61 protein-coding genes and 1 other RNA gene (2 of these 62 running past the window's edge) are annotated in these 53,461 nt (G+C 63.2%); 26 read left to right on the top strand and 36 right to left on the bottom strand.

Going from position 1 to position 53,461, the window contains the following annotated elements:
- The 3 genes from GQ651_RS11600 to GQ651_RS11590 all read right to left on the bottom strand — a co-directional run.
- Window positions 1–700, bottom strand: the 5' portion of a protein-coding gene (locus GQ651_RS11600; RefSeq protein WP_160764414.1) for a peptidoglycan -binding protein. 1,445 nt of this gene lie to the left of the window's left edge; only the first 700 of its 2,145 coding nucleotides appear in the window; it begins with the start codon at window positions 698–700; the stop codon falls past the left edge of the window.
- Window positions 701–703: 3 nt separating this feature from the next.
- The gene (locus GQ651_RS11595) at window positions 704–1,882 is read right to left on the bottom strand and encodes a biopolymer transporter ExbB (protein WP_160764413.1); all 1,179 of its coding nucleotides are present in this window, start codon (window positions 1,880–1,882) and stop codon (window positions 704–706) included.
- Window positions 1,883–1,957: 75 nt separating this feature from the next.
- The gene (locus GQ651_RS11590; protein ID WP_160764412.1) at window positions 1,958–2,500 is read right to left on the bottom strand and encodes a gamma-glutamylcyclotransferase; all 543 of its coding nucleotides are present in this window, start codon (window positions 2,498–2,500) and stop codon (window positions 1,958–1,960) included.
- Window positions 2,501–2,563: 63 nt separating this feature from the next.
- On the opposite strand from GQ651_RS11590, the gene GQ651_RS11585 reads away from it, so the two are divergent.
- Entirely contained in the window at window positions 2,564–3,565 is a 1,002-nt protein-coding gene (locus tag GQ651_RS11585) for a DUF2125 domain-containing protein (protein WP_160764411.1), read from the top strand.
- 66 nt (window positions 3,566–3,631) lie between these two features.
- Here the strand turns inward: GQ651_RS11585 and GQ651_RS11580 are convergent, their stop codons facing one another.
- From GQ651_RS11580 to hisC, 3 genes are read right to left on the bottom strand one after another with little or no spacing between them, the layout of a single operon-like run.
- On the bottom strand, window positions 3,632–4,216 hold the full coding sequence (locus GQ651_RS11580; protein ID WP_160764410.1) for an extensin-like domain-containing protein: 585 nt from the start codon (window positions 4,214–4,216) through the stop codon (window positions 3,632–3,634).
- Window positions 4,213–5,133, bottom strand: coding sequence for a prephenate/arogenate dehydrogenase family protein (locus GQ651_RS11575; RefSeq protein WP_160764409.1), 921 nt, complete (start codon window positions 5,131–5,133; stop codon window positions 4,213–4,215). Before GQ651_RS11575 ends, GQ651_RS11580 begins: the two co-directional genes overlap by 4 nt.
- Complete coding sequence (hisC, locus tag GQ651_RS11570) at window positions 5,130–6,218, bottom strand: histidinol-phosphate transaminase (RefSeq protein ID WP_160764408.1); 1,089 nt, start codon at window positions 6,216–6,218, stop codon at window positions 5,130–5,132. Before hisC ends, GQ651_RS11575 begins: the two co-directional genes overlap by 4 nt.
- Window positions 6,219–6,316: 98 nt before the next feature.
- Here hisC and GQ651_RS11565 point away from each other — a divergent pair, with 98 nt between their 5' ends.
- Window positions 6,317–6,940 carry a class I SAM-dependent methyltransferase gene (locus tag GQ651_RS11565; RefSeq protein WP_227258150.1) on the top strand — a complete coding sequence of 208 codons (624 nt, stop codon included), beginning with the start codon at window positions 6,317–6,319 and terminating at the stop codon, window positions 6,938–6,940.
- A 65-nt stretch (window positions 6,941–7,005) separates the two neighbouring features.
- On the opposite strand, the gene GQ651_RS11560 is transcribed toward GQ651_RS11565, so the two are convergent.
- The 5 genes from GQ651_RS11560 to GQ651_RS11540 form a co-directional block, all read right to left on the bottom strand.
- The gene (locus tag GQ651_RS11560; RefSeq protein WP_160764407.1) at window positions 7,006–8,610 is read right to left on the bottom strand and encodes an ABC transporter ATP-binding protein; all 1,605 of its coding nucleotides are present in this window, start codon (window positions 8,608–8,610) and stop codon (window positions 7,006–7,008) included.
- Window positions 8,607–9,716, bottom strand: a complete 1,110-nt coding sequence (locus tag GQ651_RS11555) for an ABC transporter permease (protein ID WP_160765141.1) — start codon at window positions 9,714–9,716, stop codon at window positions 8,607–8,609. Before GQ651_RS11555 ends, GQ651_RS11560 begins: the two co-directional genes overlap by 4 nt.
- Before the next feature lie 75 nt (window positions 9,717–9,791).
- Complete coding sequence (locus GQ651_RS11550) at window positions 9,792–10,877, bottom strand: microcin C ABC transporter permease YejB (protein ID WP_160764406.1); 1,086 nt, start codon at window positions 10,875–10,877, stop codon at window positions 9,792–9,794.
- Window positions 10,878–10,889: 12 nt separating this feature from the next.
- On the bottom strand, window positions 10,890–12,812 hold the full coding sequence (locus GQ651_RS11545) for an extracellular solute-binding protein (protein ID WP_160764405.1): 1,923 nt from the start codon (window positions 12,810–12,812) through the stop codon (window positions 10,890–10,892).
- A 177-nt stretch (window positions 12,813–12,989) separates the two neighbouring features.
- Window positions 12,990–13,499 carry a c-type cytochrome gene (locus GQ651_RS11540; protein ID WP_160764404.1) on the bottom strand — a complete coding sequence of 170 codons (510 nt, stop codon included), beginning with the start codon at window positions 13,497–13,499 and terminating at the stop codon, window positions 12,990–12,992.
- Window positions 13,500–13,609: 110 nt separating this feature from the next.
- On the opposite strand from GQ651_RS11540, the gene GQ651_RS11535 reads away from it, so the two are divergent.
- Window positions 13,610–14,443, top strand: a complete 834-nt coding sequence (locus tag GQ651_RS11535) for a prephenate dehydratase (protein ID WP_160764403.1) — start codon at window positions 13,610–13,612, stop codon at window positions 14,441–14,443.
- 256 nt (window positions 14,444–14,699) lie between these two features.
- On the opposite strand, the gene GQ651_RS11530 is transcribed toward GQ651_RS11535, so the two are convergent.
- The 4 genes from GQ651_RS11530 to GQ651_RS11515 form a co-directional block, all read right to left on the bottom strand.
- Entirely contained in the window at window positions 14,700–16,259 is a 1,560-nt protein-coding gene (locus tag GQ651_RS11530; protein ID WP_160764402.1) for an ABC transporter substrate-binding protein, read from the bottom strand.
- A gap of 112 nt (window positions 16,260–16,371) precedes the next feature.
- Window positions 16,372–16,902, bottom strand: a complete 531-nt coding sequence (locus GQ651_RS19100) for a GAF domain-containing protein (RefSeq protein ID WP_160764401.1) — start codon at window positions 16,900–16,902, stop codon at window positions 16,372–16,374.
- A gap of 126 nt (window positions 16,903–17,028) precedes the next feature.
- Window positions 17,029–18,609, bottom strand: a complete 1,581-nt coding sequence (locus GQ651_RS11520) for an ABC transporter substrate-binding protein (RefSeq protein ID WP_160764400.1) — start codon at window positions 18,607–18,609, stop codon at window positions 17,029–17,031.
- A gap of 86 nt (window positions 18,610–18,695) precedes the next feature.
- Window positions 18,696–18,890, bottom strand: coding sequence for a zinc-finger domain-containing protein (locus GQ651_RS11515; RefSeq protein ID WP_160764399.1), 195 nt, complete (start codon window positions 18,888–18,890; stop codon window positions 18,696–18,698).
- Between the two features lie 276 nt (window positions 18,891–19,166).
- Between GQ651_RS11515 and GQ651_RS11510 the strand changes: the two genes are divergently transcribed.
- The 3 genes from GQ651_RS11510 to GQ651_RS11500 all read left to right on the top strand — a co-directional run bounded on the left by GQ651_RS11510 (window position 19,167) and on the right by GQ651_RS11500 (window position 21,652).
- Window positions 19,167–20,027 carry an EamA family transporter gene (locus tag GQ651_RS11510; protein WP_160764398.1) on the top strand — a complete coding sequence of 287 codons (861 nt, stop codon included), beginning with the start codon at window positions 19,167–19,169 and terminating at the stop codon, window positions 20,025–20,027.
- A 179-nt stretch (window positions 20,028–20,206) separates the two neighbouring features.
- On the top strand, window positions 20,207–20,482 hold the full coding sequence (locus tag GQ651_RS11505; RefSeq protein ID WP_160764397.1) for a hypothetical protein: 276 nt from the start codon (window positions 20,207–20,209) through the stop codon (window positions 20,480–20,482).
- A gap of 213 nt (window positions 20,483–20,695) precedes the next feature.
- Window positions 20,696–21,652: an NAD(P)H-binding protein gene (locus GQ651_RS11500; protein WP_160764396.1), complete on the top strand. Its 957-nt coding sequence runs from the start codon at window positions 20,696–20,698 to the stop codon at window positions 21,650–21,652.
- A gap of 12 nt (window positions 21,653–21,664) precedes the next feature.
- On the opposite strand, the gene GQ651_RS11495 is transcribed toward GQ651_RS11500, so the two are convergent.
- Together GQ651_RS11495 and GQ651_RS11490 are read right to left on the bottom strand one after the other, a co-directional pair.
- Window positions 21,665–22,030, bottom strand: coding sequence for a histidine triad nucleotide-binding protein (locus tag GQ651_RS11495; RefSeq protein ID WP_160764395.1), 366 nt, complete (start codon window positions 22,028–22,030; stop codon window positions 21,665–21,667).
- 16 nt (window positions 22,031–22,046) lie between these two features.
- The gene (locus GQ651_RS11490) at window positions 22,047–23,624 is read right to left on the bottom strand and encodes a DUF5928 domain-containing protein (RefSeq protein WP_160764394.1); all 1,578 of its coding nucleotides are present in this window, start codon (window positions 23,622–23,624) and stop codon (window positions 22,047–22,049) included.
- A 147-nt stretch (window positions 23,625–23,771) separates the two neighbouring features.
- Between GQ651_RS11490 and GQ651_RS11485 the strand changes: the two genes are divergently transcribed.
- The gene (locus tag GQ651_RS11485; protein WP_160765140.1) at window positions 23,772–24,575 is read left to right on the top strand and encodes a sulfotransferase family protein; all 804 of its coding nucleotides are present in this window, start codon (window positions 23,772–23,774) and stop codon (window positions 24,573–24,575) included.
- A gap of 159 nt (window positions 24,576–24,734) precedes the next feature.
- Window positions 24,735–25,097, top strand: coding sequence for a hypothetical protein (locus GQ651_RS11480; RefSeq protein ID WP_160764393.1), 363 nt, complete (start codon window positions 24,735–24,737; stop codon window positions 25,095–25,097).
- 76 nt (window positions 25,098–25,173) lie between these two features.
- Here the strand turns inward: GQ651_RS11480 and GQ651_RS19095 are convergent, their stop codons facing one another.
- From GQ651_RS19095 to nudC, 3 genes are read right to left on the bottom strand one after another with little or no spacing between them, the layout of a single operon-like run.
- Window positions 25,174–25,581: a GFA family protein gene (locus GQ651_RS19095; protein ID WP_160764392.1), complete on the bottom strand. Its 408-nt coding sequence runs from the start codon at window positions 25,579–25,581 to the stop codon at window positions 25,174–25,176.
- A 58-nt stretch (window positions 25,582–25,639) separates the two neighbouring features.
- On the bottom strand, window positions 25,640–26,098 hold the full coding sequence (locus tag GQ651_RS11470) for an SRPBCC family protein (RefSeq protein WP_160764391.1): 459 nt from the start codon (window positions 26,096–26,098) through the stop codon (window positions 25,640–25,642).
- 15 nt (window positions 26,099–26,113) lie between these two features.
- Window positions 26,114–27,073 (bottom strand): NAD(+) diphosphatase, encoded by a 960-nt coding sequence (nudC, locus tag GQ651_RS11465; RefSeq protein ID WP_160764390.1) that lies wholly within the window; start codon window positions 27,071–27,073, stop codon window positions 26,114–26,116.
- A gap of 188 nt (window positions 27,074–27,261) precedes the next feature.
- Here nudC and GQ651_RS11460 point away from each other — a divergent pair, with 188 nt between their 5' ends.
- Complete coding sequence (locus GQ651_RS11460) at window positions 27,262–29,238, top strand: bifunctional 2',3'-cyclic-nucleotide 2'-phosphodiesterase/3'-nucleotidase (RefSeq protein WP_160764389.1); 1,977 nt, start codon at window positions 27,262–27,264, stop codon at window positions 29,236–29,238.
- A 41-nt stretch (window positions 29,239–29,279) separates the two neighbouring features.
- Here the strand turns inward: GQ651_RS11460 and GQ651_RS11455 are convergent, their stop codons facing one another.
- Window positions 29,280–30,392, bottom strand: a complete 1,113-nt coding sequence (locus tag GQ651_RS11455; RefSeq protein ID WP_160764388.1) for an AI-2E family transporter — start codon at window positions 30,390–30,392, stop codon at window positions 29,280–29,282.
- A gap of 278 nt (window positions 30,393–30,670) precedes the next feature.
- Here GQ651_RS11455 and GQ651_RS11450 point away from each other — a divergent pair, with 278 nt between their 5' ends.
- From GQ651_RS11450 to GQ651_RS11440, 3 genes are all read left to right on the top strand, one after another.
- Window positions 30,671–31,672, top strand: coding sequence for an ABC transporter substrate-binding protein (locus GQ651_RS11450; RefSeq protein ID WP_160764387.1), 1,002 nt, complete (start codon window positions 30,671–30,673; stop codon window positions 31,670–31,672).
- A 97-nt stretch (window positions 31,673–31,769) separates the two neighbouring features.
- The gene (locus GQ651_RS11445) at window positions 31,770–32,570 is read left to right on the top strand and encodes an ABC transporter ATP-binding protein (protein ID WP_160764386.1); all 801 of its coding nucleotides are present in this window, start codon (window positions 31,770–31,772) and stop codon (window positions 32,568–32,570) included.
- On the top strand, window positions 32,567–33,328 hold the full coding sequence (locus GQ651_RS11440) for an ABC transporter permease (protein ID WP_160764385.1): 762 nt from the start codon (window positions 32,567–32,569) through the stop codon (window positions 33,326–33,328). Before GQ651_RS11445 ends, GQ651_RS11440 begins: the two co-directional genes overlap by 4 nt.
- A 64-nt stretch (window positions 33,329–33,392) precedes the next feature.
- On the opposite strand, the gene GQ651_RS11435 is transcribed toward GQ651_RS11440, so the two are convergent.
- Together GQ651_RS11435 and GQ651_RS11430 are read right to left on the bottom strand one after the other, a co-directional pair.
- Window positions 33,393–33,581 carry a hypothetical protein gene (locus GQ651_RS11435; RefSeq protein ID WP_160764384.1) on the bottom strand — a complete coding sequence of 63 codons (189 nt, stop codon included), beginning with the start codon at window positions 33,579–33,581 and terminating at the stop codon, window positions 33,393–33,395.
- A 216-nt stretch (window positions 33,582–33,797) separates the two neighbouring features.
- Window positions 33,798–34,622 carry an oxidoreductase gene (locus GQ651_RS11430; RefSeq protein WP_160764383.1) on the bottom strand — a complete coding sequence of 275 codons (825 nt, stop codon included), beginning with the start codon at window positions 34,620–34,622 and terminating at the stop codon, window positions 33,798–33,800.
- Window positions 34,623–34,753: 131 nt separating this feature from the next.
- Between GQ651_RS11430 and ffs the strand changes: the two genes are divergently transcribed.
- Both ffs and rsgA read left to right on the top strand, forming a co-directional pair.
- Window positions 34,754–34,850, top strand: an RNA gene (gene ffs / locus GQ651_RS11425) — signal recognition particle sRNA small type.
- Window positions 34,851–34,995: 145 nt separating this feature from the next.
- Window positions 34,996–36,018 (top strand): ribosome small subunit-dependent GTPase A, encoded by a 1,023-nt coding sequence (gene rsgA, locus GQ651_RS11420; RefSeq protein ID WP_160764382.1) that lies wholly within the window; start codon window positions 34,996–34,998, stop codon window positions 36,016–36,018.
- Here rsgA and GQ651_RS11415 read toward each other — a convergent pair.
- From GQ651_RS11415 to GQ651_RS11400, 4 genes are read right to left on the bottom strand one after another with little or no spacing between them, the layout of a single operon-like run.
- Window positions 36,015–36,332 carry a hypothetical protein gene (locus tag GQ651_RS11415; protein WP_160764381.1) on the bottom strand — a complete coding sequence of 106 codons (318 nt, stop codon included), beginning with the start codon at window positions 36,330–36,332 and terminating at the stop codon, window positions 36,015–36,017. The genes rsgA and GQ651_RS11415 overlap by 4 nt on opposite strands.
- On the bottom strand, window positions 36,329–36,832 hold the full coding sequence (locus GQ651_RS11410; RefSeq protein ID WP_160764380.1) for a phosphatase domain-containing putative toxin: 504 nt from the start codon (window positions 36,830–36,832) through the stop codon (window positions 36,329–36,331). The genes GQ651_RS11415 and GQ651_RS11410 overlap by 4 nt, the downstream gene beginning before the upstream one ends.
- Before the next feature lie 12 nt (window positions 36,833–36,844).
- Window positions 36,845–37,282 (bottom strand): DUF1330 domain-containing protein, encoded by a 438-nt coding sequence (locus tag GQ651_RS11405; RefSeq protein ID WP_160764379.1) that lies wholly within the window; start codon window positions 37,280–37,282, stop codon window positions 36,845–36,847.
- Entirely contained in the window at window positions 37,279–38,805 is a 1,527-nt protein-coding gene (locus tag GQ651_RS11400; protein ID WP_160764378.1) for an ankyrin repeat domain-containing protein, read from the bottom strand. The genes GQ651_RS11405 and GQ651_RS11400 overlap by 4 nt, the downstream gene beginning before the upstream one ends.
- 200 nt (window positions 38,806–39,005) lie before the next feature.
- Here GQ651_RS11400 and GQ651_RS11395 point away from each other — a divergent pair, with 200 nt between their 5' ends.
- The 7 genes from GQ651_RS11395 to GQ651_RS11365 all read left to right on the top strand — a co-directional run bounded on the left by GQ651_RS11395 (window position 39,006) and on the right by GQ651_RS11365 (window position 43,449).
- Window positions 39,006–39,368 (top strand): YidH family protein, encoded by a 363-nt coding sequence (locus GQ651_RS11395; protein WP_160764377.1) that lies wholly within the window; start codon window positions 39,006–39,008, stop codon window positions 39,366–39,368.
- 78 nt (window positions 39,369–39,446) lie between these two features.
- The gene (locus tag GQ651_RS11390; RefSeq protein ID WP_160764376.1) at window positions 39,447–39,683 is read left to right on the top strand and encodes a YdcH family protein; all 237 of its coding nucleotides are present in this window, start codon (window positions 39,447–39,449) and stop codon (window positions 39,681–39,683) included.
- Window positions 39,684–39,746: 63 nt separating this feature from the next.
- Window positions 39,747–41,507 (top strand): DNA polymerase III subunit gamma/tau, encoded by a 1,761-nt coding sequence (locus GQ651_RS11385; RefSeq protein ID WP_160764375.1) that lies wholly within the window; start codon window positions 39,747–39,749, stop codon window positions 41,505–41,507.
- 9 nt (window positions 41,508–41,516) lie between these two features.
- Window positions 41,517–41,861 carry a YbaB/EbfC family nucleoid-associated protein gene (locus GQ651_RS11380; RefSeq protein WP_160764374.1) on the top strand — a complete coding sequence of 115 codons (345 nt, stop codon included), beginning with the start codon at window positions 41,517–41,519 and terminating at the stop codon, window positions 41,859–41,861.
- Between the two features lie 7 nt (window positions 41,862–41,868).
- Window positions 41,869–42,465 carry a recombination mediator RecR gene (gene recR, locus GQ651_RS11375; protein ID WP_160764373.1) on the top strand — a complete coding sequence of 199 codons (597 nt, stop codon included), beginning with the start codon at window positions 41,869–41,871 and terminating at the stop codon, window positions 42,463–42,465.
- A gap of 54 nt (window positions 42,466–42,519) precedes the next feature.
- Window positions 42,520–42,900 (top strand): VOC family protein, encoded by a 381-nt coding sequence (locus tag GQ651_RS11370; RefSeq protein ID WP_160764372.1) that lies wholly within the window; start codon window positions 42,520–42,522, stop codon window positions 42,898–42,900.
- A 174-nt stretch (window positions 42,901–43,074) separates the two neighbouring features.
- Complete coding sequence (locus GQ651_RS11365; protein WP_160764371.1) at window positions 43,075–43,449, top strand: DUF4345 domain-containing protein; 375 nt, start codon at window positions 43,075–43,077, stop codon at window positions 43,447–43,449.
- Between the two features lie 71 nt (window positions 43,450–43,520).
- Here GQ651_RS11365 and GQ651_RS11360 read toward each other — a convergent pair whose 3' ends face one another.
- Window positions 43,521–44,270, bottom strand: coding sequence for a DUF1013 domain-containing protein (locus tag GQ651_RS11360; protein WP_160764370.1), 750 nt, complete (start codon window positions 44,268–44,270; stop codon window positions 43,521–43,523).
- 123 nt (window positions 44,271–44,393) lie between these two features.
- Here GQ651_RS11360 and GQ651_RS11355 point away from each other — a divergent pair, with 123 nt between their 5' ends.
- Entirely contained in the window at window positions 44,394–45,023 is a 630-nt protein-coding gene (locus GQ651_RS11355) for a ribonuclease T2 family protein (RefSeq protein ID WP_160764369.1), read from the top strand.
- Here the strand turns inward: GQ651_RS11355 and GQ651_RS11350 are convergent.
- Both GQ651_RS11350 and GQ651_RS11345 read right to left on the bottom strand, forming a co-directional pair.
- A complete protein-coding gene (locus tag GQ651_RS11350) occupies window positions 45,020–46,006 on the bottom strand; it encodes an NAD(P)H-quinone oxidoreductase (protein ID WP_227258149.1) in 987 nt (328 codons plus the stop codon). The two genes, GQ651_RS11355 and GQ651_RS11350, sit on opposite strands and share 4 nt — an antisense overlap.
- 148 nt (window positions 46,007–46,154) lie before the next feature.
- On the bottom strand, window positions 46,155–46,853 hold the full coding sequence (locus tag GQ651_RS11345; RefSeq protein ID WP_160764368.1) for a COQ9 family protein: 699 nt from the start codon (window positions 46,851–46,853) through the stop codon (window positions 46,155–46,157).
- 110 nt (window positions 46,854–46,963) lie between these two features.
- Between GQ651_RS11345 and rpsU the strand changes: the two genes are divergently transcribed.
- Complete coding sequence (gene rpsU, locus GQ651_RS11340) at window positions 46,964–47,170, top strand: 30S ribosomal protein S21 (protein ID WP_160764367.1); 207 nt, start codon at window positions 46,964–46,966, stop codon at window positions 47,168–47,170.
- Between the two features lie 78 nt (window positions 47,171–47,248).
- On the opposite strand, the gene GQ651_RS11335 is transcribed toward rpsU, so the two are convergent.
- Complete coding sequence (locus tag GQ651_RS11335) at window positions 47,249–47,776, bottom strand: cysteine dioxygenase family protein (protein WP_160764366.1); 528 nt, start codon at window positions 47,774–47,776, stop codon at window positions 47,249–47,251.
- Window positions 47,777–47,902: 126 nt separating this feature from the next.
- On the opposite strand from GQ651_RS11335, the gene GQ651_RS11330 reads away from it, so the two are divergent.
- Window positions 47,903–48,319: an OsmC family protein gene (locus GQ651_RS11330; RefSeq protein WP_160764365.1), complete on the top strand. Its 417-nt coding sequence runs from the start codon at window positions 47,903–47,905 to the stop codon at window positions 48,317–48,319.
- On the opposite strand, the gene GQ651_RS11325 is transcribed toward GQ651_RS11330, so the two are convergent.
- Window positions 48,316–48,777: an Lrp/AsnC family transcriptional regulator gene (locus GQ651_RS11325; RefSeq protein ID WP_160764364.1), complete on the bottom strand. Its 462-nt coding sequence runs from the start codon at window positions 48,775–48,777 to the stop codon at window positions 48,316–48,318. The genes GQ651_RS11330 and GQ651_RS11325 overlap by 4 nt on opposite strands.
- A 134-nt stretch (window positions 48,778–48,911) precedes the next feature.
- Between GQ651_RS11325 and ald the strand changes: the two genes are divergently transcribed.
- A complete protein-coding gene (ald, locus tag GQ651_RS11320) occupies window positions 48,912–50,030 on the top strand; it encodes an alanine dehydrogenase (RefSeq protein WP_160764363.1) in 1,119 nt (372 codons plus the stop codon).
- 73 nt (window positions 50,031–50,103) lie between these two features.
- Here ald and GQ651_RS11315 read toward each other — a convergent pair whose 3' ends face one another.
- A complete protein-coding gene (locus GQ651_RS11315; RefSeq protein WP_160764362.1) occupies window positions 50,104–50,658 on the bottom strand; it encodes a thioredoxin family protein in 555 nt (184 codons plus the stop codon).
- Window positions 50,659–50,766: 108 nt separating this feature from the next.
- Window positions 50,767–51,192 carry a large conductance mechanosensitive channel protein MscL gene (mscL, locus tag GQ651_RS11310; protein ID WP_160764361.1) on the bottom strand — a complete coding sequence of 142 codons (426 nt, stop codon included), beginning with the start codon at window positions 51,190–51,192 and terminating at the stop codon, window positions 50,767–50,769.
- A 162-nt stretch (window positions 51,193–51,354) separates the two neighbouring features.
- Here mscL and GQ651_RS11305 point away from each other — a divergent pair, with 162 nt between their 5' ends.
- Window positions 51,355–52,053: a glutathione S-transferase family protein gene (locus GQ651_RS11305; protein WP_160764360.1), complete on the top strand. Its 699-nt coding sequence runs from the start codon at window positions 51,355–51,357 to the stop codon at window positions 52,051–52,053.
- 3 nt (window positions 52,054–52,056) lie between these two features.
- Here the strand turns inward: GQ651_RS11305 and GQ651_RS11300 are convergent, their stop codons facing one another.
- Complete coding sequence (locus GQ651_RS11300) at window positions 52,057–52,527, bottom strand: YtoQ family protein (protein WP_160764359.1); 471 nt, start codon at window positions 52,525–52,527, stop codon at window positions 52,057–52,059.
- Window positions 52,528–52,688: 161 nt separating this feature from the next.
- A protein-coding gene (gene pheT, locus GQ651_RS11295) for a phenylalanine--tRNA ligase subunit beta (protein ID WP_160764358.1) crosses the window boundary here: on the bottom strand, window positions 52,689–53,461 show its end. It continues 1,624 nt past the right edge of the window; only the last 773 of its 2,397 coding nucleotides appear in the window; its start codon lies off the right edge, out of view; its stop codon occupies window positions 52,689–52,691.

Here is a 53,461-nt window from a genome sequence, read left to right as displayed (position 1 = left end):
CGGCCTCCGCCCTGAGCGCTTCGGCTTCGGTCGCGGCCAGTTCCGCCTGCTCCAGAGCGTTCAACGTCTCGGCCAGCGTCGTCTCACGCGCCGCGGCCTCGGCCTGCAACTCGGCCGTCATCGCCTCCAACGCCTCGCGGCGCGCAGCGGCAAGGCGGGCTGCCTCGGCCTGTGCATCGATCTCGTCGCGGGCGCGGGCAAGGGCAAGGTTCAGCGCGTCCTGCTCGCTCAGAAGAGTTGCGCGAGCTGCTTCCAGGTCTTCGACCGTCGCGGCAAGCGTGGCCCCTTCGGCCAGCGCAGCGTCCCGTTCCGCCAAAAGCGTCGCCACCTGTTCCTCGAAGCTGGCGATGGCCGCATCGCGCTCGGACAGCGCCCGCGCCTGCGAGTCAAGCTGCCCGGTCAGGTTCGCGATCAGGTTGGCCTGACGTGCACTTTCGGCCTGAAGGCTGGTCAGGTTGTCTTCGAGCCGCGCGGTTTCCTGTTGGGAGAGACCAAGCGCGCGGCTGAGAGACGTGACTTCGGCGGCAAGCTGATCCAGTTCGGTTTCCTGACCCGTGATCGTCTCACGGAGGATGCCCTGTACGATCATGAAGATCGACAGCACGAACATCAGTACCAGCAAAAGCGCCGTCATCGCATCCACGAAGCCCGGCCAGATCGAGGCCGACATCCGCTGAACCGATCGCCGCGTCAGCGCCATGGCTTACATCGCCCGGTCGCGGGCAAGCATCCGGACGGCCTTGATCAGTTCGGAGAGGTCGGCGCGCAATTCGCCAAGGCTTTCCTGACGCCCGGCGGACATCTCTTCGAGGATACGCAGCATCTGCACATCCATCGAGCGCAGGCGCATCCGGCTTTCGGCGTCCACCTGCCCGATTCCGTCTCGCTGAAGCGCTTCCAGCGCCTCGGCCAGACGCTCCTGCGCTTCGGCGTTGCGGGTCTGGTCTGGCGAGGAATGGGACATGTCGCCCTCGCCCATCCGGTCAGCCAGACGCGACACAGCATTGGCCAGCATGCCCAGCCGGTCCTCGGCGGCCTCGCGGCGGCTCTCGGTCTCGGCATAATAGGCCTGCATCTGGTCTAGGCGCATCGCCATGTGCTCGGCCAGCTGCGAAATCGCACCGGCATCCGCGCCTCCGCCCTCTTCGGCTGAGAACCCGACGCGGGTTATGGTGGACAGCCAGTCCTCCAACTCGCGATAGAAGCGGTTCTGCCCGTGTCCCGCAAAAAGCTCCAGAAGGCCGACCACGAGCGATCCCGCAAGGCCGAGAAGCGAGGATGCAAACGCCACGCCCATGCCGCCCAACTGCGCCTCGAGCCCTGTCATGAGGCGCGAAAAAGTCTCGACGCCGGTGTCGCCTTCCTGCGGGGCGAGATTCCGGATCGTGTCGACCACCGCCGGGACGGTGGTGGCAAGCCCGTAGAACGTACCCAGAAGGCCAAGGAAAATCAGAAGGTTGACGATATATCGCGTGATATCCCGCGCTTCGTCGATACGCGTCGCAACCGAGTCGAGGATCGACCGCGTGGACGTCGCACCAAGCTGCATCCGCGCGCCCTTCTTCCTTAGAAGCGCGGCGAGCGATGCCAGAAGCCGGGGCGCACTGGTGAACTGATGACCCGGCCGGTCTGACGCAAAGCCCTCGATCCAGATCACCGACGAGATCAGCTGGATCACCTGCCAGAAGCAGGCAAAGACCCCGATGACGAAGACGAACCCGATGAACCCGTTCAGCCACGGGTTGGCAAGAAACACCGGTGCGACCTGTGGATAGGCCACATAGGCACCAAAGCCCACCAGCCCCAGAACGATGAGCATCGTCAGGATCTGACGGTAGGGTCGTGTGAAATGCGGCTCGGCCTCGCGATCCGGTGATGCCATGAAGGGCCCGGTCCTGTCGCTAGTTGTTTTGCGGGAGTTTAGACACCTCGGCCCCCGGTGCCAATGGAAAACGAATCAGCGGTTTTCGACCATTTCGCGCACCGTCCGGTCGAGCCAGGACAGGTCCGGGTCCTCGATCCCCAGCTCCGCCAGATGCCGGACCGTGTTCCAGAGGTATTCCGTGTTCGGCCCGCGACCGCCCACGGCGGTCGAGATGATGCGCGCCTGCTGATCAAGCGCCATGCCGCCCACGTATTGCACGTGATCGGTGTCGACCACGTAGGACAGCGCCATGACCGTCTCGCCCCCGTCGAGAGTCACGGGAAGACGCTCTTCCAGATAGGCCGAAGAGATCAGCTCGCGCTCGCGCAGATAGTTCACCGTCTCGTCAGCGTCGTCATCCGGTACACGAAACGCCACGCCATGACAGTGGGCGCCCTCCACCTTGTCGAGGGCAAGAACAAGGCCCGGGTCCTCTTCGGTCCCGCGATGGTGGATCGAGGACATACAGAAGGTGCGCGCATACCCGTCCAGCCGTGCCAGCCGCCTCTCGGCCACCGGGAATCCCGGATGCCACATCAGCGAGCCATAGCCGAAGACCCACAAGGGGCGGTCCATGATCTCTGGTCCTTCCATCATGGGGGCCTTATTAGGGCGGTGTCACCTGAGGGGAAAGAGCAGATGAGGCGACTTCTCGTCGTCATTCTCGCAGCCGCCGGACTTTGGATGGGCTACTGGGCCGTGGGCAGCATCGCGCTGGAGCGCGCGCTGAACGGCTGGGTTGAGGCGCGTCGCGACGAAGGCTGGGCCGCCGATCTGGGCGGGCTCGACGTGCGCGGTTTCCCGAACCGCTTCGACACGATCCTTACCGATGTGGCCGTCGCCGATCCCGAAACGGGGGTGGCTTGGCGGGCCGAGTTCCTTCAGCTTCTGGCGCTGGCCTATCGCCCGACCGAAGTGATCGCGGTCCTGCCCCCGACGCACCGGCTGTCGACCCCGCTTCAGGGCATCGAATTCACGTCGGACCGCACGCGTGGGTCGATCTACCTGGGCGCCTCCACCCAACTCCCGCTCGACCGCTCGACCGTGGTGGCTGAGAACCTGTCGCTTTCCTCGACTCTCGGCTGGCAGGCCGATCTCGACGAGGCGCGCTTCGCCACCGCCAGCGTGCCTGTCCGCGAGAACGCCCATCGTGTCGGCGCCGAGATCACAGGCCTCCGCCTGCCAGAGGCGCTCGACCGCGCCCTCGACCCGGTCGATATCCTCCCGGACCGGATCGCGCGCCTCAGGCTCGACGCCGAAATGGGCTTTACCGCGCCCTGGGATCGGCGCGCCATCGAAGTCGCGCGCCCCCAGATCACCGATATCGACCTTGCGGACCTTTCGCTCAATTGGGGCGACGTGCTGTTTGAGGCGGCCGGCACGCTTTCTGTGGACGAGGCTGGCATCCCCGAAGGCCGGATTGACCTCAGGGCGGTCGAATGGCGGCGGCTTCTCGATATGGCAGTCTCGACCGGCATCGTCGATCCCGCGCTGAAGGATACGTTCGAGCGCGGCCTCGGCATCCTTGCCGCCCTTTCGGGCCGGCCCGACACGATCGACGCACCGCTCACCTTCCGAGGCGGCCTCATGGCCATCGGCCCCGTGCCGATCGGACCGGCACCCCGGATCGTGATCCGCTGACCCTTTCGCCTGTTCTGAAATATCCCGGGGGAGGCCGTAGGCCGGGGGGCAGAACCCCCTGACGCGTTACCGGCAGTAGGGACCGCTTCGATAGGACGCCAAGTCGAAATGGAAATGGTCCTGATGGAACCGGTCGGACTCCGGTCCCAGAACCGTGCCGAACAGCCCGCAGGCCCCCCGGTGCAGCCGTCGCAGAAGCCGCCCGTCGCGCCCGTCATTCCACCCTGTCAGCACGGTCACCCGGCTGCCGTCGCGCATCACCACCGACGAGATATCGATGGCCCGTCCCCGGGAATGTTCGGACAGACGTGCACCCGGCCGGCTGTTTCGGGTCCGGCAGGCGTAATGCGCAGCGACCGTCAGCTCAACCAGCCCGCCACCGCGGTTTCCGACGGCCGGAATGGCCGTTGTCCGCACCCATTGATCGAGCGCCTCAGCCGTTTCCAGCGTCATGATCGCCGGCCGCGACAGGCGCACGCCGGACACTTCCGTCACCACCCAGGCATTGCGAACGCCGCAGCCGCCCGGCCCGTCGACAGGTGCCCGCTTGACGGCGACGATGCCGCCGCCGCCCACGGTGCCACTGCCGACGCCGCCGCTGTGACAGGCCGCCAGCGCCAGTAGCGCGACAAGCGCGACCAAGGCCCTCATGGCTTCTTCACCGGACGGCCGAAGTTCGGCACATCGGTGTCCTGACCGGCCTCGACGATGCCGCGGCGTATCGCACGCGTGCGCGTGAAATAGTCGAACAACTGCTCACCATCCCCTGTCCGGATCGCGCGCTGCAGCGCGAAAAGCTCTTCGGTGAAGCGACCGAGAATTTCAAGCGTCGCTTCCTTGTTGTTGAGGAAGACGTCCCGCCACATGGTCGGGTCCGACGCCGCGATTCGGGTGAAGTCCCGGAAACCGGCCGCCGAATACTTGATGACCTCACTGTCGGTAACGCGCCTGAGGTCGTCCGCAACACCCACCATCGTGTAGGCGATCAGGTGCGGCGTGTGGCTGGTGACCGCAAGAACAAGGTCGTGATGCTCGACATCCATCGTCTCGACCAGCGCGCCCATCCCCTGCCAGAGCGCGGTCAGCCGTTCGATGGGCTCCATCGCGGTATTTCCGTCAGGTACAAGTATCGTGAAGCGGTTTTCGAACAGCTCGGCAAAGCCCGAGCGCGGGCCGGAATGCTCGGTCCCTGCCAGCGGGTGGCCTGGAATGAAATGCACCCCCTCGGGAACATGAGGAGCCACCGCATCGACCACGGCACGCTTGACCGAGCCCACGTCGGTCACCGTCGCGCCGGGTTTCAGATGCGGCCCGATCTCGCGCGCCATGTCCTCCATGGCGCCGACCGGGATGGCAAGCACCACCAGATCGGCATCCGCGACGGCCTCGGCGGCCGTGTCGACCACCCGGTCGCAAAGCCCGATTTCGCGCGCGATCTCGCGGGTCTCTGCCGAGCGCGCGGTGCCGACGATCTCTCCGGCCAGCCCGCCCCGGCGCATGGCATGTGCCATGGACGAAGCAATCAGCCCGAGGCCGATCAGCGCCACGCGGTCGTAGAGCTGGGTCATGCCGCGGTCTCCCGGAACCGCTTCAACGTGTCGACAACACGCCGGCAATCCGCTTCGGTACCCACGGTAATACGCAGGCAGTCGGGCAGTTTGTAACCCTTTACCGGGCGCACGATGATACCGTCGGCTTTCAGCGCGGTATCCGCAGCATCCGCCCCGGCTTCCGACCCGAAGCGCGCCAGCACGAAATTCGTGTGGCTCTCGTCCGAGGGTATGCCGATATCGGCAAGCGCCGCCCGTAGCCAGTCGCGCATCCGCGCGTTCTCGGCAAGGCAGCGCGCCACCCATTCACGATCCCGCATCGCCGCCTCGGCACCATCAAGCTGCACATCGGACAGGTTGAACGGTCCCCGCATCCGATTGAGCGTGTCGATAATCGCCGTCGCGCCATAGGCCCAGCCCACGCGCAGCCCGCCCAGCCCGTAGAGCTTGGAAAAGGTCCGCGTCATCAGCACGTTTTCCCGGCTTCCGGCCAGCGCAGCCCCGCCATCATAGCCTTCGGCGAACTCGGCATAGGCCCCGTCGATGATCAGAAGAACATGGCCCGGCAGACTGTCGGCGAGCCGCGCGATCTCGTCCAGCTCGATTCGTGTCGCAGTCGGATTACCGGGGTTCGTCAGATAGACCAGCCGCGTCCGCTCGGTCACCGCCGCCAGAATGGCATCCACGTCCACGCGGCGCTCGGCCTCCGGCACTTCGATGGGCTCGGCACCCGCCGCCAGCGCCAGAGTCTTGTAGAGCGAGAATCCGTGCTCGGTGTAAATCACCTCCGTCCCCGGCGGCGCATAGGCCTGCGCGGCAAGGGCCAGAATCTCGTCCGAGCCGACGCCACAAACAATGCGCTCGGGATCGAGGTCATGCACCTCTCCGATGGCTGCGCGAAGCGCCGCATGATCCGTGCCCGGATAGCGATGCAGCCGCGACACCGCGAGGCGGATCGCCTCTTTCGCGCTTTCGGGCGCGCCGAAAGGGTTCTCGTTCGACGAAAGCTTCAGAACCTGATCATGCCCGGCAAGGCTCGACGCCCCGCCCTTGTAAAGCATGATCCGGTCCACACCGGGTTTGGGTTGCAGCAGGGATGCCATCGGTCCCGTTCCTCCTTGACGCATTCCCTTTAGCCCCGCCGGACAAGAGAGGCCAGCGGCGACTGGCGCTCGCGCCGATGCCGTGCCAATCTTCCCACATGAGCCATACCGCCGACAGCCTTCACGAGCGCTATGACACCGTTTCGGGACGCTGGGGCGACAAGATGCGCAGCCTCGGCTACTACGACGGCTATCTCGGCTTTCTCTCGGCCCCCGGCCTTGCCGGAGGCACTGCCGTGGACGTGGTCGACATGGGCAGCGGCACCGCTTCCTTTGCCGAAGCCTGGATCGCGGTCAATGGTGTGCCGCGCAGCCTGACCTTGGTCGATCCATCCCGCGCAATGCTCGACCGCGGCCGAGCGGCGCTGTCCCGACGTGGGGTCGCGCCCGAAACCGTTGCCGCAAAGCTGGGCGAAACGCCACGCCTGTCCGCAAACGAGCTCCTTGTCGCCCATGTCATCGAGCATTGCCCCGACCCCGCCCGCGCGGTCGCCGATCTTGCCGCGATGCTTCGCCCCGGCGGCCGGCTGCGCCTCGTGGTCTCGAAGCCGCATTGGTGCAACGTGATCATCTGGCTGCAATGGCGGCACCGGACCTTCACGGAAGCCGAAATCACCCGCCTCATCACGGATGCAGGGCTGATCGTTGAGACCACCTATGCCTTCCCGGCCGGACCGCCCTCGCGCACAAGCCGGGGTTTGGTCGCCCGAAAGCCCGAATGAGGTCCCTTCGCCTGTTTGAAAATATCCCGGGGTGAGGCGCGAAACGCGCCGAGGGGCAGAGCCCCTCAGCTCACGGCCTTCACATCGAAGGCCGCCGCCATCAGGGTCCGTGTATACTCGCTCGACGGGTTATCGAAGACAGTGTCGGCATCGCCCGCCTCGACCACGTCGCCCGACTTCATCACGATCACCTTGTGGCTGAGCGCGCGAACAACCTTCAGGTCGTGACTGATAAACAGATAGGCCAGCTTGTATTTCGCCTGAAGCGCCCTGAGCAGTTCCACGATCTGCACCTGAACGGTCATGTCGAGCGCGCTTGTCGGCTCGTCCAGAACCACCAGCTTGGGCCGCAGGATCATGGCGCGCGCGATGGCGATCCGCTGACGCTGCCCGCCCGAGAATTCGTGCGGATAGCGATGCATCGTCGCCGGGTCGAGGCCCACCTCGGACATGATCTCGGCCACCAGTTCGCGGTTGGACTTGCCGCGTGCGACCTTGTGTATGCCAAGCCCCTCGGCGATGATCTCTTCCGCCGTCATCCGCGGGCTGAGCGACCCGAAGGGATCCTGAAAGACAATCTGCATGTCCGCCCTGAGCGGACGCAACTCGCGGCTGGACAGGCCCTGAATGTTCCGGCCTTGAAACACCACCGGCCCTTCCGACGAAATCAGCCGCATGATGGCCAGCGCCAGAGTGGTCTTGCCCGACCCGCTTTCGCCGACGATCCCCACGGTCTCGCCTTGCCTGACCGACAGCGTCGCGGCGTTCACCGCCTTGATATGCCCGACCGTCCGCTTCAGAAGGCCACGATAGATCGGGAACCAGATGCGCAAGCCGTCGGTCTCGGCCACGGTCTCGGCACCCTCCGGGACTGGTCCCGGCCGGCCGGTTTGTTCGGCCGTCAGAAGCATCTTGGTGTAGGGGTGCTGCGGGTTAGCGAAGATCTCGGCCGTCTCGCCACGCTCGACGATCACGCCGTCCTTCATCACGCAGACCCTGTCCGCGAATTTCCGCACGATGCCCAGATCGTGTGTGATGAACAGCATCGACATGCCACGGTCGCGCTTCAGATCGGCCAGCAGGTCGAGGATCTGCGCCTGGATCGTCACGTCGAGCGCCGTCGTCGGCTCGTCCGCGATCAAAAGCTCAGGCCCGTTGGCCAGCGCCATGGCGATCATCACCCGCTGCCGCTGTCCACCGGACAGCTGGTGCGGATAGGTCTTCAGACGGCCTTCGGGATCGGGAATGCCCACCTCGTCCAGAAGCTCGATGATCCGCGCCCGCGCCTTCTCGCCGCGCAGGCCCTGGTGCAGCGCCACGGCCTCGCCCAACTGCTTTTCCAGCGTATGGAGCGGATTGAGCGAGGTCATCGGCTCCTGAAAGATGAAGCTGATGTCGTTGCCGCGCACCCGGCGCAACTCGGCCTCGTCCGCGCCCACCATCTCGGCCCCGTCATAGGTGATTGACCCGGTCGTGGTGGCGCTGTCCGACAAAAGGTCCACGGTCGACAATGCCGTCACCGACTTGCCGGACCCGCTCTCGCCCACCAGCGCCACGGTCTCGCCCCGGCGAACGTCGAAGGACACGCCGCGCACCGCATGGGTCACCGCCCCGTCCTGTCGGAACGAGACATTCAGATCCCGCACATTGAGGACGACGTCACCGCTCATTGGAAGGTCTTCCTTGGGTCGAACGCATCCCGCACACCTTCAAAGATGAACACCAGAAGCGACAGCATGATCGCGAAGGTGAAGAAGGCGGTGAACGCGAGCCACGGCGCCTGCAGGTTCTGCTTGGCCTGAAGCGTCAGTTCACCCAGCGACGGCGCCGAGGACGGCAGGCCGTAGCCGAGGAAATCGAGGCTCGCCAGACCGCCGATCGCGCTGGTGATAATGAACGGCAGAAGGGTCAGCGTCGCGACCATGGCATTGGGCAGCATGTGGCGGAACATGATCGTCGTGTTCGAGACGCCAAGCGCCTTGGCCGCGCGCACATATTCGAAGTTCCTCGCCCGCAGGAATTCCGCCCGGACCACACCCACCAATGCAGGCCAGCCGAAAAGAACCGTCAGGAACACCAGCATCCAGAAACTTCGCCCGAAAATAGCGAACATGATGATAATCACGTAGAGAGACGGCGTGGACGACCAGATTTCGAGAATCCGCTGGAAGATCAGGTCCAGCCAGCCCCCGAAATAGCCCTGCACCGCCCCGGCGGCGATCCCGATGATCGACCCCAGAAGCGTGACGATCAGGGCAAACAGCACCGACAGCCTGAACCCGTAGATGACCCGGGCCACCACGTCGCGCTTGGTGTCGTCGGTACCTAGCCAGTTGTCGGACGTGGGCGGCGATGGCGCGGCGCCCCGGATATCCACGACCGTGTCATAGCGATAGGGGATGAGCGGCCAGAGCACCCAGCCTTTTTCCACATCCACACCGTCCACCTGACCGGTCGCTTCGGCCTCCTCCAGCACGCCTTCAGGGTCGTCGTAGCAGGTCTCGATCCCGCCGGTCCGGATCAGGCAGTCGACGTCCTCGTATTGGTACTGCGCCTCGATGGCGAGGTCGCCGCCGAAAGTCGTCTCGGGGTAGAAGTTGAAGATCGGGACGTACAGCTCGCCCCGGTAGCTGACCAGGATCGGCTTGTCGTTGGCGATGAACTCGGCCAGCAGGCTGAGGCCGAACAGGATGCCGAAGATGATCAGCGACCAGAAGGCGCGGCCGTTCCTTCGAAAGTTCCGCCAGCGCCGCTGATTGAGCGGCGACAGCCACATGCGCTTTCGGTTGGGTGGCGCAGGTGCGGTCGCGCCGGGAACGGGCTCGGGCTGAAGCTCGGGCATGGCCATGGTTCAGACCTCCCGCCGCTCGAAGTCGATCCGGGGATCGACGAAGACATACATCAGGTCCGACAGGATACCGACCAGAAGCCCGACAAGGCCAAAGGCGAAAAGCGTGCCGAAGATCACCGGATAATCCCGCGCGACCGCCGCCTCGAAGCCCAGCCGCCCCAGCCCGTCGAGCGAGAAGATCGTCTCGATGATCAGGGACGAGCCGAAGAAGATGCCGATGAACAGGGACGGGAAACCGGCGATGACGATCAGCATGGCATTCCGAAAGACGTGACCATAGAGGACACCGCCCTCGGACAGGCCCTTGGCCTTGGCGGTGATCACATACTGCTTCTTTATCTCGTCCAGAAAGCTGTTCTTGGTCAGAAGCGTCAGCGTCGCAAAGCCCGAGATGGACGAGGCCAGCACCGGCAGCGTGATGTGCCAGAAATAGTCCCCGATCTTGCCAATCAGGCTCAGCTCCTCCCAGTTGTCGCTGGTCAGTCCCCTGAGGGGGAAGATCTGGTAATACGACCCGCCCGCGAAGAGGACGAGGAGCAGGATCGCGAACAGAAAGCCCGGTATCGCGTAGGCCACGATGATCAGACCGCTCGTCCAGGTGTCGAAGGTCGAGCCGTCGCGGACAGCCTTCCTGATCCCCAGAGGAATCGAAATGGCGTAGGCGATCAGCGTCGACCATAGACCAAGCGTGATGGACACCGGCATCTTCTCGATCACAAGGTCCACAACGCTGATCGAGCGGAAGTAACTTTCACCGAAATCGAAGCGGATATAGTTCCACATCATCTGGGCAAAACGCACATGGGCGGGCTTGTCGAACCCGAATTCGCGCTCAAGTTCTTCGATGAATTCGGGCGGCAGGCCCCGCGCACCCAGATAGCCCGAATCCTCGCCGCCCATGTCGAGTTCGACATCCTGACGGTCGCCCGAGATACCCTCGAACACATCGCCGCCACCCTCCAGACGCGCGAGGATCTGCTCGATCGGACCACCCGGCACGAATTGCGTCAGGGTGAAGTTGATCAGCATGATCCCGAAAAGCGTCGGAATGATCAGCAGCAGCCGTCGGAGGATATACGCGCCCATGAGGTCCCGGCCTTACTTCAGCGCGCCGACGGCTTTCAATTCGGCCTGTTTCTCGGGGTTGATCCACCAGTAGTCCAGATGCCCAAGCCCGAATTCCGGCAGGTTCTCGGGGTATTCGAACATGTCGTAATAGGCGACCCAGTTCTTCTGAAGCATCCAGGTCGGCACGACGAAATAGTCGTAGCGCATGATCCGGTCGATGGCGCGCACCATCGTCGCCATCTCGTCATAGGTCTCGACCTCGAGAAGGCGAAGAGCGATCTCGTCGACCACCTCGTTGCAGTACCCCGCCGGGTTGAAGATATCGTCCCGGTCGTCGCAGCCGAATTTCTGCTGCAGACCCGAGCCCTCGGTCAGGCCGTTACGATAGGAGTCGATGCGCATGTCGAATTCGTTCGACTGCCTCAGAGACTGGTATTGGCTCGGATCGACCCGGTTATAGGTGGCGTCGACACCCAGCGTCTTCAGGTTCTCGATATAAGGAAGGATGATCCGGTCGAGCGACTGCGTGTCTTCCAGAAACTCGACCTTGAGCGTCTCGCCCGCCGCATTCCGCAAAAGCCCGTCGGATCCCGGCGTATAACCCGCCGCCTCCATCAGGCGCAGCGCACGGCGGAGGTTCCTCCGGTCGGTGGGCGACGTCCCGCTTTCATGGGGAAGAACCGCCTCTTCCGTGAAGATCTCGGGCGGGAGCCGGTCGCGGAATTCCTCAAGAAGCGCCAGTTCATCACCTTCCGGCAGACCGGCGGCCTTCAGCCGCTCGTTCTCCCAGAACGATTCGCGCTGCTGGAACAGGCCGTATTGCAGCGTCTCGTTCGTCCAGGTGAAGTTGTACATCAGACCCAAAGCGAGGCGGATGTTGCGATCCGCGAACTTGTCGCGGCGCATGTTGAACATGAAGCCGGACGCGGCCGGCGGCGTTCCGTCATCCAGCTCTTCCCGAACGACCCAGCCCTTTTCGACGGCGGGGAAGTCATAGGACGTCGCCCAGCGGATCGAGTCGCTTTCCCGGCGTAGGTTGACCACACCCGCAGTGAACGCCTGGAAGGCAGACGTGCTGTCGGTGAAATACTCGATCCGGATGCTGTCGTAGTTGCCGCGGCCTTTGCGCAGCGGATGATCCTTGCCCCAATAGTCCGGGTTGCGGCGATAGATGATACGCTGCGGCGGGCTGAGCGCTTCGTAATCAACCATGTATTCCCCGGTACCGGGGCTGATCTCCAGCCGGCTTTCATTCAGCCCGTAGCCCGTATCCTCATACCACTTCTTCGACCACACGGGCAGCGAACCCATCTGCGTGATGAGACCCTTGCGCGGAATGCCTTCCGCAAAGGTGAACTTCAGAGTGTAGGGATCGAGCACTTCGGCGGACTCGACGACCGTCTGGATGTACTGGGCGTAGGAGGGCGTGCCCTCGTTCATCAGAAGCTCATGGGTGAACAGGATGTCTTCCGCAGTCATCGGAGTGCCGTCCGAAAAGAACACGTCGTCGCGGATGTTGAAGATCACCCAGTCTTCGCTTTCGGGATACTCGATGGTGGTGCAGAGCAGGCAGTACATCGAGCCCACCTCGTCACTCGTGGGCACCATGATGTCTTCATAGCCGATGGTCGACAACGCCCCCCAGCTTCCTTTCGAGGTCGCGTAAGGGTTCATGCTGTCGAATGTGCCGTCCAGAGCGAGCGCGATCTCGCCACCAACGGGCGCATCGGGGTTCACATAGTCCAGATGCTCGATATCCGGGCCATATTTCAACTCGGCATAGTAGTTGTAGCCATGGCTCTCGATGATCGTCTCGTGGCTTTCGCCGCGGGCCAGACCGGCCGACGCGGCCAGCGCGCCTATCGCAAGGCCAGCGGTGATCCAGAAGGGAAAGGACCTGTCCTCAGCGGCAATCGCCATAGCTTTGGCGCGCGGGGCTTCCTGCTTGGTCATCGGGCATCCTCCTGTCGTGGGCCGGGGCCACTATGCTCGTTTCATTAGATGTAGCTAAAATTCCATTCGTCTAATGTTCAAGGCGATATTGGGTGAACATTTGGTGAGCGGAGCGCGCGCAGCAAAAAGGCCGGGCGCAACACCCGGCCTTTTCATGCAATTCTGAGCGTTTCTGGATCAGCCGCCAACACTGTCGAGATAGGCGATGAGGTTCGCGCGATCCTCGATATCGCCCATGCCGCGGTAGGACATCTTGGTACCAGGCGCATAGTTGCCGGGATTCGTCAGGAAGCCATTCAGGTTCTCAGGCGTCCAGACATCGGCGACAGCGACAAGGTTGCCCGAGTAGGAATACCCGGGAACCGACCCCACATCGCGGCCCACGACACCGTAAAGATGCGGCCCCGTGCCGTTGGCGCCGTCTTCGAGCTTGTGGCAGGCCGAGCACTGTCTCCAAAGCCGCTCGCCCGCGCCGGCGTCCGCGGCTGCATAGACCTCGGCGAAGTCGACTTCGACGACTTCTTCCTCAGCCCCATCGTCGCCGGTTTCGATCGTGTAGGCCTGGTGGTGATCGTCCCCATGTGCCGGATGGTAGATGAATTCCGCCACGAAACCGCCAAGCAGGAAGACCAGAAAGGTGCCGCAGAAGCCCCCAATGATCTTGGTCATCGTCATTGTGTCGAACATGTCGCGTCCAGTTCCCTCGGTATTTGGACCGCCTTCTATCCGCTTCCCCTTGTCAGCTTCAAGGGATATGAGCCGCGACCAAACGCCCTTCTTGCCGCACCGGGACCCACATGACTGGACGCATAGCCTTTCAGGGCGAGCTTGGCGCCTACAGCCACGAAGCCGCCGCCCGCACACATCCGGAACTGGAACCCCTGCCCTGCCGGACTTTCGAGGCGGTCATCGACGCGATGCGCGACCGTCAGGCCGAGCTTGCGATGCTACCGGTCGAAAACTCGACCTACGGCCGCGTGGCTGACATCCACCGCCTGTTGCCGGAAAGCGGCCTGCACATCGTCGACGAGACTTTTCTCCGCGTCCATATCAATCTGCTGGCGGTCCATGGCGCGAGCCTCTCGGACATCAAGCGGGCGCATTCCCACCTGGTCCTCCTGCCGCAATGCGCAGGCTTTCTGTCGGAGCACGGGATCGAAGGCCGGGTCAGCCCCGACAATGCGCGCGCCGCGAGGGACGTCGCCGAAGCCGGTGAAAAGGCCGACGCGGCGCTGGCATCGGAACTGGCCGCGCAGGTCTATGGACTGGACATTCTTGCCCGCAATATCGAGGACGAGGATCACAACACCACCCGCTTCCTGATCATGTCACGCGAACCGGACCTCGGCCGACGCGGCGACACCGGCATGATGACGACCTTCGTGTTCAAGGTCCGCAACATCCCTGCCGCGCTTTACAAGGCCATGGGCGGATTCGCGACCAACGGCGTCAACATGACCAAGCTGGAAAGCTACATGGTCGACGGGTCCTTCTCGGCCACGCAGTTCTATGCCGATATCGAAGGCCATCCCGATGACCCGAATGTCGCGCTGGCTCTGGACGAGCTGCGCTATTTCACTTCGGAGCTGAAGATTCTGGGCGTTTATCCCGCCGCTCCCGAGCGCCGCTGACCCGCCGCGTGCCGCGGCGGCGCCTTCGGCAAGAGTATTTGGACCAAGAAGAAGTCGAGTACGGCGCTCAGGCCCTGCCCGGTGAAGGGCGCGTTAACCTTAATGTCGGTCAGGATTGACGAAAATTAAGGTTAACGTCCGCACTCTTCGGGTCCGGGAAGTCCTGCAGCATGTCGAATTTGGATGCGAAACGCTTCTGGGCGGTGAATGCATGCCGCGGCGCGCAGAGGGGGCAGACGCCCCCTCCCTTGCTTCCTCAGTTCACGGTCACCCAGCGCAGGATGAAGAAGTCGTCCGGCCGCTGTGTCATCTCGACACCCGAACGGACGCCCCAGAGAAGCGGCTGCACATAAAGCGGCACATAGGCCACCTCGTCCTGCAGGATGCCGGCGACCTCATCCAGCATCGCCTGCCGCGTACCCTCATCCAGTTCGGACTGGATCGCCGGCAAAAGCTCGTCGACACGCGCGTTCGAGTAGTCGCCGAAATTCCAGGTGCCAAGATTGTCCTGCGGCGTGTGCGCCAGGAAGCGCACGGGATGCTCGGCATCGAACGTGCCGGGCGACCAGCCGAGGAGATACATGTCGAAATTGTCCTCGCGCAGTTCCGGCCAGTAGTTCTGGACCGGCATCGCATCCAGTTCCGCCGTGATCCCCACCTGGGCAAGCATCCCCGTCACCGCCTGGCAGACCGCCTCGTCGTTCAGGTACCTGTTGTTGGGGCATTTCAGGCCGAAGGCGAAACCGTCGCCGTAGCCCGCCTCGGCCAGAAGCGCGCGGGCGCCGTCAGGATCGTAGGCGTAAGGTGCCGCGTTTGGCTCGGAAAAGCCGCGCATGGCCGGGCTGACAAGCTGGCTGGCCGCTTCGGCATTCCCGCGCATGATCGTCTGAAGGATCGCAGGGACGTTGATCGCCTTGGCCACAGCTTCGCGGACGCGCACATCCAGGAATGGGTTGGGCTGACCGGCATTTGCAGCGTATTTCAGGGTTTCGGCCTGATGTGGAAAGCCCAGCATGATGACGCGGGCCTCGATCCCCTGAATCACCTCCACATCCGGCGCAGAGGCGAGACGTTCGGCATCCTGAATCGGCACCGGGTTGATGAAATCGACCTCGCCGGACAGGAGCGCGGCAACGGCTGTCGCCGGGTTCTGGATCGGCGTGAATTCGGCCCGCGTGATGTTGTGCTCGGGCGTTCCCCACCAGTCGCCGAAGGGTTCGAGCACCGTCCGGAGGCCCGGCTCACGGGCCGTCACACGGAATGCCCCGGTGCCATTGGCGTTGAGGGTCGCGAAGTTACCCTGATCCTTGTCGGGGCGCACCGTGCCGTTGGCCTCGGCCCAGCCGGAATCCATGATCATCCAGTTCGCGATCGAGTCAGGGAAGATCGGGTTCGGCGCGCTCGTCATGATCTCGACGGTGAAATCGTCGACCTTGCGGACCTCGCTCACCGGCGCGAACCACGACCGCGTGTCGGCCTCCTCCGACGAGGCGCGCTCGTATGAAAAAATCACGTCATCGGCGTCGAAGGCCGATCCGTCATGGAACGTCACGCCCTGACGTAGGGTAAATCGCCAGCCCTCGCCGTTGCCTACCGACTCCCACGAGGTCGCGAGCGCGGGTTCGACCGTCATGTCCTTTCCGCGCCGAACCAGCCCTTCATAGACGTTGTTCAGAAAGCCAAGCACCGGCGCCGAGTTAACCGCATGAGGGTCCATCGTCTGCGGGTCGGTGGTGCCTGCCCATCGGAATTCGGCGGCCGACGCGGCGGTTGCTGTCAGAGCCAGCAGCGCGGCTGTGGCGGCGATGGTTTTCATGGACGATCTCCCTCGGCATTATTGCGGTGTTGTTTCAGTACGATGGACCAGCATTGCCCGCCAGAACGACCGGCACAATCCGCCTCGCGACAACGTGAGCGGGAAAGGCGCGTCATCCGGAGGGCTGGGCGCGCGACAGAAGTCGGATTGTCGCCAGCGACGCTTTCAGCAGAATCGATTGATCGACCAGATGGGCCATCTCGCCGATTTGTTCGCGCTGCCGATGCGACCACAGCCGGGGCTTGTCATCGAAAACGCAAAGCGTGCCGATTGCGGTATTCGCGGGATCCAGTATCGGTGCTCCAAGGTAGCTCCTGACCGAATACCGCTCGATGAAAGGGCTTTTCAGCATTTCCGGGTCTTCGTGGGTTTCCGTAATTCCGACAAGCCGCTGTTCGGCGATGATGCGTCGGCAAAGCGGGAAGCTGGGAGGATCCTTGAAATGACCAAGATCCTCGGCCGCAAAGCCATGCGCGGCCCGGACAACGATCCGGTCGCACGCACGATCGAACACGGTGAGTTTTCCAAATCTCACTCCGGTCAGCTCGGCTGAAAGGCGTACGATGGAACACCACACCGGGTCCGCCGGTCCATCTACTAGACCGAGGTCGCGAAATTCGAAGTAAGGGCGCCGCAGCGTCATCCGCGGAAACAGGGTGAGTGTCCCATCGCAAGAAAAATAGAAGTGACGCAGCGGAAATCAATCGGCCAAAAAAAAACGCCACCGGCTTCTCAAGCCGGTGGCGTCAGTCTTCAGATGCGCAGAGGCTTAGCCGCCAAGCGAGAAGTACTTGAACTTCGGCTGGTCCTCGGGATCGACTTCGATGCCGACATTTTCCTTCATGCCCCAGTTCAGAACCTGGTGGTGGATCGGAATGTAGAGCACTTCGTCCTGAACCGTCTGCCAGATATCGGCGATCGTGGCATTCCGAGCCTCCAGATCGGTGTTCGACGCCAGGCTCACGATCTTCTCGTCAAGCTCGGGGTTCGAATACCGGGTGCCGTTCCACGACCCGTACTGGTCGCCCTTGGTATGGACGAGGAAGTTGAAGATGTATTCCGAGTCGTACGTCGGAACACCCCAGCCCAGCATGTAGAAGTCGGTCTCGAGGTTATTGATCAGCGGGAAGTGCTGTGCCTTGGACTTGGCGTCAAGGTTCACTGTGATGCCGATCTGAGCAAGCATCCCGACAGTCGCCTGGCAGATTGCTTCGTCATTGACGTAGCGATCGTTCGGACAGTCGAGCTGGATCGAGAACCCGTCGCCGTAGCCAGCCTCTTCCATGAGCGACTTGGCACGGTCGAGATCGGTTTCCGGCACCGCGTCGAGCTCTGCGGTCCAGCCGTTGACGAACGGAGGCATGATGACGCCCGCGGGCTGGGACTGATCGCGCATCACGACCTGCTGGATCGCTCCACGGTTGATCGCCATGTTCATTGCCTGACGCACACGCACATCTGCGAGCGGGTTCGCACCGTCGACCGAGTCATTGGCCAGATCATCGTCGCCCATGTTCAGACCAAGGAAGATGACGCGGTTCTGGGGTGCGGTCTTTACGACAAGACCTTCTGCATCGCCCACGCGACCGAGGTCCTGCACCGGCACGTCCTGAATGAAGTCCACCTCACCCGAGAGAAGCGCGGCGACACGGGTCGCGGCGTTCTGGATCGGGGTGTATTCGATCCGTGTCACATCGAGCGGGAACATGTCCATGCCCCAGTAATCGTCGTTACGCTCGAGTACGGTGCGCACGTCGGGTTCGCGGCTGACCAGCTTGTAAGGGCCGGTGCCGTTGGCGTTCTTCGCGGCGAATGTATCTTCACCACCTTCGACGTCCTGCACCTTTACGGCGTTGTTCGCCTCGGCCCAGTCTTTGTCCATGATGAACAGGTTCGTCATGTTGTTGGGCAGGATCGGGTTCGGACCATCGGTCACGAATTCCACGGTCATGTCATCGACGGCGCGGATTTCGACGATCGAGTTCAGAAGCTCCTTCATGTCGGAGTCTTCGGTCTTGGCACGCTCGAACGAGAAGACCACGTCCTCGGCGGTGAAGGCCGAGCCGTCGTGGAAGGTGACACCGTCACGCAGGTTGAAGCGCCAGACGTTCGGATCGTCGGTCGGGCCCCAGTCGGTGGCGAGCGCGGCCTCGAATGCACCGGTCACGTCGCGGATGATCAGCGGCTCGTAGATCTGGTGCGCCAGCGTATGGGTCGGACCCTCGTTCTGCGCGTGCGGGTCGAGCGTCAGCGAGTCGCCGGCGCGGGCCCATTTGATGGTTTCAGCCGAAGCTGCGCCCGCAATGAGCGCCAGGGCCGAAGCCGCAAGAAGTGTGTGGCGAAATGCCATGTGAGTTCTCCCTGAACTTTGTTCTTGGTGGCGCAACTGTTGCGCTTGTCAGGAAGAAGTGCAAGCCGAAGCGCTTTGACCTTGGGTCAGCTTTTCTTGAGCACGTAGCGCTTGTCGCAGTAGCCGCAGTCGACGTACCCGCTCGCCGGGTCGATGGACAGCCAGACGCGCGGGTGCCCGAGCGCCCCCTCGCCGCCATCGCAGGCGATCCGGGTCTTCGACACCTCTTCGGTTTCGGGCGGCGGAATATCGTCGGCGCGTTCTGGCGTGATCGAGGACATGGACGGCTCCGTTTCGCGTGTCGCGCCGCATACTAGCCCCGGGCGCGGCAGGCGCAAGGCGGCAATCGGCAGAAGCCTTGCCAGCGCCACGCCGGACGCCTAGCGTCCACCCAGCCTATCCATGTGCGGCTAGGGTTCCGCTGCCCTCAAAACGGGCAGGCCGGACCGAGCGCCGTCATGAGCCAACCGATGGCGGACACCCGAGGACGAAAAGACCAGAGGGGATGGACAGGGCGCGATGACGCTTGTCCAAGCTCTTGATCGGAGACCCTGAAAATGTCGCTACTCGGTCTGGCCCTCGTTCTTGCCGCCGCTCTCTGCCACGCAACCTGGAATGTCTTCGTCAAGAAGATCAACGGCGGACCCGAATTGCTCTGGCTGTTCTCTGCCGTGGCACTGGTTCTCTACGGGCCGCTGGCCTTGTGGATTCTGCTGGTCGAGCGCCCGGCGCTCGGCTGGGTGGAGCTTGGCTTCATCGCCGGCAGTTCGCTGATCCACCTCGGCTATTTCCTGATGCTGCAGGCGGGCTACCGCAAGGGCAACCTGTCGCTGGTCTACCCGACAGCGCGGGCGACCGGACCGCTTCTGTCGAGCCTCTTTGCCGTTCTGATCCTGGGCGAGGTGCTCAGTACGCAGATGGCGGTCGGCGCGGGGCTGATCGTCTTCGGGGTGCTGATGCTAAGCGGCGGCCTCCGGCGCGGATCGGGGGCTGAGTTGCGGACATCGCTGCTCTTCGGCCTTGGAACGGGACTGCTGATCGGCAGCTACACGGCCTGGGACGCCTATGCCGTCTCGGTCCTGCTCGTGCCGCCCCTGCTGCTGGACTACGCCACGACCCTTGGCCGCGTGATCCTGCTGGCACCGGTGGCGCGGCGGCGGCCGGAGCGCGTGCGCCAGCTCTGGCGCGAGCACCGGGGCGGCGTACTCGTGATCGCGGTCTTCAGTCCGCTGGCCTATATCCTCGTCCTCTACGCGCTGACCTTCACGCCCGTCACCTATGTCGCGCCCCTGCGCGAGGTCAGCGTGCTTCTGACCGTGATCGCGGGAAGCGTTCTGCTGAAAGAAGGGCATCTGAAAGAGCGGCTGGGATGGGCGGTGGTGATCCTGACGGGCATGACTCTCTTGGTGACGGGCTGACAGGCCGGGTCTTACCATTCGAACCGGAAAGCGCCGTGCGCGGGGCATGACCGCCGCGCCGCTCTCTGTCCTCCTCGTCGGCCCCACTCACCAAGCCTGACCGGAGCGCGGGACGCTGCATTTGACAGAACAACCGCCCGCGCGTCGCGTCCTATTGGTATCTGTTTGGGGGAAAGTTCATGAAATTCCATATCTTTTTTGCAATATCGGCCAGCGCCGCGCTTGCGACGTCTGCCGTCGCTGAAACAACGGTCGTCGGTGGTGGCGCTCAGGACGCCGGCGCGACGGTTACGACAGAGCCTCGCGATCCACGTGGGGGCGGTGGTACGCTAAGGACAATCAACCCGCCGAGTGAACAGGAAATCGCGAATAGCGGCGGCACCGTAAAGGGTGCGACGATTTCCGGAGAGGTCGCAGAAATAGTGATGAACAGAGTAGAAACCACAGTCGACTAGCGAGCGGATAGAGGCCGCGTCCGCGCGGCCCACTTCCACCGCCAGCCACCGACACGGCGGACACCTGTCCGCGAATTAGGGCACCTCGGCACAGGCGGGGACCCGCCTGCTGATCCCGTTGCACCGGTCAGCACCTTGGGTGTCCGACCCGCCGCTGCCCCTCGCGGCGCGCGGCCCCTTTCCTTTCCCGGGCGAACGCGGTTTGGTCGGGTCATGACCGCACCGCCCCTCTCCGTCCTCCTCCTCGGCGCGACCGGCACCGCCGGGCGCGGGGCCGCCATCGGCCTGACCGAGGCGGGTCACAGGGTGACGGCGCTGGTTCGGGAGGGGTCGGACGCGGATGGGTTGCCCGACGCTCTGAGCATACGACGCGGCGCGCCGCTTCACCTGGAAAGGCAGCACGCAGAGGGTTTCGACGCGCTCGTCATCTGCCTTGCCTCGCGCACCGGCCTTCCCCGCGACGCGTGGGAGATCGACCACGCCGCAACGGTCCGCGCCATCGACGCCGCGAAGGCCGGCGGTATCCGCCACGTGGTGCTGTTGTCGGCCATCTGCGTGCAGCGGCCCCAGCTTGAATTCCAGCGGGCCAAACTGGTCGCGGAAGAGCATCTGAAATCGTCCGGGCTCACGTGGTCCATCGTTCGCCCCACCGCCTTTTTCAAATCGCTGTCGGGTCAGATCGCGCGGGTGCGTGATGGCCGCCCTTACCTTCTGTTCGGTGACGGACAACTGACCAGCTGCACGCCGATTTCCGACCGGGATCTGGGACGGTACATCGCGGCCTGTCTGAACGACGCCGACAAGCAGGATCGTATCCTGCCCATCGGCGGCCCCGGCCCCGCCCTGACACCATTGGAGATGGGCGAGGAGTTGTTCCGCCTGACAGGCCGTGCCCCCCGTTTCAGACGGGTTCCGGTGCGCATGATGGATACCATCATAACCGCTCTGTCACTCGCCGGTCGGGTTTCGGCCAGCGCGCGCGACAAGGCCGACTTCGCGCGGATCGGGCGGTACTACGCCACCGAATCCATGTTGGCGCTGGATGCTTCAGGAAACTACAGCCGCGAAGCCACCCCCAGTTTCGGCGAGGATCGGCTCTTTGACCATTACCGCGATGTGCTGGAGGGACGCTCCAGCGTAGCGCTTGGCGACCACGCAGCGTTTTCCTGATCCTTCTCCGGTTCAGTCCGTCTTGAGAAGCATGGGCCCCATGCTACGGCCTGCAAGGATATGCAGATGGTAATGCGGCACCTCCTGAAGCCCGTCCCGACCCGCGTTCGAGATGATGCGATAACCGTCCGCCGCCACGCCAAGCTCGGCGACGATGTCACCGAAGGTCCGCCAGAAATCCACGATCTCGGCCTCGCTCGCGTTCGCTGCGAAATCGTCGGCGGTCACGTATGCGCCCTTGGGGATCACCAGAACATGATGCGGAGCCTGCGGCGCGATGTCCTTGAAGGCCAGAGTATGCTCGGTTTCCTTCACGGTCTGGCTCGGGATCTCGCCGCGCAGGATCTTGGCGAAGATGTTGTGGTCGTCATAGCTCATGGCGAGGGTCCTCTTGTCAGTCCACAAAGAGATAGTCGGTGCGCGCGATATCCAAGGCCTTTTGCCGGTCGATCCTCAGGAATTTCGAAAGGGGTTCGGCATTGTCCTCGGGCCGCGCGCGTTCGAGCATCCGATAGAATTCGGGGAAATTCTGGTCCCTGAGCATCTCGCTTTCATGAGCAACGTCGTTCCGGATCGTGGGGAGCAGCGTCCGGAAACCCTCTGCCGGAGTCTGGTCGCTGGCCAAGCCGACCCGCTTGGCGTGACCTTCGAGATAGGTGTCGGAGTACTGGCACTCGATCTCGAGAAGGCGCGTCTCGCTCCGGTCCGCGTAGAAGTCGCGGAACAGGTCCAGGTTCGAAGGATCGAGACAGATCATCAGCCGGTCGGTCTCGTAATAGTCGAAGAGCATCCGCATCAGGGCACGGCGGTGCCGCGTCCGTTTCGCAAGCGTCGCCTGAATGCCCCCAAGATCGGGCAAAGGCGTCGCCTCTTCGTCGAAGAGGTATTCGACACGCGGCACGTTCGACACCGAACCCACCCGGTCCAGAAGTCGCTTCGCCACGTGCCATTTCTTGCAGGTGACGATCATGAGCGAGCGCTCGCGCCCGATGGTTGCATCCTTTTCCCAGAAACGCGGCGCGAAGCGTTCCCCGATCCGGCCCCGGCCTGTCAGAAAGGTGTAAAGCCGCTCTCCTTCGTTCGAAACGCTGAACGATCGCCCGGTCTCGGAATAGAGCGCGCCCAGCCTGCGCTTCAATTCATGCGCCTCGGTGCTGATTTTGCGCGCGAACAGGAAATCCTGCGCCAGAAGCAGGTCGTAGTGATCGTTGTAAAATGTCACCGGCATCCCGTAGTCCGAGAACATCAGGAATGTCAGTGTCCGTGTCTCGATCTCGTCGCCGGGTACAAGGTGGCGCACAAGCGTCTGGAAGAACGTCTCGTCGGGGATCCAGGTCGTGCGGAAGAACCTCAGCACGTCCTTCCGCGCCGCGCAGAAATCGAGGATCGCCTCGACGGTCTGGCGCCTGAGACACCACCACTGTGAGCCGATCATAACGCGGATGTCCGCGGGCACTCTGCGCGTCACGTGCAACCGCTTCTGAAGGTTGAACGAGGTGTAGAACCGTTTGGGCTGACTGCGTTCGTTGAACCAGTGCCGATAGATCAGCCGTTCTTCCTTGAACCCGGTCTTGATCCAGTCGGACTCGAAGAAATCGAAACTTTCGATGAAATCGGCATCCCACCGGTCCAGATACTGACGTGCGTATTCCGCCGTCTTGATCGGCATACAATCGCCTGAAGTCAGGTAGAAATGCGTAGCCCTTGGAAAAGCATGGACTGCGGCCTTGAGCGCCTCGAGCGTGGCATCCACAAGGCTCCACTCGCCCCAGCCGCATTTCTTGCGCCGGGCCGCGAAGACCACGTTGGGGTTCCCGGCCAAAGACGCGACCATGTGATCGTAATCGGCACGCGGCGAGCGCGCGTCGAAATGGATCGAAACGGTATCGCCCATCGCCGTCAGACGCTCGGCCTGTGCGACGATCGCCTCCACATCCTTGTGGCAAAGAAGGAGATACGCGATCTGCGCCATGCCCCTCGTTCTTCCCTGCTCTTGTGCCCCGAACCACAGATACCCCAAGACTTTGGATTGAAGAACCCTCCGTTTTTTGCTTCTGTCACGGAAATTGGGGCCCAAAGGGCCGGATTTGAGCATTTGAGTAGGGGGCAAGCGGGCAAGATGGGGTTTCCCGGCACCTGGATGACCGAGAGCGAAAGCATGGTCTATCGGGTCGTGCCGAAATGCGCCTGCTCGACCATCGGCCAGATCATGCATTACTCGGATCATGGCCGCTTTTTCGACGGCGACATCCACGACGCGACCGAAGGCCTGCACAAGTGGGCGCTCGAGGCCTCGAAGCCCCGGATCGAAGCCAACGTGACCGAACACAAGAGCTTCGCCTTCAGCTTCGTCCGCAACCCCTACAACCGCATTCTGTCGTCCTTCTTCGACAAGATCGCCGGCATTCAGCGGAACGGCCAACGCTATCGCGGCAACCTCGTGCCGCAACTGGCGCAGAAATACGGGATCGAGGTTGAGGGGGATTTCGACCAGATCGCCATGTTCCGCCGTTTCCTGCTTTTCGCGCGCGACACGATCCGGTTCCGCAAGCCCATGGACCCCGACATCCACTGGTCATCCATGTCGGGCCATATCTCGACCTTCATCGTGAACGGCGGCCGCTATGACCGCATCTTCTGGACCGAGCAGTTCAACGACGGAATGCAGGCGGTTCTGGACGCGGTCGAAACACCTGTTCCGGTCGATCTGGGCGAGATTCCCCGTTTCAACGAAAGCGCAGGCCACGGGCCGAAAATGGCGCACAAGGTCGAAGAGTTCTTCGACGACCTGTCGATGCACCTGACCTACGAGATCTACAAACGCGATTTCGACCTCTTCCGCTACGATTTCGAGAACCCCGGCAACAAGATGCCGGTGGGCGAGATCGACCTCGACGAGGTGCACGCCAAGCTGGGGCGGTGACTGCGTAAAGCGACCGTTCAGCGTGATGGACGGTGCAAAACATCAGTCAATCGAGCACCAAGATCAGGGATTACGAATTTGCCTAGAACAATACGCACGCGCTTTTTCTATCCCGTTGGCGCAGAGCGGCTATGGGCCCTCGCGACCAGCTATGACGGATTGAGCCGCGTTACCGAGGGCATCGTCGCGTTCGAAGGTCTGCCGGACGGCCGCACCCGAACAGGGCAGTCGATAGATGTCGATGTCTCCCTGTTTGGCAAGTTGCCCAAGCAGGCCTATCACATGGATGTTCTAGAATGCGACGACGCGGAGATGATCTTGCGTTCGGTAGAAAAAGGAGCCGGAGTGAAAAGTTGGCGGCACACCCTGTCCATTACCCCATACGAGGGCGGAAGCGTTCTGACCGACACGATCGAGATTGAAGCAGGGCTATTGACGCCTCTCTTCGCTGCATGGGCGAGATATCTATACAACGCAAGACACCAGCCCCGCCTCAGGCTTCTCGAAAGCGGCGCCTTCTAGGAGTGGCCCCAACCAGAGATGGGAGCCCCGGCAATGGACAACGAATGCATTCGCTGACCGCCCTTTCCGAAAGCGTCTAGCCAGGAAGGCCATCAACCGTGGGAACCGGCGCCAGTTGATCCGTCCATTCAGCCCGGCTGGCGTAGCAGATGCGCGCGTCTGGCCGGATGTCGAGGCGACTGTCCAAGGAGCCTGCCGGCACGACCAAAAGGGCTTTGTCCGCTTGCAGCATCGGAACTGCAGAACCGCAGGCCGAGCAGAAGCTCTTCACGTGGCGCGTGGAGGGAAGCTGAAACGTCCTGACGTGGTCAAGTCCGGCCAACCATTCGATCTCGGCTTTGGATGAGAAAAGGTTTGCGGAATGAGCCGAGCCGCTGTCTTTTCGGCAACGCGAACAGTGACACAGAAAGAAACTCTCGAACGCGCCAGAGATGAGAAATCTCACCGCTCCGCAAAGACAGCTGCCCGATACCTGTTGATCCAAAGGAATTCCTCCTGCAGCCCATTCCTCCGTCGCCCGCGCGCATCAATCACGATGGCGACTAACCCAGAGCCCCCGGCAACTCCCGCGCAAAGGACGACACCCGCTCCTGAAAGCGGTGCTCGATCGTGCCCCCCGCCAGCCGGAGCGAGCCGATCAGAAGCCGAGCCGAGAGTGACGTGGCGCGAATGTCGAGCGACACCATCAGCCGGGTCCGCGTCTTGGAAAGCGCGACAAGATCCACCACGCCGAGGCAGATCAGACCCGAGGAATGCGCCTCGACGGCGAACCCGTCATCCGGCTCGATCGAGACCAGTTCGCCTTCGATGTCATAGCGCTTGCCCTTCCAGTCGAAGGGCGCACGCCAGCGGAGGCCCACGAGACCGTCAGCGTGGCTCTCGTCGCGCAAGACGTCGATGCCGCGCCGCATCAGCCGACGCTCGAACCGGTCGAAATCGGTGACTGCCGCGAAAACGGCGTCCTTGGGCGCGTCGATATCTTCTCGGGCGGTCAGGTTCATGGGCGCGTTCTGCCGTCAGTCCAGCCGGTCGGCAAGCCAGTTCTCGATCAGGAAGCGCGCGATGGCCCCCTTGCGCGCGGGCTTAATAAGGGGATGCGCGCCGGCGAAGGCCTGCATCATGTCTTCACGGCTGACCCAGAGCGCATCCTCGATCTCGTTCGGGTCGATCCTGATCTCGGCGGATGTCGCGTGGCCCTCGCATCCGAACATCAGCGACGAGGGGAAAGGCCAGGGTTGCGAGGAGAGATAGCGCACCTCCCCCACGGTAACGCCTGCCTCCTCGAAGGTCTCGCGGCGGACAGCGGCCTCGATGGTCTCGCCCGGCTCGACGAAGCCCGCCAGCAGCGAATACATCCCCTCGGGCCAACCGGGGCTGCGCCCCATCAGAACGCTGTTGCCATGGGTGATAAGCATAATGACGACAGGGTCGGTGCGCGGGAAATGGTGGCGTCCGCAGGCGGGACAGTCGCGCTGCCACCCGGCGTTCGAGATCACGCTTTTCGTGCCGCAATTCGCGCAGAACCCGTGACTTTCATGCCAACCGAGGATCGCCCGCGCCGTCGCGACAAGCTCGGCATCGCGGCGGGTGAGACGGGTCATATTGGCGCGAAGCTCGGCAAAGACGGCACCATCGCCAAGCGCCGGATGTCGCTGTTCGGACGGGTCGTGAAATGCACCAAGCGTGTCCGGCAGCGCCTCGGGATCCCAGCCGGAGATGTCCTGCGCGAAGCGTGGCGTTCCGTTGTCCAGACCGAGGAAGACCGGCGCCTCGTCGGCATGGGTCAGAACCTTGTGATCGGCGGACACCCAGAAGGCCGCGCGCGTCTGGGCATCGAGACAGGGCTTCCCCCGCCAGACAGGCAGGACCACGGGTCCGGACGCCAGCATTTCGCCCAACCGCGCCGCATCGGCCCGCAGCGCCGCCGCCCGGTCCAGCCCCGAAGTGCCGAAGGTCACCGATTCGCCCTGTCGCATCGTCCGTTCCCGTGAGTGGTACGGCGGGTTTGGCATGACCCCGCCTGCCGGTAAACCGCGAAAGCGCCCATGCTTCCGGCATCTTGCCGCCTGCCGCAACGCCAAGCGTCGATTTCGCTTTCCGATACGGAGTGCCGTGCCAAACTGATCGGATAAATTCATCGCATCTTCAGGGAGCATTCCGTCTCATGACACGCTATGTCTTTCCGGGCATGACCCGCCGTTCCTTTCTTGCCGGCACCGCCGGCGCCAGTCTGACCATGCTGCACCCGTTCTCTGCTCGCGCCGCAGCGGGGCAGGCGCATCTGCGCATCATGGAAACGACCGATTTGCACGTGCATGTCTGGCCCTACGACTATTACGGCGACCGGCCCGTCGACACGGTCGGTCTGGCCCGCACCGCCGCCCACATCGCGGATATCCGCGCCGAAGCGACGAACGCGCTTTTGCTCGACAATGGCGACTTTCTTCAGGGCAATCCGATGGGCGACTACATCGCCTATGAGCGGGGCATGAAAGAGGGCGATATGCACCCGATCATCACGGCGATGAACACCGTGGGTTTCGATGCATCGACCCTTGGCAATCACGAGTTCAACTATGGCCTCGACTTCCTGATGAAGTCGCTTGCGGGTGCGGATTTCCCGATCGTCTCAGCCAATGTGGTCAAGGAACGGGGCGGCAGCCCGACCGCCGACACCACGCTGATCCGCCCTTATGTCATTCTCGACCGGATGCTCACCGATGGCGCGGGCGAGGCGCACCCGATCAAGGTGGGTCTGATCGGCTTCGTGCCGCCCCAGATCATGAACTGGGACCGCAAGCACCTGGAGGGCAACGTCACCGCCCGCGACATCCTCGAGACCGCGCGGGCCTATGTGCCCCAGATGCGCGAAGAAGGCGCGGATATCATCATCGCGCTCAGCCATTCGGGCATCGGTTCGGCGGACGAGACCGACATGATGGAGAACGCCAGTGTGCCGCTCGCCGCCGTGGACGGGGTCGATGCACTTCTGACCGGGCACAGCCACCTCGTCTTCCCTTCGCCCACCTATGCCGATTATGCCGCCGTCGATGCCGAGGCCGGTCTGATCCACGGCAAGCCCGCGACCATGGGCGGGTTCTGGGGCTCGCACCTGGGCGTAATAGACCTGATGCTCGAGCGTGACGCCGGCGAATGGCGCGTGGTCAATCAGTCGGTCGAGACGCGCCCCATCAGCCAGCGGAACGAGGACCGATCGATCACCGCGCTGGTGGAAAGCGAGGACAAGGTGCTCGATGCCACCTTCGCGGACCATCAGGAAACGCTGGCCTATGTCCGCCGCGCCGTGGGCAAGACCGCCGCGCCGTTGCATAGCTATTTCGCACTGGTGGCCGACGATCCCTCGGTCCAGATCGTCTCGATCGCCCAGAAATGGTACATCGAAGAGATGATGAGAGGGACGGAGTACGAAGGACTTCCTGTCCTCTCTGCCGCAGCGCCGTTCAAGGCCGGCGGTCGTGGCGGACCCGAGTATTACACCGACGTGCCCGCGGGCGACGTGGCGATCAAGAACGTGGCCGACCTCTATCTCTATCCAAACACGGTCCGGGCGGTGAAAGTGACCGGGGCGCAGGTGCGCGACTGGCTGGAGCGCTCGGCCGGCATGTTCAACCAGATCGACAAGGACGGGGACGAACAGCGCCTTCTGAACCCCGACTTCCCGTCATACAATTTCGACGTGATCGACGGCGTGACCTATCAGATCGACCTGTCAGAGCCCTCAAAATACGACTCGAAGGGCGGGATGTTGAACCCCGACGCCAACCGGATCAAAAACCTCGCCTTCAATGGCGCGCCGGTGACGGACGACATGGAGTTCATCATCGCCACCAACAACTACCGGGCCTCAGGCGGAGGATCGTTCCCCGGCGCCGACGGCTCGACCGTGATCTTCGAGGCGCCCGACACCAACCGCGACGTCATCGTGCGGTATATCGTCGAACAAGGCACAATCCAGCCGTCAGCCGACGCCAACTGGCGCTTCGCTCCCATGGAGGGCGCGACCGTCCTGTTTGAGACCGGACCAAAGGCGGCGGACTATATCGACGACCTCAAAGGCGTAGATATCGCCCCTGCAGGTGACGGAGCAGACGGCTTTGCCCTGTTCCGTCTGAAGCTCTGAGCAACCGTGCCGCGCGCCGTCACGCGCGGCACACATCCATTCTAGTCTTCGGACGGCGCCGGAGGAGTCACGCGCTCCTCCACTGTCTCACCCTCGAGGAAACGACCGATATTCGCCGTCGATGCGTTGGCGTCCAACAGGCGCTTGACCACGATCAGGATCGGAATGGCCACGATCATTCCGATGAATGACCAGACCCAGGCGAAGAAGGCGACCGCGACAAAGACCACCGGTGCGTTCAGCCGCAGGCGGTTGGCGATCACGTATGGCGTCACGAACTGGCCTTCGATGGCACTCGCCCCGTAATAGGTTGCGGCGACACCGAGCGCGGGCCAGATGTCTCCGAACGCGCCATATCCGTGCAGACCGGCGATTGCGGTCCCGAGGATCGCGCCGAGATAAGGAATGAAATTCAGCGCGAAGCCGAGGAATCCGATCACCATGTATTGCGGGATCCCCCAAAGATACATGCCTATCGCGATGACCACCCCAAGACAGAAATTGATCAGAGTGATCCCGCCCAGATAGTTCCCCAGATCGTCCTGTGCGTCGGTTAGGAGTTTGAGCGAGCGCTTCTTGTCCTCGAACCGGTCGAAACTGTCGATGATCTTGCGCGTAAACAGATCCCCCGACGACAGAAGAAAAAACAGAAGCGCCAGGGAAAGCACCACCTGAGCCAGAAGTGTCGGCCCGAGCAGCGCGAGTTGCTGAACGGTCTTGTCGTCTTCCACGACCTTGACCTTGACCGTCTGCTCTTCTTCCGGGTCCTCTCCGCTTCCTTCCTCTACCGCCTCCTGCGCCTCTTTTGCGGCTTCGGTCAGCTCCGAAAAGATGCCCGGCGGCCCGTCGCGAAGCGCGGATTGGGCATCCCGTATCGCAGAAGGCAGAAGCCTGACGCTTTCCGCCACAGGCTTCGACAGCCACGTCGCGCCTAAGAGAAGCGAACAAGCGACGGTGACGATCACCACGGCCCCGAAGACGCCGCCGGAGATGCCGCGCCGGGCAAGCCACTTCTGAGCAGGTCGCAACGCCAGATAGGCGAGCACCGCAGCTACCACCGGAATAAGAAACTGGTTCGCCACAATAAGCATATGCACAAACAGGATCAGAAAGATCCCGATCGTCGCTCTGCGCAGGGCCTTGTCGCCTTCCATGTAACCCCCCTAGGGTATTCGCGCCGCGCATGTCCCGCTCGGCTGCAAGTTATCATCTCACCGCCAGTGACCGGCAAGTGCGTTTCTCGGCCATGGCACTCCCACGACCGGCCTGCCGACCCGCCCAAAAAACCAGCAAACCTCTTGCGCATCGCTCACCCGTTGGGCAAACCTTCACGGCAATGCCGCGAGACTGGGGGGTGCGCTGGCTTCCCTTTCCGTGCGGTCCGACAAGGTGTTCGGCTGAACACATAACTACCAACTGGAGGATGCTGCCAATGTTCCATCGCGCCATTGCCGTGGCCGCCGGCATGCTTGCCGCAACGGTCGCAAGCGCCCAGACCGAGGTGCCTTTTGCCCTCGACTGGAAATTCGAGGGCCCTTCGGCGGCCTATTTCGCCGCTATCGATAACGGCCACTTCGCCGATGAAGGGCTGAGCGTCACGATCGAGGCCGGTTCAGGCTCGGTCCAGACCATTCCGAAGATCGCCACCGGCGCTTTCCCGATCGGGTTTGGCGACATCAACTCGGTCATCAAATTCCTCGACCAGAACCCCGGCGCGCCGGTGACCGCCGTGATGATGGTCTACGACAAGCCGCCCTTCGCCATCGTCGGCCGCAAGTCGCTCGGCGTGTCGGAACCGAAAGACCTCGAAGGCAAGGTCCTCGGCGCGCCGCCACCGGACGGCGCATGGGCGCAGTTCCCTGTCTTCGCCAAGGAAACCGGCATCGACGTCAGTGCCGTCACCGTCGAGCCTGTGGGTTTCCCGACCCGCGAGCCGATGCTCGCCGAAGGCAACGTGGCCGCGATCACCGGCTTTTCCTTCTCGTCGGTCGTCAACCTCAAGCGTCTCGGCGTGGCGGATGACGACATCTCGAACATCCTCATGGCCGATCACGGGCTACAGCTTTATGGCAACGCGATCCTGGTAAACACGGACTGGGCTGCCGAGAACGGCGACACCGTTCGGGCCTTCCTGCGTGCTGTTGCCAAGGGCTGGCAGGACGTCATCGACAACCCGGAAGCTGGCATCGAGTCCCTCGTCGAGCGCAACCCCGCTGCCGACAAGGCGCTGGAGCAGGAGCGTCTGCAGATGGCCATCGACCAGAACGTCGTCACCGACTGGGTCAAGGCCAACGGGATGGGCGGGATCGACCCGGCGCGGATGGAAACGGCCATCTCGCAGCTTGGCGAGACCTACGACTACCAGAACACGCCGGACGCGTCGCTCTACTTCACCGACGCCTATCTGCCTGAAGGCGGGTTCACACTGAACTGACGACAGGACCGGGCGGGAACATCTCTTTCAAAGAGATGTGCCGCATTCCTTCAGGGAATGCGCTCCGCCCGGCACCACCCAACAAAAGGCCGCGGACATGGGCGAAGCGCTGATCGACATCAAGGGCGTCACCCACGCCTACGCGACCGAGGCAGGCCCTCTGCCCGTTCTCGACAATCTGAATATCTCGGTTCCCGAGGGCGGCTTCGTTGCCGTCGTCGGACCGTCGGGGTGCGGCAAGTCCACCCTGACCCGCCTGATCGCAGGCCTGATGAAGCCCGACACGGGCGAGGTCTGGCTGCATGGAGAGCGCGTCAAATCCCCCCGCTCGACCGTCGGCATGGCGTTTCAGAACCCGGTCCTTCTGGAATGGCGGACCATTCTGAAGAACGTAATGCTGCCCCTGGAAATCGTGTCCACACCCATGTCGAAGCGCGAACAGGAAGAACGCGCCCGGCATCTTCTGGAATTGGTGGGTCTCAAGGGATTCGAGGACAAGCGGCCTTCCGAGCTTTCGGGAGGGATGCGCCAGCGGGCTTCGCTCTGCCGGTCGCTGATCCACAAGCCCGAGGTGCTTATACTCGACGAGCCTTTCGGTGCGCTCGACGCATTCACACGCGAAGATCTCTGGCAGACCATGCACCGACTGAAGGCCGAAGAGCCCTTCACCGGCGTTCTCATCACCCACGACCTGCGCGAGTCCATCTTTCTGGCCGATCAGGTCGTCGTCCTGTCCGGCCGTCCGGCCACGACGCAATATGTGATGGATATTCCGCGCGAGGGCATCCCCACGCTCGATGATCTGTACACGCCCGAGGCGGCAGACCGGCTGAACATCCTCCGCCACCAGATCGAGATCGCGCAGGGTCGCGCGCCCGCAGAGGAGGCCGCTGAATGAGCTTTCGCAAAGTCGCCGTCCCGCTCGTCGCCATGGTGATCTTTCTGGCCCTCTGGGAACTTCTGGTCTGGGCCAATGGCTGGCCGAACTACATCATGGCCTCGCCGTCGGACCTGCCCGCGGCTTATTCCCGCTTCTGGGAACTGTTCCTCGTGATGGGCTGGCAGACGCTCTGGCGGACGGTCGTAGGCCTGCTGCTCGCCATCGCCTTCGGCGTCCTGATCGGGATGATCATGGGCTTTTCGCGCACCATGCGCGACGCGCTCTACCCGCTGCTTGTGGGCTTCAACGCCATCCCCAAGGCGACCGTGGTGCCGATCGTCGCGCTTCTCTTCGTCGGCGCCCACGATTTCAACACGATCCTGATCGCCTTCATGATCTCGTTCTTCCCGATCGCGGTGTCGGTCTCGATCGGGCTTTCCACACTGGAACCCGAATACCGCGACATCCTGCGGTCGCTCGGCGCCAGCCAGTCGACCATCTTCTGGAAGATCGCGCTGCCGAAGACGCTGCCCGAATTTTTCGGCGCGCTGAAGGTCGCGGTGACGCTCGCCTTTATCGGCACAAACCTGATGGAGATCGTCAGCCCCCATGGCCGAGGCCTTGGTGCGCTTTTCGACAGCGGCAAGACCAACAGCGACTACCCGCTGATGTTCGCCGTCCTCATCGCCTTGGCCTTCCTCGGCATCGTGCTTTACTACGTCGTGGTCGCGCTGGAGAAGGTCTTCGCGGGCTGGGCGGAACGACAGCCGACCTGAGCTGGTCGCGCGACGGTCTTGCGGATTTCTTCAGATCCGCATTCCGTCGCCATCGCCAGCGGCCTTAGTAGGTGGTGGTGATCGGCGCGTCCGACATCCACAGGCTCAGCCTGTCGGCAAACGTCATTGTACCGTCGCCAACTGCCGTCAGTACCGCGATAGCCAGACCGACGATCGCGGCACAGAGAATCACCCAGTCCACTGTGATTGCGCCGGCTTCGTCAGCGAGAAACGTTTTCAGAAGTGTTCGCATTTTTTGTCCCGGATCGTTCGTTTACTTTGAATGCGCACTTCTGCATGCGACTGTGACCGGACGATGTAATAATGCCTACGAAGTTGCGCCGTTAAAGTGACGCATACGTAAAGCGCGACGATACCGCGCGGCAAAGCCCGTCGCCTTTTCTGAATTATCCCTGGTGAACGACCCTTAGGAGCGGGGCAGAGCCTTCAACCGACAAGCCGCCTGCGGTCAGCCTATCTGCGACCGGAGCAGCCGGTCGAACCACCGGTCCGGCAGAAGACGCCTCATCATCATGGACGGCCGCGCCATATAGCCGGCGCTGTAGCGGGGTTTCGGACGCTCGGCGCGGACCGCCTGCATCAGCAGATCAGTAATCTCCCGCGGGTCCGAACCCTTTCCGGCATCGTACATTGCCTGAGTCCCCTCCTTCATCGCCCGGATGGTATTGCCATAGGGCCCGGTCTCATCACCCTGATAGTTGCTCTCGAGCGCCTCGCCAAACCCGGTGCGGATGATGCCAGGCTGCAGGATGACGACGTCGATCCCGAAAGGTTCGAGTTCGAACCGCAGCGCGTCGGACCAGCCTTCAACGGCGTGTTTCGTCGCGTGGTACCACGCCCCCATGGGCGTATAGATCACGCCCCCCATGGACGAGAGGTTGACGATAAGGCCCTTGCCCTTCTCGCGCATGTCAGGGATCAGAAGCTGCGTCAGCCGCGCCAGACCGAAAAGGTTCACTTCGAACTGGTAGCGCGCTTTCTCGACAGGCGTTTCCTCGACCGGGCCGTATTGTGCGAAGCCGGCGTTGTTGATCAGGATATCCACACCGCCGGTCCGTTCGCGGATGATCTCGACGGCGGCCGTGATGTCTTCGTCGCGCGCGATGTCCATTCCGATAACGATGGCCCCGGCATCTTTCAGGTCCTGCATCTTGTCGACGCTTCGCGCTGCGGCAAATACGGTGTACCCGCTCTTCAGCAGGCGATGCGCAAAGTCCTTGCCCATGCCCGAAGAGGCTCCTGTCACCAGAACCGTATCGTATTTCCGTGCCATTCCGTCACTCCTGATCATTCAGTTCATCAGAGATAGGCATGGCGGCGCTCATTTTCACGCCTCTGCCGTCGACAGGGCCCGATCACGCCGACCGGTTGCGAATCTTCGCCAAAAGCCCTATCTGCACCCTTGAGAGGTTGGCGCGGGCAGGCGCCTCGCCAACCCGGTCAGGTCCGGAAGGAAGCAGCCGTAACGAGCCCCGCTTGGGTCGTTGTCCAGCCTCTCACCCTGAAACGCATCGGAGGATTTATGGTCATTGTGTCATCCCTCCGGGCCGAGGCCGCCTGAACAGGCACCGCCTTCCGAGCCCGAACAAACCGCCATGGTCCAAGACGGCCCTTGGCGCATGGTTACGTTTTCGGGAACTGACTCAATGAATACCGCCCCTCTTGCCGACCTTGGCTGGTCGCGCCATTTTCAGGCGCAAATCACCGACACCACCGATATTCCTGCCCGCATCGCTGCGGTCCACCGCAATGGCGTGGATGCCCTTACCGCTGATGGCCCGCGCCGCCTGAGCGTCCCGCCCGGCGTTCCGCCCCTTGCTGTCGGCGACTGGGTTCTGACTGCCGACGACAGAGTGACTGGATGTCTTGACCGCCTGTCGGTCCTGAACCGTCGTGCTGCGGGAACGGATGCCCGCGATCAGTTGATCGCCGCCAATGTGACGACACTCGGGATCGTCAGCTCCTGCAACGCCGATTTCAACGTGGCGCGGCTGGAACGCTATCTCGTTCTTGCCGCCGATGCCGGGTGCCTGCCTCTCGTCATCCTGACCAAAGCCGATACCGCCGACGATCCGCGCAGCTATCAGCGCCAGGCCGAACGTCTGTCGCCGCTTCTGACGGCGATCACGCTCGACGCCACCGATGTCGAAGATGTCGCGCGGCTTGCACCCTGGTGCAGGACTGGGGAGACCCTGGCGCTGGTCGGATCGTCCGGCGTTGGCAAGACCACGCTTCGGAACGCGCTGACCGGGCAAACCGCGGCGACGCAGGCGATCCGCGAGGATGACGCAAAGGGCCGGCACACCACCACGGCGCGCGAACTGGTGCCGACAGTGCATGGCGGCTGGCTGATCGATACGCCGGGGATGCGGGCGCTGCGCCTGACCGATGTGGCCGACGGCATCGCAGCGGTCTTCGAGGATATCGAGGATCTGGCCGCTAACTGCCGGTTCTCCGACTGCGCCCACGACCGCGAACCCGGCTGCGCGGTGCAGGCGTCTATCGCGGACGGCACGCTCCACCCCGACAGGCTGATACGCTGGCGGAAACTTCTGGCCGAGGACATGCGCAATTCCGAAAGCATCGCCGAGGCACGCGCGCGTGATAGAGGCTTCGGCAAAATGGTGAAAGAGGCTATGTCGTACAAGCGGCGCGACCGGGACGGCTAGCCCCCTTGGCCGGAACGTCCCCAGAGAATGACGCCCACGATCAGCATGACGTGAAACAGGGCCAAGAGCAGCGGAACGGCACTCAGCTGGCGCGCGCTCGTGCCCTTGGGCCAGCCGCGCGCCGCCCCCCAAAGGCCAAGGGACAGCACACCCGCGATCCCCTGCCAGCCGAGGTAGGCCGAAATCCGGTTTAAACCCAATGTGAAACCTTCGCCGTCGGGCGGCGTCGTCATGAACGAAACGAAGGAGTAACCGAAGGCCAGCGCCCAGAGTGCGAAAAGGAGCGTCACCCAGAAGCGGCGCGCATCGCTCACGGGTTCCAGCCCAGCCGCTGGTACATCGGGATTGCGGCCCAAGCCTGCTGGTCGGGCATCTCCACCGCGCAGGGCCGCACGTCCCGGAGCCGTGCGAGGGCCGGGTCGGCGTCTTCGCCCGCCTCGACCATTAGCCGCATCAGCGCCATGCCGGAGCGTCCGCAGCCGCCATAGCAATGCGCCAGAACGCGCCCACCCGCCGCGAGAATCTCGTGCGCCTCTGCGGAAACCTCGGGCCAGCGCTTCTGAACCTCTGGCGGCGGCGCGCCGAAATCCGGGATTGGCAGGTGCCGCCATTGCAGATCCGCCGCCGCCAGATCGTCGCCCAGACCCGCCGCACCGATACGCTTCAGTTCTGCCATCGTGGTCATGGTCAGAACCATGTCCGCACCCCATGCAATGATCCGGGATACGTCGGACAAATAGGCCCCGCCCCGCCCCGGTGCGGGCGAGATACCCAGCCAACCCTTGCCAAGCGGAAGCTCTGCGATGCGGAACATGGTCTCTGCCTTTCAGTCGCTCGCCAACGTTACCCCGTCAGGCACAAGCGGCAAGAGGCGGCTGTCCAGAAGCGCGGCGGTCCGGTGCCCGATCCCATCGAGATAGGCCTCATCCGTCGCCCAGCCGATGAAAGCCTGAACCGATGCCTGACGGATCAGCATGGCACGGTCCCACTGCTCGGCCTCGGGACCGATGAAGAACGGGCCGCCCGCGCCTGAGAAAAGGATCGTCCCGCCCGAGCGTTCGAGATGCGGACGCGTGGCGTCGACATAAAGATCGAACGCCGCGCTGCCGCTGATCGGCTCGTCCGGAGCCAGCAACGGGGTGGCGGTGTAATCCGCCACCCCACGGAACCGAAGCAGGTTCAGCATCACCACCGGTCCCTCGATCCCCCGCGACAGAAGCGCGACCGCCTGCGCCTCGGTCGGCTGCAGACATGGCACGGTCACGCCGGACCTCCATCGACGACCTGACCCGGATGCGCCTCGGCCCAATCCGCCAGAAAGGCCGCAATCACCTTGTCTCCGGCCAGATCGGGCGCGCGGCGCGGTAACGCAACGCCTTCCCGGAGCACCATCTCGACGCAGGTCAAGTGATCGCGCTCTTTCCGGTCGGGTGCGTTTTCGGACCCGTGGATGATGGTCGTCAGAAGCGTGCCGCCGAACCCGTTCACATGAGACATATCCGGGCTGAGCGACAGGAAGTACGCCAGCACATCTGGCAACCCCTCCCACCCGGCGACCTGAACCGGCGTCAGCCCGTCGGCGTCGGGCCGGTCGAACTCCATGCCGGAATCGACGAGGCGCCGCACGTGAGGCAGTTTTCCGGGCAGGTGCAGGATCATCCGGATCATGTTCCGACACGCGTCGGGCAAGGTCTCGGGGTCGATCCAGTCCCCCGTCAGAACCGCGCCATCCGCCACTCGTGCCAGACGCTCTTCCACGGGCGACAGTGAAGTCGCGTGACCCCGATGCTCCAACGCCTCGGCCAGATCGCCATTGCCGAAGACGCGGGCATAGGCATAGGGCGTCATCCCCTCGAACCGACGGACCGGATCGGCCCCGGCATCCAGCAAAAGCTCGATCATCTCGCGCCCGCACATGCGGCGCGCCGCCTGATGAAGCGCCGGGATAACGGACGGCAACTTGCCACCGCTGGTGTCGTCCACCAACGCGCCCGCATCCAAGAGCATCCGGACCGCCTCGACGTCGCCGAAATCCATCGCGCGAAGCAGCGCATTCGTACCGTTGGGATCGGCCCCGGCGTCAAGCAGCATCCTGAGACCGTCGTGATGACCCAGCTCTGTCGCATGATAGAGCGACTCTCCATCGTTGGGATCTGCACCGTTCTCCAGAAGCCAGCGCCCCAGCTCCATGTTGTTTGCATGTCCGATGGCACCGTAGAGCGCGGAGAACTTGTGGTCGCTTCCGGTCTCCGCGGCATAGCCGTCATTCACATCGGCACCGTTCGCCAAAAGCATTTCAGCGATGGCAAGCATGTCCGCTTTCAGATCGGGGCGTGCGTGGATGTACTTCGAGAACGCCAGATGCACGATCGGGCGACGTGGCCCGAACTCTCGCGTGGCGAGCGACGGGTTCTCATCCAGCGCGGCCTCGACCGAAGCGCGGTCATACAGAGCGCATTGCAGTCCGAACAGGTCGTCCGCCAGATCCGGCGTTTCGGCCAGCAAGCGCTCGGTCACCCAGTTCTGGCCGTGGGCGATGGCGACCTTCAGCCGCTGTTGCCGCGCCGCCCGGTCGAGTCCCACGGTCTCGGAGGCCCAGACCAGCTGGGGCCAGCTTCCGAAACTGTTCTCGACCGCGATGACATGCAGAAAGTCCGCGTGTTTCAAGACTGCGCGTCTGTCGCGGGGTGGGTGCGCCTCGATGCGCGCACGGGCATAGCGGTCACCCGCTTCGTAGGCACGCCTCAACGCCTTGGCGTCACGGCGCAATTGGTCCAGGGATTTCATCCTCGGGGCTCCTCAGAATACCGCCCGCCGGTCCGCTGCTCGGGGCATGAGAAACACCGACAGTATGTCGCGTTCTGGTTCTGAGGGGGTGCCGATGACGGCTTTCCGCGGACCGGGGCGGCCTCCCCGGAGGCAACAGTCGGGTGGTTAATTCATCCCGCGCGACCTGACAAGAGGCGCCGGAACGGTATATTCGCGTCATGAGCGACAAGAACGAGATGGCCCAGGACCGGACCGATTGGGCGGAAGATCGGACCGTCATGGCCAATGAACGCACCTTCGCCGGGTGGATGCGCACTGGCATGGCGGCGGTTGCGCTGGCTCTGGGACTTCGGGCGCTTTTCAACTCGTTCCAGCCGGAGTGGATACCAAAGGCCGCGGCCAGCCTGCTTATCTTCGTTGCCATCTTCATATTCTGGTCGGCTTGGAGAAGCGCGCGGGAAACTGTCGAGCGTCTGGACGATCACGCCGCCAATGGGCCGGACACGCGGCGGATTGGCATGATCGCCGGGCTTATGGCCGTGTCGGCGGCCGTCACTGGCATTATCCTTCTGTTTCTCTAGTCGAATTGACGCGGATCAAGGCGATCGCGGGCCGCTCTGACATAGCCTTGGGCGTAACGTCAGAACAGGAGGAAACCCATGTCCCACACGCCCCATGAGCTCGCCGAAGAATTTCCGGCCTTCACGGTCAAAATGCACGATCTCAAGGCGAACGATGCCCATTTCGCCCGGCTTTTCGACGACTATCACGAGGTGAACAGGCAGGTGCACCGCGCCGAGACCAATATCGAGCCTATCGGCGCCACGGCTGAGACGGCACTTCGCAAGAAGCGCGCCGCGCTCAAGGACGAGATCTGGAGCTATCTGACCGCCTGACCGGTGGACGGCCTTGCGCGGGCGGTCTAGTCTCCGACCACCCACGAATCCGGCAAGGATGGCATGAGCGAAAAGACCGACAGCGGCTATCAGGTTCTGGCGCGGAAGTACCGCCCCGAGACCTTTGCCGATCTCGTCGGGCAGGACGCCATGGTCCGCACGTTAAAGAATGCCTTCGCGGCCGACCGGATCGCGCAGGCATTCATCATGACGGGTATTCGCGGGACGGGCAAAACCACGACAGCCCGGATCATCGCCAAGGGCATGAACTGCATCGGGCCGGACGGAAACGGCGGCCCGACCACCGACCCCTGTGGCGTTTGCGAGCATTGCGTGGCGATCAGTCAGGGCCGCCACGTGGACGTGCTGGAGATGGACGCCGCCAGCCGCACAGGCGTCGGCGACATCCGCGAGATCATTGACAGCGTGGCCTATCGCGCGGCGTCGGCCCGTTACAAAATCTACATCATCGACGAGGTTCACATGCTCTCGACCAGCGCGTTCAACGCGCTGTTGAAGACGCTGGAAGAACCGCCTGCCCACGTCAAATTCATCTTCGCCACGACCGAGATCCGCAAGGTGCCGGTGACGGTACTGTCGCGCTGTCAGCGTTTCGACCTCCGCCGGATCGAACCCGAGGTGATGATCGCGATGCTTCGCCGCATCGCGGATGCCGAAGGGGCCGAGATCACGGATGAGGCGCTTGCGCTCATCACCCGCGCCGCCGAAGGCTCTGCCCGCGACGCGCAGTCGCTTCTGGATCAGGCGATCAGCCACGGCGCGGGCGAAACCACCGCCGATCAGGTGCGCGCCATGCTGGGTCTCGCCGACCGTAGCCGGGTTCTGGACCTGTTCGAGATGATCATGAGCGGCGACGCTGCCGGGGCGCTGACAGAGCTTGGCAGTCAGTACGCCGACGGGGCCGATCCGCTCGCCGTGATGCGTGACATCGCCGAGATCACCCACTGGATCAGCGTCATCCGCATCACGCCCGAGGCCGCCGACGACCCGACCGTCAGCCCCGAGGAACGCGCACGCGGCAGCGAGATGGCGGGCCGCCTGTCCATGCCGGTCCTCACCCGAATGTGGCAGATGGGGCTGAAGGCGCTGGAAGAGGTCGCTCATGCTCCTAACGCCATGATGGCGGCCGAGATGGCGATCATCCGCATGACGCATCTGGCCGACCTGCCCACGCCGGGCGAACTGGTCTCAAAACTCAAGGACGAGACTCCGCCCCCTGCTCCGCCGACCGGCGGTGGCGGCGGCGGCGGAGGCCAGAGCGCGGGCGCTCAGGCCGTGGCCGACCGGCAATCGTCGATGTCCCGCTCCGGTGGCGTCACGGCGTCCGGCACGCAGACGGCACTGGCGCAGGCGCCCGAAAGCGCGCTGGCCCGCTTCCCAACATTCCAGCACGTGGTCGACCTGATGCGCTCGAACCGCGATGTGAAGCTGCTGGTCGAGGTTGAAACAGGCGTGCGCCTGGTCAGCTATCAACCCGGGCGGATCGAATTCGAACCCTCATGGAATGCAGCGAGCGATCTTGCCCAGCGCCTTGGCAGCCGGCTTCAGGCCTGGACCGGCGTGAGGTGGGCGGTATCGGTCGTCGGCTCGGGCGGTCAGCCGACCATTGCCGAGGCGCGCGACGCCGCCAAGTCCGAGCTTGAATCCAAGGCGCGCGAGATGCCGCTGGTCGCGGCGATTTTCGACGCGTTCCCCTCGGCGCGGATTGAAACGATCCGCACGCCTGACGAAATCGAGGCCAAGGCCTCCAGCGAAGCGCTGGCCGAGGTCGAAGACGAATGGGATCCTTTCGAGGACAGCTAGGAGAGACAGATGTTCAAAGGTTTGGGCGGTCTTGCCGACATGGGCAAGATGATGAAAGCCGCGCAGGAAATGCAGACCAAGATGGCCGAGTTGCAGGAAGAACTGGCCAGCATGACCGTCACCGGTGAGTCGGGCGCGGGCCTCGTCAAGGCGACGTCGACCGCCAAGGGCGAGCTGGTCGGACTGGAAATTGACCCCTCGATCTTCAACCCGGACGAAAAGGAAGTGGTCGAGGACCTGATCCTCGCCGCGATCAAGGACGCCCAGATGAAGGCCTCCGACAAGAGCCAGGAAGAAATGAAGAAGCTGACCGAGGGGCTTGGCCTTCCGGCGGACATGAAGCTTCCTTTCTGAGGCGCATTTGTCCGACGCCACCCGCGAGATAGAAGCGCTCATCGAGATGATGGCAAAGCTGCCGGGGCTTGGTCCCCGATCGGCGCGGCGCGCGGTGCTGCACCTGATCAAGAAGCGGTCCCGCGTGCTGATGCCTCTGGCCGAGGCCATGCGGGTCGTGGGCGAGACTGCACGCGAATGCCTGAACTGCGGAAATATCGGCACCTCCGACATCTGCGACATCTGCCAGAGCGAGAAACGCCGGAATGGCGAGATCTGCGTGGTCGAGGACGTGGCCGACCTCTGGGCGATGGAGCGCGGCGGCGCCTTCAAGGGGCGTTATCACGTGCTGGGCGGGACGCTCTCGGCGCTTGATGCGGTTGGCCCCGAAGACCTGCGCATCCCCAAGCTAGTGGACCGCGTCACCGCCGAAGAGGTGACCGAAGTGATCCTCGCACTCAACGCCACGGTCGATGGCCAGACCACCGCGCATTACATCGCCGACCTTCTGGAATCCCGCGTACGCGTAACCTCTCTGGCCCAGGGCGTGCCCATCGGCGGTGAACTCGATTACCTCGACGACGGCACGATTTCAGCCGCTCTACGGGCACGAAAAAGCGTTTAGATTTCTGTTTTCAACCACGTGGTCGCGCCATCTCTGACCGAAAGGAGACCAGTTTTGATTGACCATATTACCTTTGGCATTACGGATTTCGACCGCTCCACCGCATTTTATGACGCCGCCTTCGCGCCCCTCGGTGTCCGCCGCCTGTTCGATGTGCCGACCGAACACACCGATGGTGCACGTGTCACCGGCTACGGCGATGAACGGCCATGGTTCTGGCTCGCCGAACAAAATGCAACACGCGGAACGCTGCATGTCGCCCTCACCGCAACCAGTCGCGAGGCCGTCGACGCCTTTCACGCTGCCGCCCTCATGGCGGGCGGCACCGATAACGGGGCGCCTGGCCTCAGGCCGCATTATCACCCGAACTATTACGGGGCCTTCGTTCTGGACCCGGACGGTCACAATATCGAAGCGGTCTTCCACGGCGGATGATGAAGAAGGCCTGACTGGGCGCCACGCATCACCCGGGCCGCACATGCCCCGAAGCAACGCCGCTTGGCGTGGCACCCTGACCGGCACTCCAGCCCCTCCGAGCTATTTTGGTTCTTGGAAAAGGGCTCATTGGATAGAGTGACCTTAGGGAAACAAGGCCAGGGGGCAAAACGCATGACAAAATTCTTTCTCATTATCGCCGCGCTCGGGGTCATACCGGCAGGCCTCAGCTATGGCGCTTCCCCCGCCGCAACCATGGAGCTTCTGTTCGCAATACCCGTCGAAGGCGTGAACGAGACACACATCTTCAGAGCGATCATGGGGCTGTATCTGGCAAGCGCCGTTTTCTGGGCGTCGGGCGCAATGTCCTCAGCGCTCCGCACGCCTGCGCTCTGGGGCGTCGCGGTCTTCATGCTGGGACTTGCAGCAGGGCGCATCCTGAGTGTGGTCGTCGACGGCACACCCCATCCGCTTCTCTTGGGCTACATCCTGATCGAATTGGTCGTGGGCGGACTGGCCTTGATGCTACTGCGCCGCGATACTGCCTGACGCAAAAGAAAAGCCCCGGTCCAGACCGGACCGGGGCAGATTTGGCAGCCGAGGGAACCCCAAGGGAACCCTTAATTGTCGTCGTCTTCGTCGTCGTCGCTGTCCGGCAGATTGAAGAAGCTATCGGCGTCCGGCAGATCGCCCTCGTCCTCGTCATCGTCATGGCTGTCGGTCAGGGTGAAGGTCTCGAGCCCGGCAATAGCGGTCGGGATCTTGGGCTCTTCAGGACCTTCGAGCGACTGTTCGGTCGACACGAGCTTGCGGCGCTCGTCATCGGTCATCACGCCACCCTCGCGCGCCTTTTTCTCGTTCGCCTTCTGAACAGCGGCATCGAGTTCTGACTGTTTGCAGAGGCCAAGCGCCACCGGGTCGATCGGCTGAATGTTCGAGATGTTCCAATGCGTCCGCTCACGGATCGACTGGATCGTCGGCTTGGTGGTACCGACCAGCTTCGATATCTGGCCATCCGACAGTTCGGGGTGGAACTTGACCAGCCACAGGATCGAGGCCGGGCGGTCCTGACGCTTGGAGAGCGGCGTATAGCGCGGCCCGCGACGCTTTTCCTCGCCCACGGCTGCGGGGTTGAACTTGAGCTTCAGCTTGACCATCGGGTCTTTTTCGGCTGCGTCGATGTCGTCCTGCGTCAGCTGATTGTTCGCGATCGGGTCGAAACCCTTCACGCCGGCGGCTACGTCGCCATCCGCGATGCCCTGAACCTCAAGCTCGTGGAGGCCGCAGAAATCCGCGATCTGCTTGAAGCTGATCGTGGTGTTGTCGACAAGCCAGACGGCGGTCGCCTTGGCCATGATCGGTTTGTTCATCGCTCGTCTCCTGACAATAGCATCGGGGGCCGGGGAAAACGGCCGGTCCGGAGTGGACCCTATCCTCGTTTTCGGGGAAGTTGCGGCGTATATAGTCACGTCTCCGGCCCAAGGAAAGAGAAAATGCGCTGGCTTCTTCTGCTGATCGCGACAGCCGGTCTGGCACGCGCCGAGGGCGAGGCCGCCGGAGATTTCGACTATTACGTCATGGCCCTTTCATGGTCGCCGACATGGTGCGCGCTGGAAGGCGACCGGCGCGGATCGCCGCAATGCGACGATGACGCGGACAATGGCTGGGTTCTGCACGGGCTCTGGCCGCAATACGAGCGCGGCTGGCCAAGCTACTGCCCGACGGACGCGCGCAATCCCACCCGCGCGGACACGGCACGCGAGGCCGACCTTTTCGGCGCGTCGGGGAATGCGTGGCACCAGTGGAACAAACACGGGCGCTGCACGGGTCTGTCATCGGCCGAGTACTATCGCCTCGCTCGGGAAGCCTATGACAGCGTCAAACGCCCGGTTGTCTTCCGCAGAATAACCCGCGCGATCCGCCTGCCCGCCGAGCTGGTGGAAGAGGCGTTCCTCGAAGACAACCCGTCGCTTTCGGCCGACGGCATCACCATCACCTGCCGCCAGGGCCGCGTTCAGGAGGCGCGCATCTGCCTGACCCGCGACCTGGAACCGCGCGACTGCGGGCGGGACGTCAGCCGGGACTGTACGCTGGACGACGCGCTTATGGCGCCGATCCGCTAGCGGCCTTCGACCCGAAGCGCGATCTTTCCGACATGCGGCGCTTCCAGCGCGCGGTGCGCCTCTGCCGCCTCTTCCAGCGGAAATGTCCGGTCCATCACGGGCGCTACGCGACCAGCGGCCAGAAGCGGCCAGACATGGGCCTCCAATGCCTCCGCAATCCGCGCTTTCGCGGCAACCGATTGCGGGCGAAGCGTCGAGCCGGAAATCGTCAGCCGTCTTACCATGACTTGTGCAAAATTCAGCTCCACCTTGGGACCTGTCAGAAAGGCGATCTGCTGCAGACGGCCACCATTCTTCAAAGCCTTCACGTTCCGTGGCAGGTAACTTCCCCCCACCATGTCGAGGATCAGGTCCGCGCCGCCCGCTGCCTGCAGGACCTCGACGAAATCCTCCTCGCGGTAGTTGATGCCCCGTTCTGCGCCCAACTGCTCGCAAACCGCTACCTTCTCGTCGCTGCCAGCGGTCGTAAAAACCCGCGCGCCGAAGACGCGCGCCAGCTGAATAGCCGTGGTGCCGATGCCGGATGTACCCCCGTGGACAAGGAAAACCTGTCCCGCCTTCAGACCTCCCGCCATGAAGACGTTGGTCCAGACCGTGAAAAAGGTTTCGGGCAAACAGGCGGCGGCCTCCAGCGACATGCCTGCCGGAACAGGCAGACAATGCGCGGCGGGCGCAACCGCATATTCCGCATAGCCGCCACCGGGCAGAAGCGCGCAAACCGCGTCGCCCTCGCGCCACCGCGCCACGCCGGGTCCGACCGTGGCCACATGTCCTGACGCCTCCAGTCCAGGCAGGTCGGACGCATCCGCAGGCGGAGCGTAATTCCCCGACCGCTGCAGCGCGTCCGGCCGGTTCACCCCTGCATGAGACACCCGGATCAGAACCTCGCCCGGCCCGGGCTTTGGCAACGGGCGCCGTGCAGGCACCAGAACCTCGGGCCCGCCCGGTTTGCTGATCTGGATCACGGTCATGTCGCTAGTCATGGATGTCTCCCCTGCTCGGCACTCCATTCCACGCGCAGATGGAAACCGAAACCCGCTTCTTCTGTTCGGATATACTCCGGGGGGCCGCCCGCAGGGCGGCGGGGCAGAGCCCCTACCGATTTCCAAAAGAAATCGGACCCGGACCGCGTCACCGCGGTCCGCCGCCCAGACGCCCGGGCAGGTCGGCCAGATGATCCAGGTCAGGTGCCTTGATCCCGCCGAACAGGCTTTCATGCAGTTTCGACAGGGGTCGCGTCAGCGGGTTATCCCGGACCTGTGCCTTGACCTTCTCGATCCGCATCACGTCATCGATCCGCCGGTCGATGAAGGCGCGCGTCTCGCACCGGTCCGGACTTTCGTCACCCAGCCAGAACAGAACCACCGACGCCCAGACCCCCGAAAGCGTCGCACGCTTGGTATACCAGTTCACATCGCGCGAGCTGTCACCAAGTGCGGTCCACACGTTATCCGCCGTCTCCCAGATCAGCTTGGCCCCTTCCGGCGCGTGGCTCGGGAGCGAGAACAGCGCCGTCGCCCGCCGCACGGCCTCGCGGTCGCCCATCGCACCGACCCTGAGCCAGAGCGCCTCGGCCACCTTGTCGCGGAACCTGAGCCCGGACATGTCCGCAGCCTTTATCGCCTCGACCATCGCGCGGTCGGCACGACGGTGAAACGCCACGGCGAGGTCCACGGCCCCGCGCGGACAGATGACCCGCGCCTCCGCCGCCGTCACGTCGCAATCCCTCTGCGCGGCCCGAAACGCCGCCTCGGACCACCCGTCGAAGGGCACATGGTCCAGGATCGCCTCCAGAAGCCGTTCCCTGATCCTTTCGGGCGTCTCGTCCATCACACACTCCTTCCGGGTCACGTCATCACATCTGGACAACCTAGGGCACCCTTGCTATAGCGCCACCTCCTGCAATCTTGAACTCTAACTTAGAAAGGTGGTGACACCACATGCAGGTCAGTGTTCGCGACAACAATGTCGATCAGGCGCTCCGCGCTCTGAAGAAGAAGCTGCAGCGTGAGGGCGTTTTCCGCGAAATGAAGCTTCGGCAGCATTTCGAGAAGCCCTCCGAAAAGCGCGCACGCGAAAAGGCCGAGGCCATTCGCCGCGCCCGCAAGCTCGCGCGCAAGAAGGCGCAGCGCGAAGGGATGCTCTAAGCACCTGATGCACTGGGACGGTTCGCCGTCCATTAGACGACCCCCGTGGCATTGCCCGGGGGTTTGTCGTTTCAGGGGTCAGGAAAACTGCGCCCGAATCCTGTCCATGTCGAGCGGACGCTCGTCCAGCGCCTCGGGGTCCCACTCGCTGCGCTCCTCTTCGAAGAAATCGCCGCCATAGATGTGAAGCGCGCCGCTGAACTTCGAGGTCGGGTTCGACACCGAATGGATGATGTCCGCGCCAAGGGGCGCGACGTCCCCCGTCGACAGGCTCTTAGCGCCCGCTGCCTCGATCCGACCCTCCTCATCCGGCAGTCGACGCCAGAAGATATTATCCTCGCGCCCGCCATAGACCCCGATCATTGCCCACATGTTGTGATTATGCGGCGGAACGATAAGCCCCGGCGCCCAGACCGTATTCAGAATGGTCAGCTTATCCGAGACGTAGAGCGGTTTCAGCGCTGGTCCCTCCGGCTCACCCAAGGCGGCGATCAGGGCGGATGTATCGGCCAAAGCGCGTCTGGCCAGCTCCGAGACCGCCTTGTGTGTCGGGTCCTCTTCGACCGCTGCGCAGCACTCTTCAACGAACCTTTCAAGATCGAACATGATGCCTGCTCCCTTGATTGGTCTTGAGACGATCAGTTTAGCACGACCCGCCGGCTTCCTCCAAAAGCTGGCACCTGCGCGATTTTGGCGGTAACCGGAAGGCCGGGAATCGCGACGAGGTTATTCATGAAATCGACACTCAAATGGGACGGTGGCCGCAGCTTTACCGGCACGACCGAAGACGGATTCAGCGTGCGTATCGGCAAGGCCCATGGCGACATGGAGAAGCCGGGCCCGTCCGCGATGGAACTGATCCTGATTGGCGCTGGAACCTGCTCGGCCCATGACGTGGTCTCGATCCTTGAGAAAGCCCGGCAGGACGTCGATGACGTGACCGTTCACCTCAGCGCCGAGCGTGCAGATGACGTGCCCCGCGTGTTCACCCGGATTCACATGCAGTTCGTCGTGACCGGCCGCGGCATCAAACCCGCTACGGTCGAGCGCGCGCTTCAGCTTTCGGTCGAGAAATACTGCTCGGCCACAAGGATGCTGCAGGCCACCGTCGAGGTGACCCACGGTTACGAGATCGTCGAAGCAGCCTAGACCGGCAGCGCCGTCGTCTGCCGCACGGTCCTGAGCGCGAAGGAGGACTGCATCTGCGCGACGCCAGGTAGCCGCGCAAGGCTCCGGCGATGGATGCGGGCGAAGTCTTCGGTGTCCTCGGCCACGACCTTCAGCAGGTAATCCGCCGCGCCCGCCATCAGGTGGCATTCCAGCACATCGGGGATGCGGGCCACTTCGCGCTCGAATGCATCGAGGATATCCTCGGACTGACCCTGCAGCGTGATCTCGACAAAGACCGTCGCCTGACGGTGCAGCTTTTTCGGATCCAGCAGCGCGACATAGCCGGTGATATAGCCCGCTTCCTCCAGCCGCTGGACCCGCCGGTGACAGGCCGATGCGGACATGTTCACCCGTTCGCTAAGGTCCGCATTCGAGATGCGGCCGTTTCGTTGCAACACCTGCAAAATACGGGCATCTGTCGCGTCCAGCTGTTCCATCGCGCAAGAATCCTCTGCCAATGTCGGAAACTGACAGAGAAACTTCCACATTTAGCGCCAACATCCAAGCGTTTCCGAACCCTATTTCACACCGGTCAGGCCATACTTTCCCAGAAAGCGAAGGAGGACGCGCCATGAAGATCGGTTGCCCGAAAGAAATAAAACCGCAGGAATTTCGCGTCGGCATGACGCCCGCCACTGCAGGCGAGGTCGTTCGCCATGGCCATGACGTTCTGATCGAGACCGGTGCCGGTATGGGCGCCGGGTTTACAGACGAGGACTACATCGCCGCCGGGGCGGAGATCGCGCCTGACGCGGAAAGCGTCTTCGCAGCAGCGGACATGATCGTGAAGGTCAAGGAACCCCAGGCCGTCGAGCGCAAGCGTCTGCGCGAAGGACAGGTGCTCTTCACCTATCTACACCTTGCCCCCGATCCCGACCAGACCCGCGACCTGATCGCTTCTGGCGCCACCTGCATCGCCTACGAGACGGTCACCGACGACCGTGGCGGCCTGCCCCTGCTGGCGCCCATGTCCGAGGTTGCCGGGCGCCTGGCGCCGCAGGTCGGCGCGTGGACCCTGCATAAGGTCAATGGCGGACGCGGCGTGCTCATGGGTGGCGTGCCCGGCGTCGGTCCGGCCAATGTCGTCGTGATCGGCGGCGGCGTTGTCGGCACCCATGCTGCCCGCATCGCCGCCGGGATGGGCGCGGATGTGACGGTGCTCGACCGCTCGCTGCCCCGCCTCCGCTACCTCGACGATACCTTCGGCGGCATCTTCAAGAACCGCTACGCCAGCGCAGCATCGACTGCCGAGCTGATCGCCACAGCCGACATGGTCATCGGCGCCGTCCTGATCCCCGGCGCCGCCGCGCCGAAACTCGTCAGCCGTTCAGACCTTGCCACCATGAAGCCCGGCGCGGCCATCGTGGACGTGGCCATCGATCAGGGCGGCTGCTTCGAGACCTCGCGCGCGACCACCCATGAAGACCCGGTCTACGAGGTGGACGGCATCATGCATTACTGTGTGGCGAACATGCCAGGCGCGGTCGCCCGCACGTCGACCATTGCGCTGACAAACGCGACAATGCCGTACCTGCTCGACCTCGCAGACAAGGGGTGGAAGCAGGCCTGTGCCGACGACCCCCACCTGCTGGAAGGGCTCAACGTTCACGCCGGCAAACTGACCTACTACGCCGTCGGCAAGGCGCTCGGGATAGATGTCACCGCACCGTCGCTCGCACTCAAGCTCTGACCGGCGGTTTCTTCTGTTCGGAAATACTCCGCGGGGGGAGCGTCCGGAGGACGCGGGGGGAGCAGCGCTCCCCCTACCCGTCCCTCCACTTGATCGAACAGCCCATGGACGCGATCTGATCCTTCGGTCCCTGACCGGTCTCGGCCACCTGCACCATCGCCTCATAAAGATCACGCCTGAGATCATCCGGTCCCGCATCGCGCCGCGACGCGTCCAGACGTCCGCGGTACTGGAGCCGTCCCTCGGCGTTGAGCCCGAAGAAATCGGGCGTGCAGGCGGCGTCGTAGGCCCGCGCAACGCTCTGGTCGGCATCATGCAGATAGGGAAACGGAAAGCCCTCCTCTTCTGCCATACGGGCCATATTCTCGAAGCTGTCCGCCGGATAGGCCTCGGCATCGTTCGAGCAGATCGCAACGAAACCGACGCCATGCGGCTCGAGATCTCTTGCATCGCGGATAATCCGGTCGAGAACCGCCAGCACATAGGGGCAATGGTTACAGATGAATGCTATAACGACCCCCTTCGGCCCCATCACATCCGCCAGCGCATAGGTTTTTCCGTCCGTCGCGGGCAGGGAAAAGGCCGGGGCCGGCCAGTCGAAATCACAAACGGGGGGAGTTGCGGCCATCTCACTTGTCCTTCCTGAAATCTTCCAGGGAAAGACTAGCGGACCGACCCCCGGATACAAGAAAGGCGCGCCGACCCGGCACGCCCCTCCCGATGAAAAGCAAAGGGATCAGCGGGCCTTCAGCGCGTCCCGGATCTCGATCAGAAGGTCCTTCTCGCTCGGACCGGTATCCACCTCGGGTGCGACGTCATCGGGCTTCTCGGCAGCCGCCTTCACCCGATTCACCATCTTCACCAGCATGAAGACGACCCATGCGATGATCAGAAAGTTGATGACCGCTGTAAAGAAAGCGCCATAGGCAAACACCGACGCGCCTGCTTCGCGCGCCTGCTCAAGGCTCGCATACTCGCCATCACCCATGGTCCAGAACAGGTTCGTGAAATCAATTCCGCCGGTGAACAGACCGATGATCGGGTTGATCAGGTCATTGACCAGCGACGTGACAATCGCCGTGAAGGCCGCACCGATGATGATACCGACGGCCATATCCATGACATTGCCCTTGGCAATGAAATCCTTGAATTCGTTTATCATTAGGTAGTTGCTCCACTTCTTCCCGGCCCACGATCCTTGTCCCGCGTGAGCACACGCACATCGCGTAGCACGAAATCGAACAGATGTAAGAGGTTTAATCCGGCCCTGTGCATCTTAACTCATGATTAAGCGAAACATCGCTGCGTCATGAAAGGACTACGCATGCCCCTCGACACCAACACCCACCCCGTGATGCGGCGCTGGCCGGCCACGCGCCCCGACGCCATACAGCTTTACAGCTTTCCGACGCAGAACGGCACGAAGGTGTCCATCGCCCTCGAAGAACTCGGCCTCGACTACGAACCCCACAAGGTGACACTCTCGGATGCCGACGTCCGAAGCCCCGAGTTCCTCTCGCTCAATCCGAATAACAAAATTCCCGCGATCATCGACCCAGACGGGCCCGGCGGCGCGCCGATCGCGCTCTTCGAATCCGGCGCGATCCTCATCTATCTCGCGGAAAAGACGGGACGCCTTATGGGTGAAGGTGCCGATCGCTACCACGTGATCAAATGGCTGATGTTCCAGATGGGTGGCGTCGGCCCGATGTTCGGTCAGCTCGGCTATTTCGCCAAGTTCGCCGGCGCCGAGATCGAAGATCCCCGGCCGCGCGAGCGCTACATCAACGAAGGCAAGCGCCTCCTGAACGTGCTCGAAGGCGAACTCGCAGAGCGGGATTGGATCGCGGGCGACTATTCCATTGCCGACATCGCCATCGGGCCCTGGCTCCGGGGTCTGGACTACTACGGCGTCAAGGACGTGCTCGGCTGGGAAGGTCTGAAATCCGTTCCCGCCTATCTCGACCGCTTCCTCGCAAGACCCGCCGTGCAGCGCGGGCTGACCATTCCAGCCCGCGACTGACCGTTACTCGGCCGCCATCTGTTCTGCCTCAGGCAGCTTGCCGGTCAGCACATAGCGAAGGATCTGCGCCACCTGGCGCGGGTCCCGTGCAACCGCCAAAGACGCGGCATGAACCTCTTTCAGCGCGTGGTCGTGGTCCGGTTGGCTCAGGACGATCAGCGACTTTCCCTCTGCCGCGGCGATACCGGCATCGAAGGCGGCGTTCCACTGCTTGTATTTCTCACCAAACCGCACGACCACGATGTCGGCGGCGGATATCCCGCGGCGCGTGCGGATGGCATTGACCATCGCGCCCTTCCGATCATGCCAGAACTTCTGGTCCTCGGCACCGAGGATAGCAACTCCGCAATCGTCGGACGCGTCGTGATCCGTCACGGGCGACGAGAAGACGACGTCCAGCCCCTCGGATGCAGAGATGATCTGCTCCCGCCAATCCGTATGAATTTCCCCAGACAGGTAAACCGCAAGTGCCATATCGTCCTCCTTTTCCAAATCCAGACCTAGTGCGTCAGGCCGGAAGGCCAAATGAATGCGAGAGCGGCTTCTTCTTGGATCAAATACTCGCGCCGCAGGCACCGCGCGGGCCGGATGGCCCGCGCAAGCATCGCGTCGCGGCAGAGCCGCGCCCGCTCAGGTCACCCCCGCAGCGTGCCGCCGGTGGCCTTGCCGACCTTGTCCACGATGGCGCGCGCAACGGCCTCGATCTCGTCATCGGTCAGGGTCTTGTCCCGCGGCTGGAGCCGGACGGTGATCGCAAGGGACTTTTTGCCTTCGCCAAGACTGCCGCCCTTGAACTCGTCGAAGACGCGGACATCCTCGATCAGCGCCTTGTCCGCGCCGCGCGCGGCGTTGACCACGTTCAGCGCTTCGACCTCGGCATCCAGCACGAAGGCGAAGTCCCGTTCCACCGCCTGCAATCCGCTGATCTCCAAAGCGCCGCGCGAAGCGCCGGCATTCCTCGGCTCCGGAATTTCCGTCGGCCAGATCGTGAAGCCGACCGCGGGTCCCTTCACGTCCATGGCCTTCAGCACCTTGGGGTGAATCTCGCCGAAGACGGCAAGCGTCTTCTTCGGCCCGAGCGCAATCCGCCCCGACCGTCCGGGGTGCCACCACTCAGGCACGTCACGGAAGATTTGAGCCCGCTCCGGCGCACCGAGCGCCGCCAGAACCGCCTCCGCATCGGCCTTCACGTCAAAGACATCGACCGCACGAGAGGTGCCGTGGATATCCTTGGGTCCCGTCCGTCCGACCAGAAGACCCGTCACCAGAAGATGCTGCTCTTCCGGTTCGCCGCCATGGAAGGCCGCACCGACCTCGAAGAGCGCAAGGTCCGAGAACCCGCGCGCCTGATTGCGGGCAGCGGCCTGCAAAAGCCCAGGCAGAAGCGCGGGTCGCATATGGGTCATCT

It is taken from the genome of Kangsaoukella pontilimi (assembly GCF_009830125.1).
In the GTDB taxonomy this organism is placed as follows: domain Bacteria; phylum Pseudomonadota; class Alphaproteobacteria; order Rhodobacterales; family Rhodobacteraceae; genus Kangsaoukella; species Kangsaoukella pontilimi.
Note: the sequence above shows the minus strand (reverse complement) of the source record. Positions and strands in the feature narration are given on the sequence as shown.

Excerpts from the sequence above, each read along its gene's own strand:
- GQ651_RS11595 (WP_160764413.1), bottom strand. The coding sequence starts at position 1,882 with ATGGCATCACCGGATCGCGAGGCCGAGCCGCATTTCACACGACCCTAC.
- GQ651_RS11590 (WP_160764412.1), bottom strand. The coding sequence starts at position 2,500 with ATGGACCGCCCCTTGTGGGTCTTCGGCTATGGCTCGCTGATGTGGCAT.
- GQ651_RS11585 (WP_160764411.1), top strand. The coding sequence starts at position 2,564 with ATGAGGCGACTTCTCGTCGTCATTCTCGCAGCCGCCGGACTTTGGATG.
- GQ651_RS11580 (WP_160764410.1), bottom strand. The coding sequence starts at position 4,216 with ATGAGGGCCTTGGTCGCGCTTGTCGCGCTACTGGCGCTGGCGGCCTGT.
- GQ651_RS11575 (WP_160764409.1), bottom strand. The coding sequence starts at position 5,133 with ATGACCCAGCTCTACGACCGCGTGGCGCTGATCGGCCTCGGGCTGATT.
- hisC (WP_160764408.1), bottom strand. The coding sequence starts at position 6,218 with ATGGCATCCCTGCTGCAACCCAAACCCGGTGTGGACCGGATCATGCTT.
- GQ651_RS11565 (WP_227258150.1), top strand. The coding sequence starts at position 6,317 with ATGAGCCATACCGCCGACAGCCTTCACGAGCGCTATGACACCGTTTCG.
- GQ651_RS11560 (WP_160764407.1), bottom strand. The coding sequence starts at position 8,610 with ATGAGCGGTGACGTCGTCCTCAATGTGCGGGATCTGAATGTCTCGTTC.
- GQ651_RS11555 (WP_160765141.1), bottom strand. The coding sequence starts at position 9,716 with ATGTGGCTGTCGCCGCTCAATCAGCGGCGCTGGCGGAACTTTCGAAGG.
- GQ651_RS11550 (WP_160764406.1), bottom strand. The coding sequence starts at position 10,877 with ATGGGCGCGTATATCCTCCGACGGCTGCTGCTGATCATTCCGACGCTT.
- GQ651_RS11545 (WP_160764405.1), bottom strand. The coding sequence starts at position 12,812 with ATGACCAAGCAGGAAGCCCCGCGCGCCAAAGCTATGGCGATTGCCGCT.
- GQ651_RS11540 (WP_160764404.1), bottom strand. The coding sequence starts at position 13,499 with ATGTTCGACACAATGACGATGACCAAGATCATTGGGGGCTTCTGCGGC.
- GQ651_RS11535 (WP_160764403.1), top strand. The coding sequence starts at position 13,610 with ATGACTGGACGCATAGCCTTTCAGGGCGAGCTTGGCGCCTACAGCCAC.
- GQ651_RS11530 (WP_160764402.1), bottom strand. The coding sequence starts at position 16,259 with ATGAAAACCATCGCCGCCACAGCCGCGCTGCTGGCTCTGACAGCAACC.
- GQ651_RS19100 (WP_160764401.1), bottom strand. The coding sequence starts at position 16,902 with ATGACGCTGCGGCGCCCTTACTTCGAATTTCGCGACCTCGGTCTAGTA.
- GQ651_RS11520 (WP_160764400.1), bottom strand. The coding sequence starts at position 18,609 with ATGGCATTTCGCCACACACTTCTTGCGGCTTCGGCCCTGGCGCTCATT.
- GQ651_RS11515 (WP_160764399.1), bottom strand. The coding sequence starts at position 18,890 with ATGTCCTCGATCACGCCAGAACGCGCCGACGATATTCCGCCGCCCGAA.
- GQ651_RS11510 (WP_160764398.1), top strand. The coding sequence starts at position 19,167 with ATGTCGCTACTCGGTCTGGCCCTCGTTCTTGCCGCCGCTCTCTGCCAC.
- GQ651_RS11505 (WP_160764397.1), top strand. The coding sequence starts at position 20,207 with ATGAAATTCCATATCTTTTTTGCAATATCGGCCAGCGCCGCGCTTGCG.
- GQ651_RS11500 (WP_160764396.1), top strand. The coding sequence starts at position 20,696 with ATGACCGCACCGCCCCTCTCCGTCCTCCTCCTCGGCGCGACCGGCACC.
- GQ651_RS11495 (WP_160764395.1), bottom strand. The coding sequence starts at position 22,030 with ATGAGCTATGACGACCACAACATCTTCGCCAAGATCCTGCGCGGCGAG.
- GQ651_RS11490 (WP_160764394.1), bottom strand. The coding sequence starts at position 23,624 with ATGGCGCAGATCGCGTATCTCCTTCTTTGCCACAAGGATGTGGAGGCG.
- GQ651_RS11485 (WP_160765140.1), top strand. The coding sequence starts at position 23,772 with ATGGGGTTTCCCGGCACCTGGATGACCGAGAGCGAAAGCATGGTCTAT.
- GQ651_RS11470 (WP_160764391.1), bottom strand. The coding sequence starts at position 26,098 with ATGAACCTGACCGCCCGAGAAGATATCGACGCGCCCAAGGACGCCGTT.
- nudC (WP_160764390.1), bottom strand. The coding sequence starts at position 27,073 with ATGCGACAGGGCGAATCGGTGACCTTCGGCACTTCGGGGCTGGACCGG.
- GQ651_RS11460 (WP_160764389.1), top strand. The coding sequence starts at position 27,262 with ATGACACGCTATGTCTTTCCGGGCATGACCCGCCGTTCCTTTCTTGCC.
- GQ651_RS11455 (WP_160764388.1), bottom strand. The coding sequence starts at position 30,392 with ATGGAAGGCGACAAGGCCCTGCGCAGAGCGACGATCGGGATCTTTCTG.
- GQ651_RS11450 (WP_160764387.1), top strand. The coding sequence starts at position 30,671 with ATGTTCCATCGCGCCATTGCCGTGGCCGCCGGCATGCTTGCCGCAACG.
- GQ651_RS11445 (WP_160764386.1), top strand. The coding sequence starts at position 31,770 with ATGGGCGAAGCGCTGATCGACATCAAGGGCGTCACCCACGCCTACGCG.
- GQ651_RS11440 (WP_160764385.1), top strand. The coding sequence starts at position 32,567 with ATGAGCTTTCGCAAAGTCGCCGTCCCGCTCGTCGCCATGGTGATCTTT.
- GQ651_RS11435 (WP_160764384.1), bottom strand. The coding sequence starts at position 33,581 with ATGCGAACACTTCTGAAAACGTTTCTCGCTGACGAAGCCGGCGCAATC.
- GQ651_RS11430 (WP_160764383.1), bottom strand. The coding sequence starts at position 34,622 with ATGGCACGGAAATACGATACGGTTCTGGTGACAGGAGCCTCTTCGGGC.
- rsgA (WP_160764382.1), top strand. The coding sequence starts at position 34,996 with ATGAATACCGCCCCTCTTGCCGACCTTGGCTGGTCGCGCCATTTTCAG.
- GQ651_RS11410 (WP_160764380.1), bottom strand. The coding sequence starts at position 36,832 with ATGTTCCGCATCGCAGAGCTTCCGCTTGGCAAGGGTTGGCTGGGTATC.
- GQ651_RS11400 (WP_160764378.1), bottom strand. The coding sequence starts at position 38,805 with ATGAAATCCCTGGACCAATTGCGCCGTGACGCCAAGGCGTTGAGGCGT.
- GQ651_RS11395 (WP_160764377.1), top strand. The coding sequence starts at position 39,006 with ATGAGCGACAAGAACGAGATGGCCCAGGACCGGACCGATTGGGCGGAA.
- GQ651_RS11390 (WP_160764376.1), top strand. The coding sequence starts at position 39,447 with ATGTCCCACACGCCCCATGAGCTCGCCGAAGAATTTCCGGCCTTCACG.
- GQ651_RS11385 (WP_160764375.1), top strand. The coding sequence starts at position 39,747 with ATGAGCGAAAAGACCGACAGCGGCTATCAGGTTCTGGCGCGGAAGTAC.
- GQ651_RS11380 (WP_160764374.1), top strand. The coding sequence starts at position 41,517 with ATGTTCAAAGGTTTGGGCGGTCTTGCCGACATGGGCAAGATGATGAAA.
- GQ651_RS11365 (WP_160764371.1), top strand. The coding sequence starts at position 43,075 with ATGACAAAATTCTTTCTCATTATCGCCGCGCTCGGGGTCATACCGGCA.
- GQ651_RS11360 (WP_160764370.1), bottom strand. The coding sequence starts at position 44,270 with ATGAACAAACCGATCATGGCCAAGGCGACCGCCGTCTGGCTTGTCGAC.
- GQ651_RS11355 (WP_160764369.1), top strand. The coding sequence starts at position 44,394 with ATGCGCTGGCTTCTTCTGCTGATCGCGACAGCCGGTCTGGCACGCGCC.
- GQ651_RS11350 (WP_227258149.1), bottom strand. The coding sequence starts at position 46,006 with ATGACTAGCGACATGACCGTGATCCAGATCAGCAAACCGGGCGGGCCC.
- GQ651_RS11345 (WP_160764368.1), bottom strand. The coding sequence starts at position 46,853 with ATGGACGAGACGCCCGAAAGGATCAGGGAACGGCTTCTGGAGGCGATC.
- rpsU (WP_160764367.1), top strand. The coding sequence starts at position 46,964 with ATGCAGGTCAGTGTTCGCGACAACAATGTCGATCAGGCGCTCCGCGCT.
- GQ651_RS11335 (WP_160764366.1), bottom strand. The coding sequence starts at position 47,776 with ATGTTCGATCTTGAAAGGTTCGTTGAAGAGTGCTGCGCAGCGGTCGAA.
- GQ651_RS11330 (WP_160764365.1), top strand. The coding sequence starts at position 47,903 with ATGAAATCGACACTCAAATGGGACGGTGGCCGCAGCTTTACCGGCACG.
- GQ651_RS11325 (WP_160764364.1), bottom strand. The coding sequence starts at position 48,777 with ATGGAACAGCTGGACGCGACAGATGCCCGTATTTTGCAGGTGTTGCAA.
- ald (WP_160764363.1), top strand. The coding sequence starts at position 48,912 with ATGAAGATCGGTTGCCCGAAAGAAATAAAACCGCAGGAATTTCGCGTC.
- GQ651_RS11315 (WP_160764362.1), bottom strand. The coding sequence starts at position 50,658 with ATGGCCGCAACTCCCCCCGTTTGTGATTTCGACTGGCCGGCCCCGGCC.
- mscL (WP_160764361.1), bottom strand. The coding sequence starts at position 51,192 with ATGATAAACGAATTCAAGGATTTCATTGCCAAGGGCAATGTCATGGAT.
- GQ651_RS11305 (WP_160764360.1), top strand. The coding sequence starts at position 51,355 with ATGCCCCTCGACACCAACACCCACCCCGTGATGCGGCGCTGGCCGGCC.
- GQ651_RS11300 (WP_160764359.1), bottom strand. The coding sequence starts at position 52,527 with ATGGCACTTGCGGTTTACCTGTCTGGGGAAATTCATACGGATTGGCGG.